At 61.1% G+C, this 50,060-nt stretch carries 46 protein-coding genes, 1 tRNA gene and 1 riboswitch (1 of these 48 cut by a window edge); of the genes, 19 read left to right on the forward strand and 28 right to left on the reverse strand.

Translation table 11 applies throughout. The features are described from left to right. From OGI63_RS10745 to OGI63_RS10770, 6 genes are all read right to left on the reverse strand, one after another. Positions 1-1,285, reverse strand: the 5' portion of a protein-coding gene (locus OGI63_RS10745) for a DivIVA domain-containing protein (protein ID WP_004218602.1). The gene continues 230 nt to the left of window position 1, outside the view; 1,285 of the gene's 1,515 nt are visible here — the first part of the coding sequence; its start codon is at positions 1,283-1,285; its stop codon lies beyond the left edge, outside the window. 128 nt (positions 1,286-1,413) lie between these two features. After that, entirely contained in the window at positions 1,414-1,704 is a 291-nt protein-coding gene (locus OGI63_RS10750) for a YggT family protein (protein WP_004218601.1), read from the reverse strand. 81 nt (positions 1,705-1,785) lie between these two features. Then, complete coding sequence (locus OGI63_RS10755) at positions 1,786-2,256, reverse strand: cell division protein SepF (RefSeq protein ID WP_004218599.1); 471 nt, start codon at positions 2,254-2,256, stop codon at positions 1,786-1,788. Positions 2,257-2,344: 88 nt separating this feature from the next. Beyond that, complete coding sequence (gene ftsZ / locus OGI63_RS10760; protein WP_004218598.1) at positions 2,345-3,601, reverse strand: cell division protein FtsZ; 1,257 nt, start codon at positions 3,599-3,601, stop codon at positions 2,345-2,347. A gap of 160 nt (positions 3,602-3,761) precedes the next feature. After that, positions 3,762-5,015 (reverse strand): tRNA dihydrouridine synthase DusB, encoded by a 1,254-nt coding sequence (dusB, locus tag OGI63_RS10765; protein ID WP_004218596.1) that lies wholly within the window; start codon positions 5,013-5,015, stop codon positions 3,762-3,764. A 130-nt stretch (positions 5,016-5,145) separates the two neighbouring features. Beyond that, complete coding sequence (locus OGI63_RS10770) at positions 5,146-6,621, reverse strand: glycine--tRNA ligase (protein ID WP_004218594.1); 1,476 nt, start codon at positions 6,619-6,621, stop codon at positions 5,146-5,148. Between the two features lie 152 nt (positions 6,622-6,773). Further along, positions 6,774-6,874, forward strand: a riboswitch (TPP riboswitch). Between OGI63_RS10770 and OGI63_RS10775 the strand changes: the two genes are divergently transcribed. The 9 genes from OGI63_RS10775 (at position 6,863) to OGI63_RS10815 (ending at position 17,883) form a co-directional block, all read left to right on the forward strand. Beyond that, entirely contained in the window at positions 6,863-7,774 is a 912-nt protein-coding gene (locus OGI63_RS10775) for a hydroxyethylthiazole kinase (protein ID WP_004218593.1), read from the forward strand. (Overlaps the previous riboswitch by 12 nt.) A gap of 52 nt (positions 7,775-7,826) precedes the next feature. Next, a complete protein-coding gene (gene thiD / locus OGI63_RS14280) occupies positions 7,827-9,377 on the forward strand; it encodes a bifunctional hydroxymethylpyrimidine kinase/phosphomethylpyrimidine kinase (protein WP_004218592.1) in 1,551 nt (516 codons plus the stop codon). 88 nt (positions 9,378-9,465) lie between these two features. After that, positions 9,466-9,834, forward strand: a complete 369-nt coding sequence (locus OGI63_RS10785) for an MTH1187 family thiamine-binding protein (protein WP_004218591.1) — start codon at positions 9,466-9,468, stop codon at positions 9,832-9,834. A 73-nt stretch (positions 9,835-9,907) separates the two neighbouring features. Beyond that, on the forward strand, positions 9,908-10,966 hold the full coding sequence (locus OGI63_RS10790; protein WP_004218590.1) for a LacI family DNA-binding transcriptional regulator: 1,059 nt from the start codon (positions 9,908-9,910) through the stop codon (positions 10,964-10,966). A 297-nt stretch (positions 10,967-11,263) separates the two neighbouring features. After that, the gene (locus OGI63_RS10795) at positions 11,264-12,589 is read left to right on the forward strand and encodes an MFS transporter (RefSeq protein WP_004218589.1); all 1,326 of its coding nucleotides are present in this window, start codon (positions 11,264-11,266) and stop codon (positions 12,587-12,589) included. A gap of 250 nt (positions 12,590-12,839) precedes the next feature. Further along, positions 12,840-14,438 (forward strand): glycoside hydrolase family 32 protein, encoded by a 1,599-nt coding sequence (locus OGI63_RS10800; RefSeq protein ID WP_004218587.1) that lies wholly within the window; start codon positions 12,840-12,842, stop codon positions 14,436-14,438. Between the two features lie 218 nt (positions 14,439-14,656). Beyond that, the gene (locus OGI63_RS10805) at positions 14,657-15,469 is read left to right on the forward strand and encodes an ABC transporter permease (RefSeq protein WP_004269208.1); all 813 of its coding nucleotides are present in this window, start codon (positions 14,657-14,659) and stop codon (positions 15,467-15,469) included. Positions 15,470-15,513: 44 nt separating this feature from the next. Next, the gene (locus OGI63_RS10810) at positions 15,514-16,596 is read left to right on the forward strand and encodes an ABC transporter substrate-binding protein (protein WP_004218585.1); all 1,083 of its coding nucleotides are present in this window, start codon (positions 15,514-15,516) and stop codon (positions 16,594-16,596) included. 51 nt (positions 16,597-16,647) lie between these two features. Further along, positions 16,648-17,883, forward strand: a complete 1,236-nt coding sequence (locus OGI63_RS10815; RefSeq protein WP_004218583.1) for a nucleoside hydrolase — start codon at positions 16,648-16,650, stop codon at positions 17,881-17,883. Between the two features lie 5 nt (positions 17,884-17,888). Here OGI63_RS10815 and OGI63_RS10820 read toward each other — a convergent pair whose 3' ends face one another. From OGI63_RS10820 to OGI63_RS10850, 7 genes are all read right to left on the reverse strand, one after another. Next, positions 17,889-18,062, reverse strand: a complete 174-nt coding sequence (locus tag OGI63_RS10820; protein WP_004218582.1) for a hypothetical protein — start codon at positions 18,060-18,062, stop codon at positions 17,889-17,891. A 206-nt stretch (positions 18,063-18,268) separates the two neighbouring features. Beyond that, positions 18,269-19,060: an isoprenyl transferase gene (locus OGI63_RS10825; protein ID WP_004269211.1), complete on the reverse strand. Its 792-nt coding sequence runs from the start codon at positions 19,058-19,060 to the stop codon at positions 18,269-18,271. Between the two features lie 4 nt (positions 19,061-19,064). After that, positions 19,065-19,784 (reverse strand): DNA repair protein RecO, encoded by a 720-nt coding sequence (recO, locus tag OGI63_RS10830; protein ID WP_004218580.1) that lies wholly within the window; start codon positions 19,782-19,784, stop codon positions 19,065-19,067. Between the two features lie 12 nt (positions 19,785-19,796). Then, positions 19,797-21,515, reverse strand: coding sequence for an alpha/beta hydrolase family protein (locus OGI63_RS10835; RefSeq protein WP_004218579.1), 1,719 nt, complete (start codon positions 21,513-21,515; stop codon positions 19,797-19,799). A gap of 15 nt (positions 21,516-21,530) precedes the next feature. Beyond that, complete coding sequence (gene ispG / locus OGI63_RS10840; protein WP_004218578.1) at positions 21,531-22,733, reverse strand: flavodoxin-dependent (E)-4-hydroxy-3-methylbut-2-enyl-diphosphate synthase; 1,203 nt, start codon at positions 22,731-22,733, stop codon at positions 21,531-21,533. 120 nt (positions 22,734-22,853) lie between these two features. Continuing rightward, positions 22,854-24,044, reverse strand: coding sequence for a 1-deoxy-D-xylulose-5-phosphate reductoisomerase (gene dxr / locus OGI63_RS10845; protein ID WP_004218577.1), 1,191 nt, complete (start codon positions 24,042-24,044; stop codon positions 22,854-22,856). A gap of 52 nt (positions 24,045-24,096) precedes the next feature. Next, positions 24,097-25,698 carry a DivIVA domain-containing protein gene (locus OGI63_RS10850; RefSeq protein ID WP_004218576.1) on the reverse strand — a complete coding sequence of 534 codons (1,602 nt, stop codon included), beginning with the start codon at positions 25,696-25,698 and terminating at the stop codon, positions 24,097-24,099. Between the two features lie 234 nt (positions 25,699-25,932). Here OGI63_RS10850 and OGI63_RS10855 point away from each other — a divergent pair. Next, positions 25,933-26,006 (forward strand) — tRNA-Val (locus OGI63_RS10855). 61 nt (positions 26,007-26,067) lie between these two features. Further along, positions 26,068-26,559, forward strand: a complete 492-nt coding sequence (locus OGI63_RS10860) for a hypothetical protein (protein WP_004218572.1) — start codon at positions 26,068-26,070, stop codon at positions 26,557-26,559. Between the two features lie 122 nt (positions 26,560-26,681). Here the strand turns inward: OGI63_RS10860 and OGI63_RS10865 are convergent, their stop codons facing one another. Continuing rightward, entirely contained in the window at positions 26,682-27,098 is a 417-nt protein-coding gene (locus OGI63_RS10865; RefSeq protein WP_004218571.1) for a DUF3052 domain-containing protein, read from the reverse strand. A 105-nt stretch (positions 27,099-27,203) separates the two neighbouring features. Continuing rightward, positions 27,204-28,160: a PDZ domain-containing protein gene (locus OGI63_RS10870; protein ID WP_004218570.1), complete on the reverse strand. Its 957-nt coding sequence runs from the start codon at positions 28,158-28,160 to the stop codon at positions 27,204-27,206. Positions 28,161-28,264: 104 nt separating this feature from the next. On the opposite strand from OGI63_RS10870, the gene OGI63_RS10875 reads away from it, so the two are divergent. Next, positions 28,265-29,923: a zinc-dependent metalloprotease gene (locus OGI63_RS10875; RefSeq protein WP_004218568.1), complete on the forward strand. Its 1,659-nt coding sequence runs from the start codon at positions 28,265-28,267 to the stop codon at positions 29,921-29,923. A gap of 85 nt (positions 29,924-30,008) precedes the next feature. Here the strand turns inward: OGI63_RS10875 and OGI63_RS10880 are convergent, their stop codons facing one another. Then, on the reverse strand, positions 30,009-31,598 hold the full coding sequence (locus OGI63_RS10880; protein ID WP_004218566.1) for an ATP-dependent helicase: 1,590 nt from the start codon (positions 31,596-31,598) through the stop codon (positions 30,009-30,011). A 191-nt stretch (positions 31,599-31,789) separates the two neighbouring features. Here OGI63_RS10880 and OGI63_RS10885 point away from each other — a divergent pair, with 191 nt between their 5' ends. Together OGI63_RS10885 and OGI63_RS10890 are read left to right on the forward strand one after the other, a co-directional pair. Next, a complete protein-coding gene (locus OGI63_RS10885; RefSeq protein WP_014482275.1) occupies positions 31,790-33,247 on the forward strand; it encodes a phosphotransferase in 1,458 nt (485 codons plus the stop codon). 117 nt (positions 33,248-33,364) lie between these two features. Next, positions 33,365-33,592, forward strand: a complete 228-nt coding sequence (locus OGI63_RS10890; RefSeq protein WP_004218563.1) for a DUF3107 domain-containing protein — start codon at positions 33,365-33,367, stop codon at positions 33,590-33,592. Positions 33,593-33,682: 90 nt separating this feature from the next. Here the strand turns inward: OGI63_RS10890 and OGI63_RS10895 are convergent, their stop codons facing one another. Then, complete coding sequence (locus tag OGI63_RS10895; RefSeq protein WP_004218561.1) at positions 33,683-34,567, reverse strand: PHP domain-containing protein; 885 nt, start codon at positions 34,565-34,567, stop codon at positions 33,683-33,685. A 175-nt stretch (positions 34,568-34,742) separates the two neighbouring features. Here OGI63_RS10895 and OGI63_RS10900 point away from each other — a divergent pair, with 175 nt between their 5' ends. Beyond that, positions 34,743-35,411 (forward strand): vitamin K epoxide reductase family protein, encoded by a 669-nt coding sequence (locus OGI63_RS10900; RefSeq protein ID WP_004218559.1) that lies wholly within the window; start codon positions 34,743-34,745, stop codon positions 35,409-35,411. A 23-nt stretch (positions 35,412-35,434) separates the two neighbouring features. Here the strand turns inward: OGI63_RS10900 and dapF are convergent, their stop codons facing one another. Further along, entirely contained in the window at positions 35,435-36,337 is a 903-nt protein-coding gene (gene dapF, locus OGI63_RS10905; protein WP_012619846.1) for a diaminopimelate epimerase, read from the reverse strand. A gap of 121 nt (positions 36,338-36,458) precedes the next feature. Here dapF and murI point away from each other — a divergent pair, with 121 nt between their 5' ends. Beyond that, a complete protein-coding gene (gene murI / locus OGI63_RS10910) occupies positions 36,459-37,235 on the forward strand; it encodes a glutamate racemase (protein WP_004218555.1) in 777 nt (258 codons plus the stop codon). Between the two features lie 49 nt (positions 37,236-37,284). Continuing rightward, on the forward strand, positions 37,285-38,142 hold the full coding sequence (locus OGI63_RS10915) for a patatin family protein (protein ID WP_004218554.1): 858 nt from the start codon (positions 37,285-37,287) through the stop codon (positions 38,140-38,142). Positions 38,143-38,217: 75 nt separating this feature from the next. On the opposite strand, the gene OGI63_RS10920 is transcribed toward OGI63_RS10915, so the two are convergent. From OGI63_RS10920 to OGI63_RS10965, 10 genes are all read right to left on the reverse strand, one after another. Beyond that, positions 38,218-39,126 carry an SPFH domain-containing protein gene (locus OGI63_RS10920; protein ID WP_004218552.1) on the reverse strand — a complete coding sequence of 303 codons (909 nt, stop codon included), beginning with the start codon at positions 39,124-39,126 and terminating at the stop codon, positions 38,218-38,220. A 231-nt stretch (positions 39,127-39,357) separates the two neighbouring features. Then, positions 39,358-40,266, reverse strand: coding sequence for a cysteine ABC transporter substrate-binding protein (locus tag OGI63_RS10925; RefSeq protein WP_004218550.1), 909 nt, complete (start codon positions 40,264-40,266; stop codon positions 39,358-39,360). A 48-nt stretch (positions 40,267-40,314) separates the two neighbouring features. Further along, the gene (locus OGI63_RS10930) at positions 40,315-41,208 is read right to left on the reverse strand and encodes an amino acid ABC transporter ATP-binding protein (protein WP_004218548.1); all 894 of its coding nucleotides are present in this window, start codon (positions 41,206-41,208) and stop codon (positions 40,315-40,317) included. Beyond that, positions 41,201-41,875 (reverse strand): amino acid ABC transporter permease, encoded by a 675-nt coding sequence (locus OGI63_RS10935; RefSeq protein WP_004218547.1) that lies wholly within the window; start codon positions 41,873-41,875, stop codon positions 41,201-41,203. The genes OGI63_RS10930 and OGI63_RS10935 overlap by 8 nt, the downstream gene beginning before the upstream one ends. Next, positions 41,862-42,518: an amino acid ABC transporter permease gene (locus tag OGI63_RS10940; protein WP_004218546.1), complete on the reverse strand. Its 657-nt coding sequence runs from the start codon at positions 42,516-42,518 to the stop codon at positions 41,862-41,864. Before OGI63_RS10940 ends, OGI63_RS10935 begins: the two co-directional genes overlap by 14 nt. A 171-nt stretch (positions 42,519-42,689) precedes the next feature. Then, positions 42,690-43,874 (reverse strand): pyridoxal phosphate-dependent aminotransferase, encoded by a 1,185-nt coding sequence (locus OGI63_RS10945; protein WP_264309047.1) that lies wholly within the window; start codon positions 43,872-43,874, stop codon positions 42,690-42,692. A gap of 232 nt (positions 43,875-44,106) precedes the next feature. Beyond that, positions 44,107-44,766, reverse strand: coding sequence for a methionine ABC transporter permease (locus tag OGI63_RS10950; protein WP_004218543.1), 660 nt, complete (start codon positions 44,764-44,766; stop codon positions 44,107-44,109). Beyond that, positions 44,763-45,947, reverse strand: coding sequence for a methionine ABC transporter ATP-binding protein (locus OGI63_RS10955; RefSeq protein ID WP_004218542.1), 1,185 nt, complete (start codon positions 45,945-45,947; stop codon positions 44,763-44,765). The genes OGI63_RS10950 and OGI63_RS10955 overlap by 4 nt, the downstream gene beginning before the upstream one ends. A gap of 51 nt (positions 45,948-45,998) precedes the next feature. Continuing rightward, entirely contained in the window at positions 45,999-46,895 is an 897-nt protein-coding gene (locus tag OGI63_RS10960) for a MetQ/NlpA family ABC transporter substrate-binding protein (protein ID WP_004218541.1), read from the reverse strand. A 114-nt stretch (positions 46,896-47,009) separates the two neighbouring features. After that, a complete protein-coding gene (locus OGI63_RS10965; RefSeq protein ID WP_004218540.1) occupies positions 47,010-48,020 on the reverse strand; it encodes a ketopantoate reductase family protein in 1,011 nt (336 codons plus the stop codon). A gap of 351 nt (positions 48,021-48,371) precedes the next feature. Here OGI63_RS10965 and OGI63_RS10970 point away from each other — a divergent pair, with 351 nt between their 5' ends. Beyond that, positions 48,372-49,031: a GNAT family N-acetyltransferase gene (locus OGI63_RS10970; protein ID WP_004218538.1), complete on the forward strand. Its 660-nt coding sequence runs from the start codon at positions 48,372-48,374 to the stop codon at positions 49,029-49,031. A gap of 253 nt (positions 49,032-49,284) precedes the next feature. Next, on the forward strand, positions 49,285-49,851 hold the full coding sequence (locus tag OGI63_RS10975; RefSeq protein WP_004218536.1) for a PolC-type DNA polymerase III: 567 nt from the start codon (positions 49,285-49,287) through the stop codon (positions 49,849-49,851). The last annotated feature ends 209 nt before the right edge of the window (positions 49,852-50,060 follow it).

Here is a 50,060-nt window from a genome sequence, read left to right on the forward strand (position 1 = left end):
CTTCGGCCTCGAATGCGTTGATCTCGTCGTGGCGTTCGACCACGTACTGGTCGGCCTCGCTCTTCTTCTGCTGGGCGTAGGTGTTGCCCTCGTCCTGCTTCTTCTGAGCGTATTCGTCTGCCTCATGGGCCTTCGAGTCGGCATAGGTGTCGGCCTCGTTGGTCTTGGCGGCGGCGTAGTTGTTCGCCTCTGCGATCTTCTGATCCGCGTAGGTGTTCGCCTCATTGGTCTTGTCGACCACGTACTGATCCGCCTCGGCGTGCTTGTTCTTCATGTATGTGTCGGCATCTTCATGCGTCTTGGCGCTGTACGAATCGGCATCGTCACGAGTCTTCGCACTGTAGGCATCGGCAGCCTCGCGGGTGCGGGCATTGTAATCGTCGGCCTCGGAACGAGTGCGGTTCGAATAGTCGTTGGCCTTGGAGATGAGCTCCTCATACTTGCGCTGGGCCTGCTCGGTGATCTCCTTGGCGGTCGCCTTGCCCTTGTCGACGTACTGGTCGTGCAGCTGCATCGCGAGGGTGAGCATCGCGGTGGCGCGCTCCGGCTCGCTGTTGGCGGCCGCAGCAGCGCTCTTGATCTTCTGCAGGCTGCCCGTCTCAGTGTTCGGTTCGACCTTGGCCACCTGATCGCGCAGCTGTTCCTCACGCTGCTTCGATTCCTCGAGTTGCTTGGTGAGGTCCTTGACCTGGGCTTCGGCCTGCTGGGCGCGCATCGTCTGCTCGTGGGCAGCGGAGAGCTCATGACGCAGATTCTCGCTGTCGGCGCGGAACTGATCGCGCTGGCGGGTAATCTCCTGCAGCTCCTTGGCGAGATCCGGCTGATCGGAGTTCTGCGCCGCCTGTGCGGTGAGCTGATCGACCTGCGCGGAAAGGCGTTCAATCTGGTTCTTCAGCTGTTCATTCTGAGTGGAAAGCGCCTGATTGTTCGACTCGGCTTCCTTGAGCTGCGCCTGTGCAGCCTGTGCGGCCTGATTCGCCTGGGCGATCTGCGCCGTCGCCTGTTCGCCTGCACCTTGCGCGGCGGCGGCCTTGAGCGACTGGTTCTCCTGCTGCAGGGACTGCACCTGTGCAGTCAAATCGGAAATCTTCGTGTTCAGCGCGGAGACATCAGGGCCGAGTGCCTGCGTGGACTGACCACCTGCAACAGCCTGCTTGCCCAAAGCCTCCACGGTTTCGGTTACCTGATCGAGGAAGTCATCGACCTCGTCGACATCGTACCCTTCCTTGAAGCGCACCGTTTGGAAGGTGTGCTCCCGAATATCCTTTGGCGTCAAAAGAGCCATTATCTTACCACCTCGCTTTGGGATAGACCCAGCTTAGTTGACCTTATTTTTTGATGCTATCACGACACCTGCGCAAGCACACCGCATGGGCGGCTTTTTTCACATGACCATCGGACTTTTTCCATCGGTCAGATCAGTATGCGCAAGATCACCAATACGAAATACAACACCAGAAAACTCACATCGAAGTAAACGCGCCCCAGGGGAATCGGCTTGATGTATCGTCTCAGGAAGCGCAGTGGTGGCTCGGTGAGCTGGTAGATGATGCGCAGCAGGGTCGCCACAAAACCGGTCGGCCGCCATCGCGGAGCCAGCACCAGCACCCAATCGAAGATCATGCGGGCGAACAGCACCGCGATGTAGGCCTCGATGAGCAGGTCGACAATATGGAAGAAGAAGCCGAATAACGTCGAAAGCATGCTCCCAGCCTATCGAATGACTAGGAACATGCTTCCTCGAACAGCAAATGACGTGAATGTGGGGGCCGCTGCCCCGCCTCATCAGTTCTCGAACAGGTTGTCTGACATACCCGATTCAGTGTCCTCCGCGACAATGTCCACACGAGCGGGACTCAGCAGGAACACACGCTCGGTCACGCGTTCGATGGAGCCGGAGATGCCGAACACCACGCCGGACGAGAAATCGATGATGCGGTAAGCCTGTGACTGCGAGACATCGGTGAGATTGAGCACCACCGGAATGCCGTCTCGCAGTGCGCGACCGACCAGTTGCGCATCTTCGTAGCTCTGCGGGTGAATGGTCGTGATCCGATTGATGTTCGCATGGAACGGGGCCACCGACTTACGCTGGCTCGTGGAAGGCTGCGTGGACGCGGCCGGGATGGGCGTGACGGAACGATCGGTGTCGAATGACGACTCCGGCTCCTCGTCAATGACCTCGTCATCTTCGTCTTCCGGCACGACGTCGGACATTCCCAGATAAGACATGGTCCTCTTCATGAATCCGGCCATTCGCGTTTCCTTCTTTGCTGTCCTGTTTCAGGTTGACTCTTTGGGTTCTACAGGTATTGTAATTCAGACCGTGCCGTAAGCGGATCGACTACTGCAGGAACTCCGGAATGTCGAGGTCACCCAGATCACCAAGCGCCGTATACGGATAGCTGCTGGTGTCGGACGAGGCATCGTATTCGGAGCGTTGCTTCGGCGTCGGCTGCTGGGCCACGATCTTCTCATCCGTCTTCTTCTCCTCTTCGAACACCGGACCGGTGGAGGGAATGGGAGACGTGAGGATGGTGGGCTGCCCGGAAGCCGTGGCGGTCTTGGTCACCGGTTTGACGGTGCGCTGAGGCGCCGAGGCGGCGGCCTGGGCGTCCTCATTGGCCTGAGCGAGCTTCTTCTTGTCGTTGAAGCCGGCGGCAATCACGGTGACGCGCATCTCATCGCCATAGGCATCGTCGAGTGCGAGACCAAAGATAATCTGCGCCTCCGGATGTGCGGCCTCGCGAACGAAACCGACGGCCTGATTCACCTCGGCGAGCTTCAGGTCGTTCGAAGCCGCGATGTTAATGAGCACGCCGCTGGCGCCGTCGATGCTCTCCTCGAGCAATGGCGAGCTGATGGCGATCTCTGCGGCCTGCGCTGCACGATCCTCGCCCCGTGCGGCGCCGATGCCGAAGAGTGCAGTGCCGGAGTTCTGCAGGATCGACGTGATATCGGAGAAATCGACGTGAATGTACGGATTGATCGTGAGCAGGTCCGTGATGCCCTGAACACCAGCGAGCAGAGCGGTGTCGGCCGTGCGGAACGCATCCACGATGCCGATGGAGCTGTCGTCGAGTTCAAGAAGTCGGTCGTTCGGAATGACGATGAGCGCGTCGACCTCTTCGCGCAGATTGTCGATGCCCAGCGCTGCCGAGGCGGCACGCTGCGGGCCTTCGAAGGAGAACGGACGAGTGACGACTGCAATGGTGAGCGCGCCCTGCTGGCGTGCTGCGCGGGCGACCAGTGGGCTTGCACCGGTGCCGGTGCCACCGCCCTCACCGCAGGTGACGAACACCATGTCGGCGCCCTTGACGGCCTCTTCGATCTCGGACTGGTGATCCTGGGCGGCCTTCGCGCCCTTCTCCGGATCCGCCCCCGCGCCGAGCCCTCGGCTCGAGGCGTCGCTCAGCGAGATCTTGACATCGGCGTCGGAACGCAGCAAATCTTTCGCATCCGTGTTGATTGCCACGAATTCCACATTCTGCAGACCCTCGGCAATCATTCGGTTGACTGCATTGCCACCTGCGCCACCGACACCAACGACCTTGATGATCGTGGTGTCGTTGAAATTGTCGGTCTGGGCGATCTCGCTCACGTTAGTCTCCTGTCACTCACGGTTGTACACAACTGTACCGCAGATGGGTGAGAAAACAGGCCTCCCTCCACTGGCCAAGGCCAATCCGCTCACCCTCCTCTTTACATTCCTCGTAGACACCGTAGACCCGATTTCCGAAAGTTTTCTTAAAACGTGTCGCTCAGTAGCTCGCATCCATCGGGTCGTCGCCGAACAGTCGCTCGCGCTCCTCGTGGGTCGTGGTCCGCGAATCGAGCCAACCATATGGCAAATGCACCTTCTTCGCAAAGCGAACACGACCCCTCGGCTGGTCCACCACCCGTTCAGGATACTCGATGTTCGGGTCAAGCGCGTCCACCTGCTCACGAACATCCTTCAAACTCTCGCATTCCATGAACGCGCGCCTGGTGGAGCCCCCCACCGGGAACCCTTTCAGGTACCATGCGACATGCTTACGCAGGTCGTGCACAGCCATCCGCTCGTCACCATCGTAGAACTCGGTGAGCAGCTCGGCATGGCGCATGATGATGCGCCCCACCTCGCCGAGGGTGGGGTTGATACGCACGTCGCTGCCGGCGAAGGCGTTGCCTATATTGCCGAAGAGCCATGGCCGCCCTTGGCACCCGCGACCGATCGCCACTCCGGCACACCCGGTTTCGTTCACCATCGCGATGGCGTCCTCGGCACCCCAGATGTCGCCGTTGCCGAACACCGGTATGTCGAGCGTGCTCACGAGCTCACCGATCCGGCACCAATCCGAATGACCGCCATAGTATTCGGCAGTGGTGCGGGCATGCAGGGTCACTGCGCTGCACCCCTCCTCCTGAGCTATGCGCCCGGCTTCGAGGAAGGTCTCATGCTCATGGTCCAGCCCCACGCGGATCTTCGCGGTCACCGGAATGTTCGCCGGCTCGCACACCGCAACTACGCGCTGGACAATCTCGGTGAACAGATCCGTTTTCCATGGCAAGGCCGATCCTCCACCACGCCGGGTGACTTTGGGAACCGGGCACCCGAAATTGAGATCGAGATGATCCATCATGCCGTTGTCCACCAGGAACCGCGCCGCTTGTTCCATAATCGACGGGTTCACGCCATACAGCTGCAGCGATCTGATGCGCTCGCTCGGTGCGAACCTGCACAACCTGAGCGCCTTCGGATTGCGCTCGACCAGCGCGCGTGCAGTGACCATCTCGGCCACGTAAAGGCCGTCGGGCCCATATTCCTCGCACAGCACACGGAACGGCCAGTTCGTCACACCTGCCATCGGGGAGAGCATGACCGGAGTGTTCACCATGACATCGCCGAGCCTGATCGGTGCCAACGGACCGGCCAAAACCGGTTCAAGCCGTGCACCGGCATCTGCGCAATCCTTGGCATCTGGGCTTGCCTCGCGTTGCCGGGATGTGTTCAGTATCGTCTCCTGCTCGCTCATATCCCCTCGTTCATGTGTCCGAATTGTACAGAGTATCGTATGAATTATTCGCACGCTCGCCTCGTACGCAAAATCGCCTGCGTCCCGCAATCTCAGGCATACGGGGCGCAGGCGATTGATGCATGGCAGATCAGTACAAACCGCCGGCCTCGGCGATATGCACGGTCTCGGGCCATTCGGCGCCACCCATCGACACCGGTTTGAGCGGCACACGTGTACGTTTGTCGTTGATGCGCTTGGCCACGTAGTCGGCAACCTGGGTGAGCGCCACGCGCTCCTGCTGCATCGTGTCACGCTCGCGAATCGTCACGGCCTGGTCATCAAGAGTGTCGAAGTCGACGGTGATGCACAGCGGGGTGCCGATCTCGTCCTGTCGACGATAGCGGCGGCCGATCGCACCGGATTCGTCGTAGTCGATCATCCAGTCATTGAGACGCAGATCCTGCGCGAGGTCCTGGGCCACCGACTGCAGTTCCGGCTTCTTGCTCAACGGTAGCACCGCGGCCTTGACGGGAGCGAGACGCGGGTCGAGACGCAGCACCGTGCGCTTGTCTACGCCGCCCTTGGTGTTCGGGGCCTCGTCAACGTCGTAGGCATCCACAAGGAAGGCCATGAGCGAACGCGACAGACCGGCTGCAGGCTCGATGACGTACGGAATGTACTTCTCGCCGGTGGCCTGGTTGAAGTAGCTCAGGTCCTCGCCGGAATGCTTGGCATGGGCGCCGAGATCGAAATCGGTACGGTTGGCCACGCCCTCGAGCTCACCCCAATCGGAGCCCTGGAAGCCGAAGCGGTATTCGATGTCGACGGTGCGCTTCGAATAGTGTGCGAGCTTTTCCTTCGGATGCTCGTAATGGCGCAGATTCTCGGGGTTCACACCGAGGTCGATGTACCACTGTGTGCGGGCGTTGATCCAGTACTGATGCCAGTCCTCATCGGTGCCCGGCTCAACGAAGAACTCCATCTCCATCTGCTCGAACTCGCGGGTACGGAAGATGAAGTTGCCTGGCGTGATCTCGTTGCGGAAGCTCTTGCCGGTGTTGGCGATGCCGAACGGCGGCTTGGAGCGCGACGAGGTCATCACGTTCTTGAAGTCCACGAAGATGCCCTGTGCCGTCTCCGGTCGCAGATAATGGAGGCTGTTCTCATCTTCCACAGGACCGAGGTGCGTACGCAGCATCATGTTGAAGTCACGGGGTTCGGTCCAATTGCCGCGGGTGCCGCAGTCCGGGCACACGATGTCCTTGAGGCCATTCGGGGGCAGCTGGTCGTTGTGCTTCTCGGCATACGACTCCTCGAGCTTGTCGGCGCGATGACGCTTGTGGCAGGTGAGGCATTCGATAAGTGGATCGTTGAACACCGACACGTGGCCGGAGGCGACCCACACCTCGGACGGCAGGATGATCGACGTGTCGACGCCCACGACATCTGGTCGGGTGACGACCATCGAGCGCCACCATTCGCGCTTGATGTTGTCTTTGAGCGCCACGCCGAGCGGCCCGTAGTCCCACGCAGAGCGGGTGCCACCGTAGATCTCGCCGGCCGGGAACACGAAGCCGCGACGCTTGGCGAGGGAGACAACTTCATCGATTTTGGAATTAGCCACAATGCACCTTCTGGTTTGAACGGTTTGGGGTCTTATACAAGGCTTCACCCTACCGTTGGCGGCTGACACGCAGGGAGCCCGTTCCGGTGCCCATGTGGGGTGATGACACGCATGAGCACAGCAGGCGTCGAGAGTGTTCAATACGTTTGGAATACACATGTCAGGGGAGCTGATAGAGCTGAGAGTGGCTTCGCGCCTAACCCTTCGAACCTGTTGGCTAGCACCAGAGTAGGGAGTACAGATGACCACAGCGTCGACCACGCCGAATTCCGACACATCCAATCTACACGAGGTCGCACCAGACGACCCCATTCGTGAGCGTATACGCCAGGCGGCGCAGAATGTTCGCGAGCAGACCCCGCTTGCGCAGTCATTCACCAATTTCGTCACCATTAATCTGGTGGCCAATGCGCAGCTCGCCGCGGGGGGCACCGCCGCCATGAGCTTCCTTCCCAACGATGTGACCTCGTTGGCCTCTTCGTGCGGTGCCACATACATCAACGTGGGCACGCTGCTGCCGTTCTACCGCGATGCACTGCAGGAGATCTCGGAGCATCTGAGCCGCCATGGCTGCAAGTGGGTGCTCGACCCGGTGGCAGCCGGCGTTGGCGTCGCGCGCACCGAGATCCTCAAGGGGTTCAAGGATTACCCTCCCACCGTCATCCGCGCCAACGCATCGGAGGCACTGGTGTTGCACGACATGTGGCAACTGGGCGATGCAGCCGGAACGGATGAGCACAATGGGCCCGCAGGCGTGGAGGCCGCCGACAGTGTGGATGCCGCCATCACCGCGGCCACCGATCTGGCGGCGTATCTGGCGCTCCACTCCCCCACCCACACGGGGGCCGTCGCGGTCTCCGGCGAGGTCGATCTCGTCACCGACGGACGACTCGTCTACCGACTTCCCGGTGGAAGCGCGATGATGACGAAGATCACCGGTGCCGGGTGCTCGCTTGGGGGTGTCACGGCCACCTATCTTGCAGTGGCCGATCCACTGGTGGCATCACTGGCCGCCTCGATGCTCTACAACGTATCTTCCGGAGCCGCCGAACGAGCATCGCATGGGCCGGGATCGTTCCAAACCGCGTTCCTCGACGCTCTGTGGAACGTTACGCCGGAGGAAATCGCCTCCGCACCGCTCTATTTGGCCTAGAATCTGCCATGGCACGGCATGCCGGCACACAACAAACGAATCAGGTGACACAATGAACTCGTTCCCATACCCATCCATGCGCGACCGTTTCGACCTGCGCTTCTATTTCGTGGTCGGCCCCGACGATTGCGGCAACCGGCCGATTCTCGACGTCGTGGCCAAGGCCCTCGACGGAGGCGCCAGTTTCATCCAGCTGCGCGCCAAAACCCAGGATGTCGCCGAGATCGTCTCCCTGGCGAACGACATCGCCGAAGAGATCGCAGGCCATCACGTGGAGCACTCGGTGGCCTTTGTGGTCGACGACCGGGTCGATGCCGCGCTCGAGGCCCGTGCCAAGGGCATCAAGGTCGACGGGGTGCACATAGGTCAGGACGACCTCGATCCAGTGGTGGCACGAAAGCTGCTTGGACCTGACGCGATCATTGGACTGTCGGCGAAAACCGTCGACGAAGTGCGCGAAGCCAACCATCTGCCCGAAGGCACCATCGACTACATAGGAGCCGGCCCACTGCACATGACGGCCACGAAGCCCGAGAGCATGATCGTCGACGAAAATGGCGATATCACCACGCTGAACGTCTCCTCCATCGACGAAATGCGCACGATGAGCAAGTATCCGCTCATCGTGGGCGGTGGCGTGAAAGCCGACGACATTCCCATGCTCGCCAAGACGAAGGCCGACGGCTGGTTCGTCGTATCCGCCATTGCCGGCGCCACCGACCCGGAGCAGGCCACTCGCCGTCTGGTCGATGACTGGACCGCCATTCGCGGCGACGAGAAGCCCCGGTACACCGGACGCAAGCCTGCTGCAACCAAGCTGCCGGCCGTGCTCACGATCGCCACAACCGACTCCTCCGGCGGTGCCGGCATTCCCGCCGACCTCAAGACGATGCTCGCCAATGATGTATTCGGCGAATGCGTGGTGGCGGGCATCACGGCGCAGAACACGACCGGCGTGCAGGCCATCGCCGCCGTGGACCCCAGCATCGTGGGCGCCCAGATCGATTCGGTTTTCGACGATATTCGACCCACCGCCGTGAAGATCGGCGTCATCGTGGGCGTTGAATCTGTGAAAACCGTCGCCCGCAAACTCAGGGACCACCAGGCCACGAACATCGTGGTCGACCCGGTCATGGTGGCCACAAGTGGGTCGAGTCTTGCCGCGGACGACACAATCGCCGAGGAAATCAGCAGTCTCTTCCCGATTGCCACGGTGATCACCCCGAATATTCCTGAGGCACAGGTGCTGGCCCAGATGCCGATCGGCAACCAGGCCGACATGGAGACCGCGGCCGTCCAACTCGCCAAGGACTATGGCACCTGCGTGCTGGTCAAAGGCGGCCATGGCGTGAAGGACGCCGACGACGTGCTCGCATTCCCGACCGGTGCCGTCACGTGGTTCGAGGGGGAACGCATCGCCAACGACAACACGCACGGCACCGGCTGCACGCTGTCGTCCGCAATTGCCTCGTATCTCGCCCAAGGCGAGGACCTCGAAGACGCCGTACGCGACGCCAAGGCATACCTGAGCGGAGCTCTGCGCGCGAATCTTAACCTCGGCAAAGGTCACGGTCCGATGGACCATGCCTGGGCGATGCACTGAGCAGAAGGCAATCTGAAATTCCATAGCTGTGTGGCTGAGCGATGAACAGACATGCCCGGTCGCACGCCTGCGACAAAGGAGAAGACACATGAACAGCCCTGATCGCAATGCGGTGCGGCAGGAAGTGCCCGTGGACGAGCACGGCAAACCGATCATCAACACGGTGGCGGCAGTGGCGATCGCCCCCAGCGGTGTCGGCGCCGAGCTGAGCGAATACGTGGCGGAAGCGGTGGAGGTGATCCGCGAATCCGGATTGCCGAACGAGACGAACGCCATGTTCACGAACATCGAGGGAAACCTTGACGATGTGCTCAAAGCGGTGCGCGACGCCACGGTGAAACTCGCCGAACAGGGATACCGCACCGGCGTGACGCTCAAGCTCGACATTCGCCCGGGCTTCTCAGGGCAGATCAGCGAAAAGCAGCAGCTCGTGGACGAGATACTCACCAAGCGGTAAGCGGCACGGAATATGTGGGTGTGCCGTCGGTATGTCATGTGCATATTCGGCATAGGACGTATAAGGTGGAATCATGACGACGATGAAGGAAATCGCACAAGCGGCCGGAGTCTCCGTCTCCTCGGTCTCGCTCGTGCTCAATGGGCGTGATTCGGGGCGCATCAATCCGCAGCTTGCGAACCGCATACGCGAAACCGCAGAGCGAATGGGGTACCAGCCCAATGTGCTGGCCCGCTCCCTACGCACCAACCGGACGTATATGATCGGGTTCATCAGCGTCGAAGTGGCCACCACGCCATATGCGGGCGGTATGATCCAAGGTGCACAGGACGCCTTGAGCTCGCTTGGCTACATGCTCCTCACCGTGAACGGAGACACCGAACAGGCCCTGGAAAGCGAGATCCGCGCTCTGAAACGCTACGGTGTGGATGGCTTCCTGTATTCCGCGATGTCGAACCGCGTGATGACGGTGCCCAAATCACTCGCCAAGTTCCCTCTGGTGCTCGTCGACGCCGCAGAGGAGACCAATCGCTTCCCGTCCATCGAACCGGACGAGTTCCGCATCGGCTATGACGCCACCACCAGACTCATCGAAGCCGGATGCTCCCGCATAGCGTATGTGGGATGCGCCGAACCCATGGTGGCACAGACCGGCAGGCTCGCCGGTTACCGACAGGCCCTGATGGACCACGGCAGGGGCTTCGACGAACGACTGCAATGCGACGTGCTCAACAACGGGCCGGCACTACGTGCCGTGGAAGCGTTATTCGACACCGAGCAGCCCAACGGATTCTTCTGCTTCAACGACGCACGCGCCTGGTATGTATACGAGACGGCGGCACGACATGGACTGGCCGTCGGACGCGACATCTCGGTGGTCGGCGTGGACAACCATCGCGTATTTGCCGAGACACTCGAGCCGCAACTCACCACCATCGAACTGCCCCACTACGAGATGGGCTACTGGGCCGCGAACAAGCTCGTGTCGATGATCGAGAACCGCCCGCTCAATGAAGGCGATTGGCCCCATACGACCGCGGTGATGCCTCTGCTTGACACGCCATCGCCGGTGAAGGTGCACTGCACGCTGATCGAGAAGGGATCGGTGCGCGACACGCCGACGACCGCGTGACGCATGGTCACTGCGGCAGCAAAGAATTCGTCAAACGATTGACATTAAGGCTTCAGGAAATATGGTGGTTTTATGGAGAAGAAGTCAATCGTTTGATGTCAATCGATTTACACTCTATTCTGAGAACATATGGAACACCACAACTGACACAGACGACGCGAATGGTGCTCCCCTAGCAGACCCATCGAGGCCTGCCCCCTCCTGCGCACAACACGGACACACGGTGCACAGACCGGAGCAATGCGCGGGAGCCGTCATATACAACGCAGCTTAGGCTCAGACAACGAGGTTCACATCATGGCAACAACCACGAAGGTGTGGAGGAACCCCTCCTACCTGCAAAGCTCAACCGGCATCTTCCTGTTCTTCTGCTCCTGGGGCATCTGGTGGTCGTTCTTCCAGCGCTGGCTCAACTCGATGGGACTCAACGGCGCGGAAGTGGGCACGATCTATTCGATCAACTCGCTGGCCACGCTCATCCTCATGTTCGGGTACGGCCTCATCCAGGACAATCTCGGACTCAAGCGCCGTCTTGTGCTCGTCATCTCGGCGATCGCCGCACTCGTCGGACCCTTCGTGCAGTTCGTGTACGCGCCGCTGATGAGGACGAACATGATGGCCGCCGCACTCGTGGGCTCCGTCGTTCTCTCCGCGGGCTTCATGGCAGGCTGCTCGCTCATCGAGGCCGTGACCGAACGGTACAGCCGCCGTTTCAACTTCGAGTACGGCCAATCCCGCGCATGGGGTTCCTTCGGCTATGCCATTGTGGCGCTTGTCGCCGGCTTCGTGTTCAACATCAACCCGATGATCAACTTCTGGCTCGGCTCCGCATTCGGCGTGGGCATGCTCATCGTGTACCTCACCTGGTATCCGGCCGAGCAGCGCGAAGCGCTCAAGGAAGCCGCCGATCCGAATGCCGCGCCAACTAACCCGACCATCAAAGACATGCTCGGCGTGCTCAAGATGCCCACGCTGTGGGTGCTCATCGTGTTCATGCTGCTCACCAACACGTTCTACACCGTATTCGACCAGCAGATGTTCCCCACCTACTACGCCTCGCTCTTCCCGAATGAGGCCACCGGCAACGCCGTCTACGGCACGCTCAACTCGGTGCAGGTGTTCTGCGAATCCGCGATGATGGGCGTCGTGCCGATCATCATGCGCAAGGTAGGTGTGCGCAACGCGTTGCTGCTCGGATCCACGGTGATGTTCCTTCGCATCGGGCTGTGCGGCATCTTCCACGATCCGGTGTCCATCTCGATCGTCAAAATGTTCCACGCCATTGAAGTTCCGCTGTTCTGCCTGCCGGCGTTCCGCTACTTCACGCTCCACTTCAATCCGAAGCTCTCCGCGACGCTCTACATGGTCGGCTTCCAGATTGCCTCACAGATCGGCCAGGTCGTCTTCTCCACCCCGCTCGGCATGCTGCATGACCGCATGGGCGACCGCACGACGTTCCTGACGATCTCCGCCATCGTGCTTGCTGCCACCGTCTACGGATTCTTCGTGATCAAGCGCGACGACGAGCAGGTGGATGGCGATCCGTTCATCCGCGATTCGAAGAAGCTGCCGTCGCTCGCCACCGACGAGGCGATCCTCTCCGCGGATTCCGAGGATATGTAAAGCCCCATCCGCACCTCTCCCCCCCGTCAATCTCTCTCATATCCCTGCGTCTCCTCTCCCTCCCCTCATTTGCGTAAATAGGGACAAATGGCAGCCTCCAACTGTCCCTATTTACGCAATACAACCTCAATCCCGGATTCCGAACCCGTATACATCCTGCAATCCTGAGTACAAGGAGACAGATGTCGACTGAAAACGTCTCCGATTACGCAAACGAAATCAGACAGCCGAATCCGAAAGGACAACGACGATGGCAACCCTTCCCACCAATATTCCCGCCAACGGCATTCTGACCCCCGACCCGGCGCTCGACCCTGTGCTCACGCCGATCTCGGACCATGCCGAGCAGCTGTCACTCGCCGAAGCAGGCGTGTCGGCACTGGAAACCACCCGCAACGACCGCTGGTACCCGAAGTTCCACATTGCCTCCAATGGCGGGTGGATCAACGACCCGAACGGCCTGTGCCGCTACAACGGACGCTGGCACGTGTTCTACCAGCTGCATCCCCACGGCACACAGTGGGGCCCGATGCATTGGGGCCACGTCTCCTCCGACAACATGGTCGACTGGCACCGCGAACCCATCGCCTTCGCGCCAAGCCTCGAACAGGAACGCCACGGTGTGTTCTCCGGTTCCGCCGTGATTGGCGACGACGGCAAGCCGTGGATTTTCTACACCGGCCACCGCTGGGCCAACGGCAAGGACAACACCGGAGGCGACTGGCAGGTGCAGATGCTCGCCAAGCCGAACGACGACGAACTGAAGACCTTCACGAAGGAGGGCATGATCATCGACTGCCCCACCGACGAGGTGGACCACCACTTCCGCGACCCGAAGGTGTGGAAGACCGGTGACACCTGGTATATGACCTTCGGTGTCTCGTCGAAGGAGCATCGTGGCCAGATGTGGCTGTACACGTCGAGCGACATGGTGCACTGGAGCTTCGATCGGGTGCTGTTCGAGCATCCGGATCCGAACGTGTTCATGCTTGAATGCCCCGATTTCTTCCCGATCCGCGATGCGCGGGGCAACGAGAAATGGGTCATCGGCTTCTCCGCGATGGGTGCCAAGCCAAATGGCTTCATGAACCGCAACGTGAACAATGCCGGCTACATGGTGGGCACATGGAAGCCAGGCGAGAGCTTCAAGCCGGAGACCGAGTTCCGCCTGTGGGACGAAGGCCATAACTTCTATGCACCACAGTCGTTCAACACCGAAGGGCGCCAGATCATGTACGGCTGGATGAGCCCGTTCGTCGCCCCCATCCCGATGGAGGAGGACGGCTGGTGCGGCAACCTCACCCTCCCCCGCGAGATCACGCTGGGCGATGACGGTGACCTGGTCACCGCCCCCACCATCGAAATGGAGGGGCTGCGCGAGAATACCATAGGCTTCGACTCGCTCGACCTTGGTACGAACCAGACCTCCACGATCCTCGACGATGACGGCGGCGCCCTGGAAATCGAGATGAGACTCGATCTGAACAAAACCACCGCCGAACGCGCCGGACTGCATGTGCATGCCACAAGCGACGGCCACTACACGGCAATCGTATTCGACGCGCAGATCGGCGGCGTCGTCATCGACCGGCAGAACGTGGCGAACGGAGACAAAGGCTACCGGGTGGCCAAGCTCAGCGACACCGAGCTCGCAGCCGATACGCTTGACTTGCGCGTGTTCATCGACCGCGGATGCGTCGAGGTCTACGTCGACGGCGGCAAGCATGCGATGAGCTCGTACTCGTTCCCTGGCGATGGCGCACGCGCCGTCGAACTCGTGAGCGAATCCGGCACCACGCACATCGACACCCTCACCATGCACTCGCTCAAGTCCATCGGACTCGAGTGAACAAACGCAGCACCGTACCAGCGGCGGGGCACAGGCATCGGCTTGTGCCCCGCCGCTGTTCTTCGTGAGCGCATGCCCACAGGGTGGCCTATACTGTTGCAGTCGCCATGCACACGCATGGCAGAGTTAACTTTTCTGGTCGTTCGGCGGTAGACTCCTCACCTTGCTGCCTGAAGCCGGCGGCCTCACAGCGCGACATGCGCAGAAAGTAAGGTGCCATGGCTTTTCACAGCTCATTGCGCAATCACACGGACCGCCCGCGCCGGCAAGCGTGGAGGCATTGGCCCACCGTCGTCACCGTCGTGGCACTGCTGCTCATCTGGCAGGTCTGGGTTGATGCGGCCCATCCGCCCGTCACGATGGTCTCCTCCCCCACGCAGATCGTCCGCTCGGCTATCATCTCGTGGCCCACCCTCTGGCCAGCCACCTGCATGACGTTCATCGAGGGCGTGTGCGGATTCGCCATAGCCTGCGTGCTCGGCGTGCTCCTCGGCATAGGCATACACTGCTCCCGTACCGCATATGCGGCACTGTTCCCGCTGCTCACCGCGGCCCAGACGCTGCCGCTCATCTCAATAGCCCCGCTGTTTCTCATCTGGTTCGGATTCGAACCGGTGGGCAAGATCGTCATTGTCGCCGTGTTCGCCATCTTCCCCATTGTCGTGCAGACCATGCGAGGACTGGCTGCCGTCCCCGCCTTCTATGACGACGTGGCGATGACCTGTGGCGCCTCGCGCGCATGGACACTGTTCCATGTGGATCTGCGGGTGGCCGCGCGCCAGATCTTCGGCGGCGTACGCGTGAGCGCCGCCTATGTGTTCGCCACTGCCGCCACCGCCGAGTACCTCGGCGCACGCAGCGGTCTGGGAATCTGGCTGCAGGCCGCCTACAATTCCTTCCAGACCCCGCGCATCTTCGCCGCGACCTTCGTGATCATCATCATGACCGGCTTGCTGCTGCTCGCCGTGCACGCCGTCGAGCGACTCACCATCGGCGCGCCGGCCGACGACGACGACCCGGACGCCCAGTGAATCCACAAATCTGCAAATCCGAGCACCAATTCGAAAGTGACCATATGAAATCCCCCCGCCATATTCACCGACATCTCACTCGCATCATCGCCATGCTCGCCGCCCTGCCCACCATATTCGCAGTCACGGCGTGCGGTTCCACAAGCAGCGCGAACGGCGGCGATGACGGCCTCACGAAGGTCACATTCATGCTGTCGTGGGCGCCCGACACCAACCACATCGGCGTCTATGTGGCGAAGAACAAAGGGTACTACCGGCAGGCAGGGCTCGACGTGAACATCGTCGCCGTCGCACAATCCGGCGCCGAGCAGGCGGTGAACAACGGCGTCGCGGATTTCGCGCTCTCCAATCTCACCAACGTGAGCACCTACTCCACCAAAGGAACAGAACTCCGGCAGGTGATGCAGATTCAGCAGAAGACGAGCGCGATCTGGTGCGCGCTGGCCTCGAATGCATCCATCACACGACCACGCGACCTCGACGGCAAGACGTTCGCCACCTTCGGATCAAGCGAGTCCGACGCCGTGGTGCGCCGCATGATCCAGCACGACGGGGGCAAAGGCAACTTCGACAAGGTGACGGTGGGCACCTCCACGTTCCAGACACTCGAATCCGGCCGCGCCGACTTCGGCGGCTTCTACTCCACCTGGGAAGGCGTGCAGGCCAAGCTCAACGGACCGAAACTCAACTGCTTCACCGAACCGGAATACGGCGTGCCCGGCAACGCGGATTCAATCGGCATCATCACCAGCGACAGACTCATCGCGCAGAATCCCGACCTCGTGAAACGCTTCGTGCAGGCGACGCAACGCGGCTACGAGTATGCGTATGACCATGGCGACGAAGCTGCCGACATTCTCGTCAAGGAGGCACCCGAGGCGAATCTCGACCCTGAATTCGTGCGCGAGTCAATGAAGACAATCATCGACGGGCAGTACTGGGGCGATCGCGAACAGATCATCTCCGGCAAGCAGACGTTCGGATTGGCGGATTACCAAGGCACACAGGCGTACTTCGACTTCCTCGCGCAATCCGACGCGTACACGGACGCGGACGGACGTGTGGTGCACGCAGCGCCGCAGTCGAAGGACCTCGCCACCGACGAATTCCTGAAACAGGCGAACTAGCGGCACGACGGCAACGCGCAGCAACCGCACACAGCAACAAGGCACACAGACATGGGCATGACGAATCCACAGACCGACATACACCACATCGTGGCGAGCATGGACACCGGCATCGACGACGCGCTCGCATTGGCGTTGCTTCTCGCACAGCCGAACGTCCGACTGCATGGCGTGAGCGCCAGCTACGGCAACGTGCTCGAGCAACCGGCGGCGCGCAACACCCGCGCTGTGCTGAGTCTGCTCGGGCGCTCGGATATACCGGTGTTCGACGGCGCAAGGCATCCCTCATGGGCACCGTATTTCATCGCCGACGCCGGTTGCGCGCAATTCCACGGCAGCGATGGTCTGGGAGATGTCAGCACCGGCGACGGCGACAATGCCGACTTCACGCCGACTACGCCCGGCGAGACGCTCGCCAGTGACGCGAATGGACTCGTCACACTCACCGCACCACAGATTCGCAACCTCACCGAGTGCGGCACTGCGATCTCGGTAGGAGGTTACCAAGTGGGCGAGAAGCACGCCGATCTGCCCACGATGCCAGAACTCACGATTCCCAGCGGGTCTGCGCACACCCCCACTCCCGAGAAACTCGAATTCCCGCAGGAGAGCTGCTCGCAGGCCACCGCCGGTGCGCGCATGATCGTTGACGCCGCCCGCGCATTCGGCCCCGACCTCACGATCCTCGTCACCGGGCCGCTCACCGACATCGACACCGCGCTCACACTCGACCCGGAGGCGGTGCGGCAGGCGCGCATCGTGTTCATGGGCGGCACCCTCACGCAGGAAGGGAATTGCTACGACCTCGTCTGCGAAACGAACATGATCCAGGATCCGGAAGCCGCAGATCGCGTGCTGCGCAGTGGCGCGGACGTGACGATGGTCGGGCTCGACGTCACCCACCGCTGCCTGCTGGGTTCCTCCGACATCACCCCTTGGAACGCGGCGCATACCGAGGCCTCACGGTTCCTCACTGCGATTGCGGAGTTCTCCATTCGCGCGAACGCGGCCAGCGAGCCGATCTTCGCCGCCGGCATGCCGTTGCACGATCCGTTGGCCGCTGCGGTGGCGCTCGATGCGACGCTCGTCGGCACGCTCGACCTGCCCATGTGTGTGGAGACGAGAAGCGGCGACGGCACCGGCGTGCGCGGCCGCACCATCGGCAATCCGCAGGGATTCATCGATGCTTCCTTATGCCCCACGCATGTGGCCGTGGGCGTCGACCGCGAACGTTTCCTCGCGCGGTTCACGGGCGACATTGCGAATCTGCTCACCTCGCTACGGTGACATTCCTAAAGCTTGCGCAATGGCACTCCGGCTTCGAGCAGCTTGCGAATGAACCGTGCGCAATCATAGGTCTCGCGAACACGGAAGCGGACGATCCGGTCGACCCCGCTGCGCAACAGCAGCCGTTCGCGCTCGCGTTCGGCGTCGACAATCTGCTCCACCGAGTCCCCGCCGGTCATCTGAACATTCACATATTTCTCGTTGCCCACCGTGTGAGCGAATAAACCAAATAACAGCCGCTTGCTTTGTCCCGGGCATGCACTCCCAGCGAGACAAATCAAGTAACGGCCACTTGCTTTATCTCACTGGCAGATCCAAATTGAAACAGAGCAAGTGGCCGAATAGCAGTCCCGATTCGCTTGCAAGGGCATGCGAAAGCCGCGTTCTATTTCTTGACGCCGCCGAAACGACGGTCGCGGTGAATATAGCGGTCGATGGAACCCCACAGCACTACGCGGCCACAATCCGGGAACAGCTCGGGCACGAAGTCGAGTTCGGCATAGGCGGCCTCCCACGGCAGGAAGTTGCTTGTGCGCTGCTCGCCGGAGGTGCGGATCACCAGGTCGCAGTCCGGAATATCGGGATTGTACAGATGTTCGGAGATCATCTTCTCGGTGACGCGGTCGCCTTTGATCCTGCCATCGCGCACCTCGCGTGCGATTGCTGCGGCGGCGTCGGCGATTTCGGCACGGCCGCCGTAGTTGATGCAGAACACGACATCGATCACCTTGTTGCGCTTGGTGCGCTCCATGGCCACCTCGAGCTCGTCGATGACGGATTTCCACAGCTTCGGCCTGCGCCCCGACCAGCGTACACGAACGCCCCATTCGTCCATCTGCGCCACGCGGCGGTGGATGATGTCACGCGAGAACCCCATGAGGAAGCGCACCTCCTGCGGCGAGCGCTTCCAATTCTCGGTGGAGAACGTGTACAGGCTCAAGTAGCGCACGCCGGCCTCGATTGCGCCGGCGATTGTGTCGAACACCACCGGTTCGGCGGCCTGATGGCCGTCCGTGCGAATGAGACCGCGTTGCTGCGCCCAGCGTCCGTTGCCATCCATGATCACGCCGACATGACGGGGAACCTTGTTCTTCGGGAAATCCGGGATAATCGTGGGGTCGGAGAACGGCGCGGCCGGCACGCTCAAGGATTTGTAGTCCACTGCATCAAAAGCCATGGTTCTAATCTAGCAAGCGCAGAGAACGAATCGGCCGCTCAAGGTAGTATTGCGCCCATTCGCGAACGATGTTCTCGCACCGCGGGTCGGGCGTCTGCAGCATGTCGAGCTGCGGCCAATCCCCCTGTTCGAGCGCCCGCAACTGGTCGAACACATGCACCGGCACGCGCACGGCATCTGGCGTGTGGTCATTCGGGCACATTGCGCCGCCTGCCGAAGCCGAGAAGAACTCCACGTCCTGACTGCCGCACACCACGCACGAGTCGAGGCGAATGGTCCAGCCGGCCAATGACATTGCGCGCAGAATATACGACAGTGCAATGGCCTGAGGGTCATGCAGATGCCTGCTCAATGCGCCCAATGCGGCGATGAGCAGGCGGTATTGCGCTGCCGCGGGCTCGTGCTCGGCGGGGAGCAGATCGGCCGCGGTCTCGCACATCGCACTGGCCGCAGTGTAGGTGGCATAATCTCCCGTGATGCCGCCGGCATACGCACTTATGGATTCCGCCTGCCGCACGCTGTCGAAGGTGCGCCCCTCACCCAGCAGCAGATCGACGCGCATGAACGGCTCCAAGCGCGCCCCGAATCTCGATTTCGTGCGACGCACGCCTTTCGCCACCGCACGCACCTTGCCGTGGTCGCGGGTAAGCAATGTGATGATGCGATCGGCCTCGCCGAGCTTGGCGGTGCGCAGCACCACGGCCTCGTCCCTGTACAATGCCATGCAGCCGGCTCCCTAGAACCTGAACAATCCCCAGAAGGAGAAGCACAGCAGCATCGAGATCAGCGTGATGGTGAGGATCCAGAAGAACACGCGGCCGAATCTGCTGGTCGCGATGATCGGATCGTCGTTGTGCACGAGCGCACGCCACGCGTCGCGATTCATAGGCCATTGCAACAGTCCCCGCTGCGACCAGATCTCAATGATTCGCTCTATCATCGACGCCCATGCCCACAGCACGAGAACGCAGGCGAACTGGGTGACGGGCCAGCTCCAGTACATCATGCCGGCACTAGAATCGGGAGCCTTGCCCCACGCCAATTGCACGACGGCGATCACCACTTCCGCGAAACCGCCCAGGAAGAGCAGACCGGCAGCCGCCGTCATTATCGCGGTGAATCTCAGCGCGCGTGCAAACGGTTTGCGCATGCCCATGCCATGTGACTGGTGGCGCACTCGACGCATGATCGCGCGTATGAGGGTGACCACGAGCAGAACGGCCGATACGAGCATCATGATGAGGTTCAGCCCCATCACCACAATGCCATACCACGTCATCGCAGGACGTGAATGCAGTTCCAGCGGCACTGCGATCGACTGGTAGAGCGGTGTTCCTGCAACGGGCTCGCTTGTCTGTGTGAGGCCCCGCGAGGTGCCGGCCACCCACGACACCGTGTCGCGCATGTAATCGTCGGCGAACGGCGTGTTCTCCATCGCCTCGTCTCCCAAACGCAGCACATGGTTCGCAATCGGGTAGCTGCGCAGCGTCACATTGTAATTGCCGGCTTTGTGTGCCTGTTCGAGAATGTCTTTGAAGCCCTGTACCTGTGCGGTCATCACGTCCTTCGCCCCATAGGCCACGAGGGTGGGAATGCGGTAGGCGGCCGGCACCGATGTGTTGAGGTCGGCGTTCGTCAATCCCAGGGCCGGCAGGTCGAGCGAGAACACGCGGCGCACTATCGACTGGTACCCCTCGTTCGCGCCGACAAGGGCGAAGTCCTGCACGGCGAGGAATGCGAGTGCGTGCCGGGCGGAGAACACCATGGGCGAAAGCAGCACCTGGAAGGCGACCTGCTCGTCCCGTTGCACTACGTATGACGCAATCCACGCGCCTTCGGACGTCGCATAGAGTCCCACGCCCTTCGGATTCACGTTCCTGAATCCGCGCATCATGTTGATGACCTGCTCGTAGATCACCGCGGAGCCCTCATAGTCACGGGTCGTGTCGTTCGTGTTCCACACCGGCTTGTCTATGACCGCTGTGACGAAGCCGGCGGATGACATTGCCGTGGCGATGTCGCCGAACGAATTGTCACATGTGCCGTAGCCCGCGCCGTGGAAGAACATCACCGCCGGCAGATTGTCTCCGGCACCTTCGGGCTCCCGGAAGTTGATGTTGATGCGCTGCACGTCGCCGGTGCTCGGCTGTTTCGCATCGATTGCCTGATGCCATTCATGCACCTTGTAAGCACCTTGTTTGGGCAGTTGCTCACGTGTATCGAAGGTGACCTCGGTGTTCGGCGACAGCGTGGCGAACGTCTGTCCGGTGGGCGTGTTGTCTGCCGGCAGTCGCGTGTAGTTCGACGCCATGACGAGCACGCCGAGCAGAATGATAAAGATCGGCAGTGTGATCATGAGCCGACGTGTGCGGCTGAAGCCCTGCCGCTCCGGTATTTCGTGAGCTTTGGACACGCTGAATCCTATCGATTTGTCGGTTTCCTGTTCCCCGCGCATCGGCGGGCACAGCTTCTACGCGGTTGGCTTCCGGTGCAGATTCTCGCCGGTCAGCGGCATGACGACGGGGCCGGTGCCCATGCCATCCTCATTCTCGCCCATGGTGGCTGCAATCTCATGGGCGTATTTGAGCAGCGTCTCCACGATTCTGTCTTCCGGCACGGTCTCGACCACCTCTCCCTTGATGAAGATGCGTCCCTTGCCATTGCCGGACGCCACGCCGAGATCAGCCTCCCGCGCTTCGCCCGGACCGTTGACTATGCAGCCCATCACGGCTACGCGAATCGGCGCGGTGATGCCTTTGAGCCCCTCCGTGACGGCGTTCGCGAGCTGGATCACATCCACCTGCGCACGCCCGCAGCTCGGGCAGCTGATGATGTCGAACTTGCGCGGTCGCAGACCGAGGTATTCCAGGATCTTGCAGCCCACTTTCACCTCCTCGACAGGAGGCGCGGAGAGCGAGACGCGAATCGTGTCGCCGATGCCTTCGGCGAGCAGCGCACCGAATGCCACGCAAGACTTGATGGTGCCCTGCCAGGCCGGCCCTGCCTCGGTGACTCCCAGGTGCAGCGGCCAGTCTCCTTTGGAGGCGAGCAGTCGGTAGGTCTCCACCATGGTGACCGGGTCGTGGTGCTTGACCGAGATCTTGAAGTCGTGGAAACCCACATCTTCGAACATGCGCGCTTCCTTGAGGGCGGACGCCACGAGCGCCTCAGGCGTGGGGCCGCCGTACTTGGCGTAGAGCTCCTTGTCGAGCGAACCGGCGTTGACCCCGATGCGCAGCGAGATGCCGGCGTCTGTGGCCGCCTTGCAGATCTGCGGACCCACCTCGTCGAATTTGCGAATGTTGCCCGGGTTCACGCGCACTGCCGCGCAACCTGCGTCGATCGCCTCGAACACGTACTTGCTCTGGAAGTGGATGTCGGCGATCACCGGAATCGGCGATTTCGCCACGATCTTCGGCAACGCATCGGCATCCTCCTGATTCGGCACCGCCACGCGCACAATATCGCAGCCCGCCGCTGTGAGTTCGGCGATCTGCTGGAGTGTGGCACCGACATCGGAGGTCTTCGTGTTGGTCATGGACTGCACGGAGATCGGCGCTCCCCCGCCGACCGGCACCGGCCCCACCATGATGCGGCGTGACTTGCGGCGCGCATGCAGCGGGCTCTCGCTCACCGCCGCCTCACCTGTCTTACGGAACGTTGGCTCACTCATACCTGTTTGGAACTCTTTCTGCGGTACTGCACGGCATGCCCGCGCCAGATCCCGCGTGTTCTGTGTCTGGTGTGTTGTGTCTTGTGTATGCAGACTATCGCCTGCTCGGATGTCGAAAGACTATCCTTTGGCGGCGATGATCTCGTTGGCGCGCACGCGTGCCTCCCTCTCGAGCTCCTCGACTTCGGCCACCGATTCGAACAGCGGATTCGCGCTCAGCTGCGCATCCATCTGTTCGATCGTCTCAGCCACGCTCGGCACAATGTCGAGATAGGCCAGCCTGCCGTCAAGGAAGGCGTGCACCGCCTGCTCGTTGGCCGCATTCAACACCGTAGTGTGTTTCTCGGAGGCTTTCAAGCATTGCCGGGCAAGATTCACCGCCGGGAACGCATCGTTGTCGAGAGGCTCGAACGTCCATTCCGAGGCTTTCGTCCAGTCGCATCCGCGTGCCACGTCATCGAGACGCACCGGGGCGGAGAGTCCCAAGGCGATAGGCAGCCGCATGTCGGGCGGCGATGCCTGGCTGATCGTGGCGCCATCGCAGAATTCGACCATCGAGTGGACGATGGATTGCGGGTGCACGGTGACTTCGATGTTGTCGGCGGCCACGTCGAACAGTCTGCTCGCCTCGATCACTTCGAGGCCTTTGTTCATGAGCGTCGAGGAGTTGATGGTGACCACCGGCCCCATGTTCCACGTCGGGTGGTTCAGCGCCTGCTGCGGGGTGACGGATTCCATCTGCTCTCGTGTCCAACCACGGAACGGGCCGCCCGAGGCAGTGACGATGAGTTTGGAGACCTCGGCGTGCGTACCTGCGCGCAGGCTCTGCCAAATGGCCGAATGCTCCGAATCCACCGGATTGATCTGGTGTTCACGTGTCTGCGCATCGAACAGGAGGTGGCCGCCGGCCACCACCGATTCCTTGTTGGCCAGGGCGAGCTGGGAATCGGCCTGCAACGCGGCAATCGACGGTTCGAGCCCTATGGATCCGGTGATGCCATTGAGCACCACGGAAGCCCCGGCACCGGCCAGTGCCACCACCTCGTCCTGCCCACTGCGAATCTGGGTGGCGTGGGCGCCCTTGGCGTCCAATGCCTGCCGAAGCGGCTCCTCGGCCTGCGGGTTCGACACCACCACAAGCGGTACATGGAACGAGGCGGCCTGTTCGGCCAGCAGCTCCACATGTGAGCCTCCGGCAGCCAGACCGGCCACCTCGAACCGATCTCTATGGCGGTTGATCACGTCAAGTGCCTGGGTGCCTATTGAACCGGTGGATCCCAGAATGATGACTCGTTGATGCTCTGCTTCCATTGAGCGTTCTACCCTCAGATTTCAATCCTTGTGTGAATATGTGCCCGCTGATTCACTGCCTCGGGGCCGAGTCACGTCCCGACGGCGCATCGGGGAACGCAAGATCGGGGATGTCGATGTTCATCTGGCTCTCACGAATATAGCGTCGCACGGCGTCGTCGTTCGTTTCCACCGAATTCTGCGACTGATCAGTGGATTCCGTTGAGGTGTGGGCCGATGACGGCATTGGCAGGTCGGGAATCGATACGCTGGTGAGCTTCGGCACCGACAGCGTGTCGAAGATTGACTTGGCCTCGTCCAAGGAGCTTGAGCTCTGCGGAATGCTCGAGGTCTCATGCACCATCGATGCCAACGACGACAACGTTTCGGAGGTCTGTGGCTGCTCGGCGACGAACGGTTTCATCTGTGTCGGTGCAACCGTCTCGGCATTGTCGGCTTTGTCATCCGATGCATTCGAATCGCTCGGGGTCTGGGTGGCGGGAGTGGATGGCGTCTGTGCGGCCACCGCCCTTTCATACGACGGAATGGTCCGCGGTGCCGGTGTGATCGGCTGTATGGACGAAAGGGAGGCATGCGAGGCACTATGCGTTCCCGGACCCAATGTGCTTGCGGATGGCGTGTCGTGATCCTCCACCACCGGGGCAATCGTCTCGGTTGGCGCGGAGTCCTCGGAGAACGGCAAGGCAGCTGCCGCGACCGGCGCGGCAGGCATCTGGCTGATGGTGGCCGGCGGAATCACCGGCGATGGGGCAGCGGTGCCTGCGTTGAAAATCGCCTCCTCCTGAGCATGGAGTTCGTCGAAACTGCCTTGCGTGGAATCCGCCTGCCCCATGGTTGCCTGAACCGGCGCATTGGAGCCGTCGGCTGCGATGCTTGGGGATGTCGCCGGATTCTCCGGCTCATCTCCCTGCGTCTGCGGCACATTGGCGAACAATGGCTTGACTCCGTTCACCGGTGCCGCCGATGCCGGGCGTTCCACCGTGCCGGATGCCGGGATGCTGCCGTTCTCATTGAGGCGCTGGTAGGATTCCAGCCGGCCGAGCAGATCCGCACAGGTTGCCAGATAATAGTCCACCTGTCGCTGGTCATAGCCGCGCGGCCCTTTCACCACGGTGAATGCCGCATTCTCTATGGCCTTTGCATTGAGATTCGGGTAGGGGTCGTTGCCCACCGCCGGATGTGTTCCGTCGGTTGTCACCTCGGACAGCTCATAGGCCGCCTTGTCCATGATGTCATCGATGAGTTGGTCGACCTGTTTGCGCTTGTATGAGAGCATCTTGTGCTGACCGGAGGCGAATCGGGCACCGTGGTCACGGTCTGCATGGCGCTGCAATTCGCGCAGCGACTCCTCCATCTGCGCTTTCCAGGCCACCCGCCCGAGCTCGCTGATCTCGGCAAGCGTCTGCTTGTCACACAACGCGCTTTTCAGACGGTCGAGCATGGCATCCACATTCGCCGGCACATACCCGCCCTTCACCATGGCGAACGAGGCATTCTGAATGCCGGCCAAGGTGAGCGAGGGATCGCCTTCGTCATAGAGTCGATGGGCCTGGGCCACGAAGGCATCCACCTGACGTGGATCATACCCCCTGGAATGCTTTCCAACGCGGGGAATGCTGGTGGATGTGCTGCTCGATTCCTGTTCCTGCGCCATCGACGTTCCTTCCATACTGTGTGCCGTGGGCTGTCTGGGCATGCCATGCAGCCCGACGAACTACAAACCTAGCTCAAGAATACGTTCGCTCACAGACCCATTACGCTCGCGGTTGCGTATGCCGCCATCGCGACCGCCTGTCTTTGACGATTCTAGTCGGTTGGCGTACATGCCGCATCCGAGTCGTCGCATCTGCCACGACTCTTCCACCCCTCCTGTATAGTGGTCTGTTGCGGGCGATTAGCTCAGTTGGTTAGAGCGCCACCTTTACACGGTGGATGTCAGGGGTTCGAGTCCCTTATCGCCCACGTTTCTTCTCCGTAAGCCATATCGCCTCCGGCGCTTCTCTAGATTCCTATACTCGGCAGTATGACCAGTATTTTCGAAAGCGTTTCCAACCAACTCTCCTCACTGCCGCATCTGATCCCCTCCTTTGTGCGCAAACCGAACGAGAACGATGAGCGGATTGACGACCTGGAGAATCAGATCGCGCGTCTCGACCGCGAATCCAAATGGTGCGATGTCGAACTCGACCGCCGAATCAAAGAGCTCACTGCCGAGGTCGACTCATTGAAGCGCACGCAGCATCATGACCGTTCGCTGCGCACGGCGGACCGTGTGCTCGCAATCGTGTTCATGTCGCTTGCCGCGCTGATTCTCGTGCCGATGTTCCTCACCCTGTTCCATGTGATCGACCCATCCGGCGAGACGATCCGCTGGGTGGTCTTCGCGCTCTTCGCCGTCGCAGGTGGCATGGGTGTGGCGATCACCATTGCACATGGCAAGCTGCCGCGCACACGCGACTCGCTCATTGTATTCGTCTGTGCGGCATTGCTGTTGCTGGTTGCCTGCCTGCTCTAGCGTCGTCCACCTTGTGACTGAATCCCGTCGTCGCATACGCAAAGGCCCGGCACATGCCGGGCCTTTGATGACTGTGCATGGATACTCCATGGAATTCGGATTCATTCCAAGGAGTCAGCCGTTCATCTGCCTTTGCCGAACGCACGCAGCAGAATACCGTTCCAATCATCGCTCACGGTGAGCGGAGTCGCCGCATTCATACCTGCGGTTTTCGCCGCGTTCTGCACCGTACTCGGTGATGGAGCCCCTTCACGGCCCGGTTTGGGGGTGAGCACCCACAGTGGGCCGTCGTCGCCCAGCACTGCGTAAGCATCTACGATTGTGTCCGACAGTTCATCTTCGTCGTCGCCATCGCGCCACCAAATAATCGCCCCGTCGACCGCGGAATCATATTCCTCGTCGACCAGATCCTCATTGGTGAGTTTTTCGATTTTTTCTCGGATCGAGTCATCCACGTCATCGTCCCAGAGCCATTCCTGGACCAGGTCCCCTTGGCGGAAGCCGAACTCCTCAGCGTTGTCTGATGCTGTTTGATTCACGCTCGTAAATATACCAAAGCCATGGAACAGGCCTGTTTACAAGCCATGCGCGAATGAATCGTGACTGTTCGGACACTTGCCGGGCATCCCTCTCCACTCAGCCGATCATTCTCCGGCCATATTATGGTCCGCGGCCCGTCTCACCGTGCAATGCGGCAGCGAATCCGCGTCGCCCTTGCCTATTTTGACGAGTGCGGTATAGGCCTCTTCAAGCGTCGACACCTTCACATCGCGCAAGCCGTTCGGCACATGCCCCACCACCTCATCACAATTCTCCTCGGGGGCAAGGAACCATGTCGCGCCATCCTGCAGGGCACCGATCATTTTCAGATCGATGCCGCCAATAGCCCCCACCTTGCCGGTCTTGTCGATGGTGCCGGTGCCGGCCACGGTGACGCCATTCGTCTCATTCTCCGGCGTGAGTTTGTCCACCAGACCGAGCGCGTACATCATGCCGGCGGAGGGACCTCCAATGTCTTCGATGTGCATTGAGACGTCGGCATCGGACACCTTGGCTCCCAGCCTCTTCGCATAGGCCAGACCGGCAGCTGTGGCCGCCTCCATTGACGAGTCCATATCCGCCTTGGCTTCCTGATCATACTCCTCGCTGCTCTGCCCCACCGGGAACACCGCCTCACTCGGCAGCACGTTCATATGAGGGTCAAGCCAACCGATCAGAGCCCAGATGTTCGAGATCGGGTAGCCGGGCACGCCGCTTGCATTCACCGTGGTGAGCAACAGTTCGCCCCTATCGGGGTAAGTGGTCGCATTGCTCACGGAGATCACCTCCTTGCCATCGGCCTTGCCGAGCACGTTCTCGGTGGGGCCGGGGCTCTCCACCACGTACGGGCTCGGCGCAAGCATGAGGCACAACGCGAGCAGGAAGGTGAACAGGCCTATGAAATAGCGTTTGGGCCGATTGTGCCAGCGCGCGCGAAGACGACGGAACACGCCATGACCACGGCCGGGCGTTCCGGGGACATCGGAATCGACTTGCGAGATTGACTCGGGTGGGTTCAACGAAGACATGCCTCCATAGTATGGGCAGGTCTTGGCCGCCATGCTCCACTACGATCCACAGCCATGATGCATTCGGAATATTTAGCCCGTATTGTGAGTAGAAATGCTAGATACGGACTTTATGGACATACAGGGGAGGATCTGCCATGAGTGAAGACGCGATCCGTCAATGGCTTATCGAATGCTTTGGACCGGTACAGGGCGAACAGGCATTCCAGCAGCTGTCGATGCTGCCCGATGCGCTGCGCGAGCAGCTGATGAGCCAGGATTCCTCATCTCTTCCGAGTCCGGAACAGATGAAGCAGATGATGCAGATGTTCATGGGTGGCAACACTCCGATGGGCTCCATGTTCGGTATGGGTGAACCGGGCAATGCGGCGGGAACCAATCCGGCCGGCTTCCATAGCGCCAATGCGGGCGCCCCCACTGACGCCGCCCAGAGCACAGCACAATCTCCGACGGCCGACGAGAACGCGGCCATCGACGTGAACATTGCGAAAACGATTGCCGGGCAATATGTCAACGGCGAAGACAGCGAGCAGGTGGTCACGGCAGGCGAAGGCGAGACGATGCGCCGCGCGATGAGCGAGGCGAATCTATGGCTCGACACCGCCACCGAATTCAACCCGGTGGACGGCGAGGCGAGTGTGCTCACCCGTTCCAGCTGGCTCAACGGCACCATCGAGCAGTGGGCCAAGTTCGCCTCTCCGGTCGCCTCGTCAATGGCCGACGCCATGAACGCCGTGATCAACGAGCGTCTTGGCGACCAGTTCGGAGGCGAGATCACCGGCATGTTCGCCGGGCCCATCCCGATTCCGATTCCGGAGAGCATGCGCGACCCAAAGAAGCTGATGAAGCAGTTGGCGAAGGCGACGTTCAGCATGCAGCTGGGCAATGCAGCCGGTGCGCTCTCCCATGAGGTGCGTGGTTCCTTCGACCAGGGTCTTGCCTTGCTGAAGAACAAGGCTGGTGGCCTCATCATGCAGAACGTGGAGGAATACGCGAAGTCGTTGGAGATCGGTGTCGATGAGGTGACCACGTTCCTGGCACTCCACGAGGAGGCCTATGCACGTCTCTTCGCCACCGTGCCGTGGCTCATGCCAAGGTTCGAGGCGCTGTTGGGCAAGTATGCCCGCGGCATCGCCATCGATCTGGATGCGATGGAGGACGAGTTGCGCGACGTCGAGGGGCTCGACCCCGATTCGCTGTCGAGTGCGCTCAATCTCACGAATGTGGGCATGGGTGAAGACACTCCCGAGCAGAAAGACGCGATGCGCTCGCTTGAGACGCTGCTCGCGCTCGTGGAGGGATGGGTCGACTGTGTGCTGTGGCGCGCCGGCATGGCGCATCTGCCCCACATCGAGCAGTTGCGCGAGATGATGCGCCGCGAGCGTGCCGTCGGCGGCCCTGCGGAACGGACGTTCGAGAATCTCATCGGCCTGCAGCTACGCCCCAAGCGCATGCGCGAGGCGGCCCAGCTGTGGGAGCGCATCACCGCCGAGCAGGGCATCGAGGCGCGTGACGCAATGTGGTCGCATCCCGACCTGCTGCCGGCACTCGAGCCGGAAGGCAATGCAGACGGTATGGATGCGGATTCCGAGGCAGATGCGACGGAAGCCAAACACGGCGACGACATCGATTGGGACGCCGAGCTGAGCAAACTGCTCGACGAATCCGAGAACGGCACCGGTGAGGGCGAATCCACAGAAGATGCCGATGACGGCGACTCTGGGGACCAGCACGGATCCGGAGATTCCGGTGACAGTGCCAGTGAAGACCCTGATAGCGGTACACTTGAGCAATAACCCAAAATCCAACCTCATACATGAACGGGGCCTTCCATTTGAAGTGGATGGCCCCGTTCGCATTGGTGTTGCCGAATTCACGCACTTACTGCAGGAATCGGCTCAGCCGTCGCACATAGGTGGTCTGCGAATCCGATCGTTTGGCGAACGACAGGTGGAGGGTGTCCTCCGCACGGGTCAGCGCCACGTACAGCACACGCCGTTCCTCCTCCACATCGCCGTCATCGCTTTGCGGCTTGTAGGGCAATAGCCCCTCCGACAGGCCTATCACGAACACATGCTTGTATTCGAGGCCCTTGGCCGCATGGATCGTCGAGATTGTCACGCGCCCCTTCTCCACGCCAAGCTGCTCCACCCCGGCATTCGATGTCTCCGCGGTCTCCTGCCGTGCCGTGCCGGCGAGCGCGGACGACTGCCAGTTCATGTTCCTGCGCAGCCGGTAGGGTATGTTCGCCTGTTTCAACGCCTGCGCGACAAGGGTCTGCTGGCCGCCCACGCGCGTGAGCACCGCGCAGTCGCTCGCGTTGCCTCCCTGCGCGAGAATGCGCGAGATCTGCCGTGCGACCGCCTGGGCCTCGGCTGCGTCGGTCTCGTAGATGCGGCTCATCACGCGCGAGCCGGTTCCGCGCCCAGATTCGAGCCTGATGTAGTCCTGTCGTTGCGCGGAGCCGCCAAGCACCCGGTTCGCGTAGCCGACAATGGGTGAAACGGATCGGTAGTCGCGGTTCAACGCGATATCAGCGGTGAGCGGAGCGAACTCCTTGCCGAAATGCTCGAGATAGTAGCTGGTGGCGCCCGCGAATGAATAGATGGTCTGCGCAGGATCGCCGACTACGCAGATGTTGCGGTTGCTTCCCAGCCAGCGCGTCATGAGCAGGTGTTGCAACGGCGAGACGTCTTGGTATTCGTCGACGGTGAGCCAACCGATCTGCCTGCGGATTCGCTTGGCGACGTCGGGGAAGGCGTCGAGCACGTGGCATGCCAACAGCAGGATGTCGTTGAAATCGATCTCGAACCGACTGTTCTTCTCCGCCTCGTACTGCTCGTAGACGGTGGCGAACTGGCCCGGTTCGAGACCGGCCGGCGGTGTGCGGTGCGTCGCAGCGCACACGCGCGCATAGTTCTTCGCGGTGATCAGCGAGACCTTGCACCAATCGATTTCGGCACCCACCTCGTACACGCTCTGTTTCGGCTGCTCCTTCGGCCTGATTCCGTTGAAGCGATACAGTGCCTGGGCCACAAGCGCGCTTTTGTCTTCGGTGACGTCGGGGAAAGGCCCTTCGCAGATGTCGGGCCACACCTCGCGCATCTGACGCAATGCGGCCGAATGGAACGTGGATGCGCGCACTCCACGCGGCACCTGCAATGCGTCCAGACGCTCGCGCATCTCATTGGCCGCCTTCACCGAGAACGTCACTGCGAGCACCCGGGTGGGATCCCATACCCCGCTCGCGCATGCGTACGCGATACGCCGCGTGATTGTTCGCGTCTTGCCGGCGCCGGCGACCGCGATGATGCGCACCGGGCCGTCCACTGCCAGCGCGGCCGAGCGTTGGGCGTCATCGAGCGTGGCGAGTATGCGCTCAGGTGAGGTCGTGCCCATTTCGACTTCGCTGTGTGCGATGGTCGGGGCCCCGTTGTCTGTGCCCGCATTCGGCTGTGCTGTTTCGCTCATGCCGCCATTGTGCCACGGGAGCGGCGAAAGTTGTAGCAGGTGCGTGGAGGAACGACGATGCCCACGGTTCACGGCCCGTTCACAACGAACGTAAAGCGTTGCAATCATTGGATTTTGTACCGTGTGCATGCCATGATTGCACTGTGAGTGAGCGAAGCAATCTGAAGTTGGCGGCATTGGCTTCTGCCACGATGCCGAACGTGTCCGTGGCGGGGGTTCGCGATAGCGAGCAGGATAACGACACCGACCGTGCGGTCGGCATTGAGCAGGCCGTGGTGCAGGATATGCGCGGGCGTCTGTTCAATGTGTACGCGGCATACGACCCGCGTGGCAAGAAGCGGCTCCATGCCCGTGGGCGCGCCGCTGCCGTGGTCGACCGTTCTCGTGAATTCGCCGGGCTCGGCTTCGGTACCGAGCATGTACTCGCATTCCATGCAGGCAAGGAGGGCCCGGAGGACGCATCTGTGCTCATCACGACGCATCCGGACGGCGTCGCGCGCTCCCTTGAGTTGCTGACCATAGACGACTGCTCGAGTTTCGGCACCGCGCTTGGTGCGATTCATCGCCTGCGCCAGAATTTCATCACAGACGCACACTACCCGGTGTTCACCACCGGCCAGATTCATGCGCAGCTCACCGCGTGGATCAAACGGTTGCGCCAGGCAGGCCATGTTCCCCAGGAAATCACGAGCCGCTGGGGTGGCATCATGGAGACCGAGGGACTGTGGTCGTTCTCCACACGCCCGGTGCACGGCGGTTTCTCCGACGGCGATCTGATCTATTCAGGCTCCTCGATTACCGCGATCACGAACTGGCAGGATATGCAGATCAACGATCCGGCCCGCGATCTGGCATGGGTGTTCGCCAAACTCGACGAGACGCACCGCAACGCCGTGATCACCGCGTATGGCCGGGTGTTGGGCAATCGACTCGACGACCTGATCATGCTGCGTGCGAATCTGTGGGTGCAGATGGAGCAGGTGGGCGATTTCATCAAGGCTCTCAATGCCGGCGACAACGACCGCATCATGGAGTTCAAGGCACAGGTGGACAGGCTCGCCCACAAACTCGGCGTCTCCGCCCGCGCCGCGCATACCGCCCGCCCGGCCTCCGATGCCGCCGCGACCTCAGGCAACGCACCGAGCACCGTCACCGTGAACACGCTGTTGCGTGAGGATTCCCGCACGGCCGCTCCGGCGAGTTCTGCCGGCTTCCCGGATGACTCCACGAACGAGACCGATGTCACCGGTTCGCGCTCCTATTCGCAGGTCATGGATGACCGCACGAACTCGCATCCGGTGGCTGCCGTGGACGATTCGACGAACGATTCGCCTGTGCTTTCCAGCGAAACCGTGATCATAGGCATCAACGACAGCTCCTCGCGCGGCACGCAGATCGTACGCGAAGAGGACTTCCACTATGCCGATGACGATACAATCGGCGACCGCACCGATTCCACCGCCTCCGCCGTGGCCGCAAGCCGCTCCGATGCCGAGACGACGGTGATTCCGTTGCTCGAGCGTGAGGAACGCGCGATGCGCGACGCACGCGCCGGTCTGGAGGGCACGCAGGGGCCGGATTCGGGGGCGGGTACGCAGGCCGTCTCGACCGACGGGTCGTCCGACGACCTCGACCGTACGAACGGCTGAGGGCAACCCATTCGCGTTCGGCCGCTGGGAATCTGAAATAACTGGCGAGCAATGCGATTGTATATAACGTAGCTGTTTGCAGCGGAAGGCAACCGCAGCATATCGAAAGGACTCGAAATGGACATTGAAATCGGCATTCAGAACGTCGCCCGCACCGTCACCTTCACCACCGACGAGGCCGCGGAGACCGTCACCGCCACCATCGACCGTGCATTGGAGGAACACAAGCCGATCGTGCTCACCGACAACAAGGATCGCCGCATCATCGTGCCGGCGGACTCACTCGGATACGTGATCGTCGGCTCCGAACAGCGTCACGCCGTCGGTTTCGGCAACCTCGGCTGATTCGCGGGCTTCGGCATGAACAATGTGTGGGCCGGACGGTTCCTCCCGAACCGTCCGGCCCACACATTTCAAGCCAAGAGGAGGCGGTGCTCAACGACACAGCGGAATCGCACCGCGCCGTACGATCTCTGCCACGGTGGCGTCATCGGTGAGATTCTCGCCAAGCGCGTTCGGCTTGCCCGCCCCATGCCAGTCCGAGCCTCCGGTGACGAGCAGGTGATACCGCTGTGCCAATGCAAGCAGGCGCGCACGCTGGTCCTCGGGATTACCGCGATGCCATACCTCAAGACCGTCAAGCCCCTCATCGGCGAGGCGCGCAATCTGTTCGTTGGAAAGCAGCACGCGATTGCGGCTCGGATCAGCCGCATGTGCGATCACCGAGACACCGCCGGCACCCTCCACCGCACGCACCACCTCGCTTGTGGATGGCGACGGCGTGGGTATGTAGTATTTGCTGTGCGTGCTCACCGCATCGGCGAACGCCTCGTTGCGGTTCGCGTACACGCCGGCGGCCACGAGCGCGTCGGCGATGTGCGGGCGTCCGATTGTCGTGCGCGAGCCCTCCTTGGTCTGTTCGAGCACGCTCTGCCAGGAAATCGGATAATCCTTGGCAAGCAGTGCGACCATCTTCTTCGTGCGCTCCACACGCGAGCGCCGTGTCTTCTCGAACAGGTCGCATATATGCCTGTTGCGTGGATCGTACAGGTACGCGAGCATGTGCACGGAGACATTGCCATCCTGCGCGGTGATTTCCGTACCGCGCATCAGCGGCAGATGGAGGTCGTGTGACGCCTGCCCGGCCTCCTCCCATCCGGCGGTCGTATCGTGGTCGGCGATTGCCACACCATGCAAGCCGAGTGACTTCGCCTCCTGAACCATTTCACGCGGCGTGCGCGTGCCATCCGAGAACACGGTATGGCAATGCAGATCCCAGCCCTCCTGCGGCGGTCTCGTTGGCATGACATATTCACTCATGGTTCCATCGTAAACGAATGTAACCGCCACATGTGCAGATTTTGAGATTCTGCCCGGTATTTTCTCCCAGAATGCGCACTTGTGCCCCGCCGTTCAGGTTGCATACGGTATCGTGAACGCCAGAACGTATTCGCCCGGCGGCATGAACGAACGCCCGCGCAGACCGGAGGATCATATGGAACGCCACCCGGAACAGCCATCACCACCACAGTCATCGACGACTTTCACCGACCTTAAACCGCATGGTTGGCGCAACGGGGCCACATGGACCTATCTGGTCATGCTGCTCGCCTCGGGCGTGGCTTTGCTGGTCTCCTTCGTGCTGTCGGCGGAGACGCTGCAGATGGCCAGGCACCCGGGTCAGTCGCTTGGATGTGACGTGAACGCCGTGCTCTCCTGTTCCACCGTGGCACAGGCTTGGCAATCGGAGATCGTCAAATTCGGCGAGCTGAGCTTCCCGAACGCGTTCTTCGGCATCGCCGCGGAGTCGGTGTTCGTCACCATCGCCGTGATCGGCATGGCCCGCATGACCATGCCGAAATGGTTCGCAACCTGCACCTGGCTCGGCTCGTTGGCCGCACTGGCATACTCGTACTGGCTCACCTCGCAGTCGTTGTTCGTCATCAACGCACTGTGCCCATGGTGCCTGGTGCTCATGTTCGCCACGACCATCCAGTTCATGGCGGTCTCGCACGCCACCGTGACCGTGCAGCATCTGCCGCCGCATGCGTCCTCACTGCGCACCTACTACCGCCTCAACATCGATCTCATGGTCGATGCGGTGTGGATCGTGGCGCTCATCACGCTGATCCTCGTCAAAGACGGCGCGATGCTGTTCCGCTGAGATGGTGGGTGTCGTGCGCCGGCCTACTGCAGGAGCCTGAACTCGGCGGTGAGCGCGGCGGCGCCGGTGAGCATCACCGAGTCATCGGTCACATCGACGCGCACGATGCCGCCGGGAATGCGAATGCGCCAGTGGTCAATCTGCGTCTTCGCACGCAACACGATTGCCGTTGCACACAAGCCGGTACCGCATGCCATCGTCTCGCCGCAGCCGCGTTCGTATACGCGCATTGAGGCGTCGCCCAGGTCACGCTCGGTGTCGAGGTTGTCGATGCGCGCGAACTCCACATTCTGCCCGTTCGGCAGTTCCGGACTCACCTGGGGGGCACGGGTCAGATCGAGTTCGCCCAATACCGGCAGCGTCGAATAGGCGTCCTCCACCACGGTCACCACATGCGGGTTGCCCATGTCGACGAACGTTCCCTTGCCCGAACCGGTGTCACCCGGAATCGTGACGGTGTATTCGTCCTCCGCCCCCATCGACCACGAGCCCATGTCCACGCGCCATAATTGCCGCCCCAATTCGGGGTTGTCCGGCATGCGCGTGATGCGCTTGACTCCGGCGCGCGTGCCGAGCTTGAACGCGTCGCCCTCCTCGAGCTCCAGCATTCCCTGCTGCACGAGGAACTGCGCGGTGGCACGCGTGCCGTTGCCGCACATCTCGGCAAGCGTGCCGTCGGCGTTGCGGTAGTCCATGAACCACTCCACGCCCTCCTTGCGCATCTTCTGGGCGTCGTGTCCGTCCAGATCGGCCACATGCCCCGGGCGGGTGATGCGGATCAGGCCGTCGGCGCCGATGCCGAAATGACGGTCGCACAATTGGATGATGTCCTGCTTCTGTGGCGCGTGTTCCCCACTGCGGTCGGCATACATCACGAAATCGTTGCCGGTGCCCTGCGCCTTGATCATATGTTCTGGCAAACTCATACCGCCCACTCTACCGCAACCGAAGCTGAGATGTGCATATACGTGTAGCGAAGCGGGGAATACGCGCAGGTCTGTAGACTGGAGACTTGCAATATCACCCGCATGCAGGAAAGAGACTCCCATGACCTCCAGCGCACCGGTAGGCGTGTTCGATTCCGGACTCGGCGGCATCTCCGTGGTCAGGCAGATTCGAACGGATCTGCCTCATGAGCGAATCCTCTATTTCGGCGACTCGGCGAACGCCCCATACGGCACGAAGACTCCCGAGCAGGTGCGCGACCTCTCGTTCCGCATTGTCGAGGATTTCGTCGAACAGGGTGCCAAGGCGGTCGTCATCGCCTGCAACACAGCCACGTCGAGCGCCGTGCAGGAACTGCGGGAGCACTATGACATTCCGATCATCGGCATGGAACCGGCGCTCAAGGTGGCCTGCGACCGCGGGCATGGCGAACGCCAGAGCGTCATCGTCGCCGCCACCCCGCTCACATTGCGCGAGCGGAAGTTCGCGGCGCTCATGCATCGTTTCGAGGATGCACACACCATTCATAAGCAGCCGTGCCCGCGTCTCGTCGAAATCGTGGAGCGTGGAGAGCTCGACGACCACGACCTCGTCATGCGCACGCTGCACGACTATTTCGACCAGTACGACCTCGCCCACACCGACTCGGTGGTGCTCGGTTGCACGCATTTCGTGTTCTACCGGGACTATTTCCGCGAGTTGCTGCCGAACAACGTCGCGATCGTCGATGGCAACGAGGGCACTGCACGCCATCTGGAGGTCGTGCTCGAATCCCTCGGCAAACTCGCCCCCGAGGAACAGGACGGCGGCGTTATCTTGCGCAATTCCGACCCGGGCGAGCGTATAGCCGAACTCGCGCAGCAACTGCTGGAGAGGTAGTCTGCAGCCATTCCCGTAAGACCCAAGCAGATCAGATGAGGAGACCCGTATGACCCACACCGCACACACCACCGGAATCATTGACGTCGGCGGCGGTTTCCGCGCCATCTTCGGGGCCGGCGTCGAAGACCGCTGCCTCGAGGAGGACGTCGGTTTCGACCACTGCTACGGCATCTCGGCGGGGTCTGCGAATCTGGCATCATATCTGGCGCGGCAGCAGGGCCGCGCGCACACGTTCTACACGCAGTACGCGTTCCGCAAGGAATATGCGAGCATGGAGAACTACATCACGAAACGCAACTTCTGCGATCTCGACTACGTGTATGGCACGCTGAGTAACAGCGACGGCGAGAACCCGTTGGATTACGCCGCGTTCAGCGACAATCCGGCGACCTTCACCGTCGTGGCGGCAAACGGCGAGGACGGCTCGTCGCGCTACTTCGACAAATCGGACATGCGTCAGGACGACTACACGATACTCAAGGCGAGTTCCGCGGTACCGGTGGCATGCCAGCCGGTGGTGATCGACGACGTCCCGTACTTCGACGGTGGCATCGCGGACCCGATTCCGGTGCAGCGGGCCATTGACGACGGTTGCGACCGCATCGTCGTCGTGCTCACACGCCCGGTGGACGTGGCCCGCGAACAGCAGAGGGACGTCGCGCCGGCACGCATTCTCAAACGGCATCATCCCGCCGCAGCCGAACGTCTGCTCAACCGCTACCGCACGTACAACGACGAGGTCGCGCTCGCCAGGCGGTACGAGCAGGAGGGCAAGGTGCTCATCCTCTCCCCGGAAAGCCTCTACGGGCTCTCGACCATGTCGAAGACCTTCGAAGGCCTTGAGCGCATGTACCGCGCAGGCTACGCCCAGGCAGCGCGGATTCGCGAGTTTCTCGACTCCTGATATCGTCCGGACCACACATGCGCAAATGCCGGGGCCGTGGAAGTTTCCACGGCCCCGGCATTTGCGCGTATGAGATCAGTTCTGTGGACTGGATTCCTGCGTGGTGAGCATCGCCTGCGTCATCTGGTCGAACAGCTCCGAATAGCCGCCTGGCGTGGCCGCCGGCATCACCAGCGTCTTCGCGTTCTTCGATTCCGAGAGCGAGCGCAGCACATCGAGATACTGGTTGAACAGCACCACGTTGTTCACCGCGCCAATGTCCATGCCGACTTCCTGCAGGCTCTTGATCTGGTCCACAATGCCATCGGCGATCTCGCGGCGGTAATTCGCCTGGCCCTCGCCCTGCAGGCGCACCTTCTCTGCTTCAGCGGCCGCCTGGGTCTCGATCTGGATGCGCATGGCCTCGGCATGCTGGCGAGTCGCCTCCTTTTCGCGCTGGGCCGCGTTGATCGAGTCCATGGCCGATTTCACCGCGGGGCTCGGGTCGATGGCCGTGATCAGCGTCTTCACCACGGTGAAGCCGAAGCGCGCCATTTCGGAACCCACCGTCTGCTGCACGTCGGCCGCCACGGAATCCTTCCTGGCGAAGGCGTCGTCGAGCGTGAGCATCGGAATGGCCGAACGCAGTGCGTCTTCCATATAGGAACGCAGCTGACCTTGCGGATCACGGAGCTCATAGTAGGCCTTCGCCACGTTGTCCGGATTCACGCGGTACTGCGTGCTCGCCACGATCGTGACGAACACGTTGTCGAGCGTCTTCGTCTCCAGTTTCACATTGAGCTGCGAGACGCGCATATTCGTCTTCATCGCGATGCGGTCGACGAACGGAATCAGCAGATGGATGCCTGCGAATCTCACGGAGCGGAATTTGCCGAATCGTTCGATAATGTACGCCTGCTGTTGCGGCACCACATAGATCGCCATGCACAGCAGCACGATCACCACCAATGCAATGACGCCGATTCCGATAAGCGATGGGCTCATGTTCTCCCTCTTTCTGTGTCCCGTACCCGGTATTCATTCGGGCACCTCCTCTCACCGTATCGAACCGCGGATTCCCCTCCCATTGCGTTTTCGGGAGATGGAATTTTTACGACATGTTTGGTCCACGAGCTGAGATGAACGGTCCGCATACAAAACGGGCGCCTCCTGTACGGAAGGCGCCCGCCCTGTTCACCCGCGATCACACGATGTGATCGCGAGTCGAATACCGACTCATTTCTCGATCACGCCGGATTCCACCACGATGTCGTCCGGATTGACCTCATCGCCGTACACCGGCTTGAGCGTCTTCTCGAAGTCCTTGTGGAAGAAGTTCTCCTTGCCGAGCTTCACGATCTCGTCGTTGATGTAGTCGAGCAGCTCCTTGTTGCCCTTCTGCACCGCGGCGGCGATCACGTCGACGTCGCCGATCTCGGTCACGTCGACACGGTAGCCCTTATTGGCCTTGGCCCATGCGAGCACCTCGGTGTTGTCGGTGCTCATCGCGTCGCCGCGGCCGTCGAGCAGCGCGTTGTAGGCGTCGGCGTACTGGTCGTACTTCTGCAGCTTGATTTCGGGGTGATTCTTCTCGAAGTAGGTTTCGGCGGTCGTGCCCTTGGCCACGATCAGCGTCTTGCCGTTGAGGTCCTTCACGTCCTTGATCGGCGCCGCATCCGGTGCCACAATGCCGAGCGCGACCTTCATGTACGGCTTCGAGAAGTCGACCTTCTCGGCGCGTTCCGGGGTCTCGGTGAAGTTCGCGAGCGTGACGTCCACCTTGTTCGACGCGAGCACGTCCACACGCGCCGCCGGATCGACCGACGTGTACACGGGCTTCACTCCGAGGCCGTCGGCGAGCGCCTGGGCGAACTCGATGTCGTAGCCGGCGTACTTGCCATCTTTGTCCACATAGCCGAACGGTGCCTTGTCGGAGAACACCGCCACACGCAGCTCGCCCGACTTCTTGATCTCGTCGAGCGTGCGCGCCTTGGCGTTCGTGCTGTTCTGCGTATTGCCGGAGGCGGATCCCGCCTCGCTCGGCGTCGAAGCGGACGGACCGCAGGCCGCCACAGCGGTGATCATCATCACTGCGGCTCCCGCCGCCGCGACTGCCTTACCCAACTGTTTGAAAAGTGAGCTCATATTTCCCTTTCGTGCCCGGTTTTTCCTTGTCTCTTTCCTTATGGAAATCTAATTGTGTGCAGACTGGCCGTCTCCCGTGCCATCCTCGTCGAACGCTTCAAGGCGCTCATGGGCCTGTGCGCTGCGATGGCGTTCGAAGTCGAAGGAATGCAGGAATTCCTTGGCGCGCTCGGTCTGCGGATCGGTGAAGAACTGCTCGGCATTCGTGGAGCGGTCTGCGATCTGCCCGTCGGCGAGCAGAATCACCCGGTCGGCGATGGCACGCGCGAACTGCATCTCATGCGTGACGATGAGCATCGTCTGCCCGGCATCGGCCAGTTCGACGACCACCTCGAGCACTTCATGCACCATCTCGGGGTCGAGTGCGGCGGTGATCTCGTCGAGCAGCAGAATCTCGGGGTGCAGAATCAACGCGCGGCAGATCGCCACACGCTGGCGCTGGCCACCGGAAAGCTCATGCGGCTTGGCCTGCGCGCGGTCGGCGAGATGCACGCGATCGAGCAGTTCCATCGCCTCCCGCTCTACTTCAGCCTTCTTTCGCTTCTGCACGAGCATCGGCGCCATGGTGATGTTGCCGAGCACGTCCTTGTTCGGGAACAGCTCGTAGCTTTGGAACACCATGCCGAACTTCGTGCGCAGCGACTCGGGCCGCTTCGCACGGCCGGATTTCTCGTTCCCGGGCTTGCCCGTTTCGATCACCTGGCCGTCCAGTGCGATTGTGCCGCCCTGAATCGGCTCCAGACCGGCGATGGCACGCAGCAGCGTGGATTTGCCGGAGCCCGACGGTCCCACAATCACCAGCACCTTGCCCTTCGGCACCGAGAACGAGATGCCGTCGAACACGTTCCGATCGGCGTCCGCGTAGTGCTTGAGCAGGTCGGTCACCTGCAGTGCCGGCACGTCGGCCGGTGCCGTGGCAACGGAATCTGTACGCTCAGTCATTTGCCCACCTCTTTTCGAGTGCGTGCGCCACCAACGACAACGGCCAGCACACTATGAAGTACATCAGGAAGATCACGCCGTACACCCACAGTGTTCCGGTCGGGTACTGGAATCGGTTCGCGTCAATGATCTGCTGGCCCACCTTGATCACCTCGACCACGCCGAGCAGCACGGCAAGCGACGTCGTCTTCACAATGCGGGTCGAAAGATTCACCGCACCAGGCAGGAGGCGACGAACCGCCTGCGGCAGAATCACATGGACGAATGCCTGCCAGTTACTCAATCCCAGCATGTAGGAGGTCTCGTATTGAATCTGCGGAATCGATTGCAGCGCCCCACGTACGAGATCGCCGAGCTCGGCACCGCCCCACAGCACGAACACGAACACGCATGATGCCGTGGCATCCATATTCCAGTTCGACATTCTCGCAATGCCGTAGAACGCGATGAACAGCAACGCCAACTGAGGCATGATGCGAATGAAGTCGAGATACACACGCATGACGAAGCGGATGACCGGGTTGCGCAGCGTCATCAGCCAGCCGCACAACAATCCCAACGGAATGCTCAACCCGACGGAGACCGCGGCAATCCAGATCGTCACCCACAGGCCCTGCAGCAGGCGGGGGAACACGCCCGGTTCGAGCAGGATGTTAGCGCCTTGCATAGTCGAACCTCCTCTCAAGCCAAGTGCCGAGAATGGAGATCGGCAGCAGAATGATCAGATAGGTCACGATGAGCATGAACAGCGCCTCGTAAGTGTTGTAATACATGCCCATGAGGTCCTTCGCCATGTACATGACGTCGGCGAGTGCGATGGCCGAGACCACCGACGATTCCTTGATGAGGAAGATCACATTCGCCACAATGCCCGGTGTGGATATGCTCACCGCCTGCGGCACGATCACCCGCGTGAGCGTCTGCCAGGTGTTGAAGCCGAGCATGTACGCATTCTCGCGCTGGATCTGCGGCACGGATTGCAGTCCGGCGCGCATCGATTCCGCCATGTAGGAGCCACCGAGGAACCCCAGTCCCACGATCGCGCAGAGCTCCGCGGACCAGACGAAGCCCATCTTCGGCAAACCGAAGTAGAGGAAGTACAGCTGCACCAGCAATGGCGTGTTGCGGCTGACCTCGATGTAGACGGTGGTGATCTGCCTGAGCACCGGGATTCGCGCGGTCTCTATGGCCGCGCAGATGATGCCGGTGAGTATCGCGAGCGCAATGCCAAACACGGAGATGAACAGGGTCATCCACGCGCCGTTCACGAAGAACGGGGCATATTTGGCCACGAATGCCCAATCGAACATGTATGGGCCTCCCTTTGCTGCTGTCTGTGCTGTATTCGTTGGCTGTGGCTGCGCCGTGCGCCACGCCAAGCGTGTATGAGTCACGTTACGCGTGCGCCACGCCACTCACATACTGAGATTGCATGATGAGATTGACGAATGCCATACGGCATTCGAATTGGAATGCGACAATCAACAACAACAGGTGCCGATGCGCTTGACCGCCTCGGCCAGGCGCTCATCGGGCTGCAGCAGGCTCAGGCGCACATACTGTGCGCCCACGTTGCCGAAGCAGGTGCCGGGTAGCACCGCCACGCCCGCCTTGTCGAGCAGGTCGTCGGCGACCTCCTCGCCGCTCCTGCCGGCAGGGGCATGCATCCACACATACAGTCCGCCCTGCGAATCGAACAGATCGTACCCGAGTTCGCGCAGGCCATCGGCCACGATGGCGCGGCGACCCGCATAATGCGCGGCCTGCCTTCCGACGCAGGTCTGGTCGCTGTTCAACGCGGCCACACCGGCATCCTGCACGAACGAAGTAATCATAGAACCCATTTGATAGTGGAAATTCTTCGCCACGTCAAGAATGCGTTCGCTACCGGCGATGAATCCGGCATGCCATCCCGCCATCGCATACATCTTCGAGAGCGAGCAGATCTCCACCGTGCACTCCCGCTCCGGCGACCCGGCCGGCGTATGGGCCACGACCTCGAGCAGACTGTGCTGCTGCTCCTCCACCCCCAAGCCGGCGTAGGCGAAATCGTGCACGACCACGAAGTCATGTTCCACGGCGAGTTTCACGGCCTGTTCGAAGAACGCCAACGGCGCCTGCGCGCCGGTGGGATTGTTCGGGTAATTGAGCACGAGCAGCCTCACGCCATCCCACACCGAAGCAGGCACCGCATCGAGGTCCGGCAGCCAACCCAACTCGGCCTTCGCGGGAAGCAGCACCTCATGCGCGCCCCGCATATTGGCCATGCAATGGTAGGAGGGGTAGTACGGGTCGGCGAACGCCACCGCGTCGCCCTCGTCGAGCAGTATGCTGAACAGGTCGGCCAGGCCATCCACGGCACCTTCCACCGCGAACAGCCCGCGGTTCGCATCAAGCTCGACGCCATGCACATTGCGATACCAGTTCGCGGCCGCCTCGAGGAACGCCGGCTTGCCGTCGAACGGCGTGTAGCGTGCATTGAGCGGATCGTCCACGGCGGCACGGGTCACCTCGCGAATGAACTCCTCGGGGAAACCGTCGGGATTGCCTTTCGACAGATCGATCACATCGACGCCCCGACCCCGTGCGGCGAGCACCTTCCGGTCCATGCGCTCGAACACGTTCGGCGGAATCTGCGATGCCACCTTGGCGAAATGAATGGCCATGCCTTCTCTCCTCGTTCTCGTTCCTTGTTCCGCGCGTTTTCCCTTGCGTCCAGAGCCATCAGGCACATCTGCCCATACCGCGCATGGCATGGACGGAAGGTGACGGACAGTGCGAGCGTAACCCAGCAGTGTTGCGTGCGGATTGTGAATGCGTTGCACAGCAAGCGACTTCTCCATAAGCACATTAAGCGCGCACTCGACTTTCGCGGATGCGCGCCATGGACGTACGGACTCAGTGGGTGACCCTGACGGCGATGCGGTCGCCCACCCACTGGATCACCTGTACGAGCACGATGAGCAGCAGCACAATGGCGACGAGCACGCCGGTCTCATAACGGTTGTAGCCGTATTGAATGGCCAGATCGCCAATGCCGCCGGCACCGATGGTGCCCACCATGGCCGAATAGCCGAGCAGCGAGATGATCGTGAGCACAATGCCGCGAATATAGCTGGGCAACGCCTGCGGGAAAATCGCGCCGAAGATGATCTGCCGCAACGGGGCGCCGGTGGAGATCGCCGCCTCGAGCAATCCTTCATCCACCTCCTGGAATGCGCTTTCTGCCACGCGAGCGAAGAACGGCACAGCGGCAATCGACAATGCGATCGCGCCACCGGTGGGCGTGTACGGATCACCGATGAGCAGTTGGATGAGCGGAATCAACACGACGAGCAGAATGAGGAACGGCATCGAGCGGATCGCGTTCACCACGAACCCGACCATCTCATTGACCGCATGGTTCGGCGTGAACAGTCTGTGCTGCGTGAGGTAGAGCAACACGGCGAGGGCGGTGCCGAGCACCACGCCGACCAATGTGGCCACACCCACCATGAAGAACGTGTCCCACAGCGCTTTGCCGAGATTGTCTTGCAGAATCTCCAACGTCTCGCTCATGCGAGCACCTCCTCGTTGTCTGTCCGAACATCGTTTACGTCGCCGTATGTGCCGATCAACCGATCGGCCGCCGCTTCGCCAGCGAATGCCTCATCCACCGAATGCCCCAGATCGTCGTTCAGGTCTTCGCTCAGCTCACGCCATGAATGGACGTGCTCGGCGAGCTCGTCGATGGCATCCTGCACGATCTGCGCCCCCTGCTGGCCGCCCTGTCGCGCACTGACCAGCACGATGAGCGTGCCCACGGCCTGCGTGCCGAAGTAGCCTACATTGCCGTGCAGCACGTTGATCGACACGTCGTGGTGTTGAGCGACCTCGCTGATGAGCGGCCGGAACGCACCACCGTCCCTGTAACGCAGCTCGATCAGTCGCCCAGGCGGCAGTTGCGGCACCAGCTGCTCAGGAATCGCAATGCCCAGATAACGCTCCACCAGCGCCTGCGTGGTCGGGTGATGCGGTGACGAGAACACGTCGAAGGTGGTGCCCTGCTCCACAATCACACCTTGTTCCATTACCGCCACGTCATCGAAGATGGCCTTCGCCACATCGAACTGGTGGGTGATGAACACGATCGTGATGCCCAGTTCGGTGTTAATGCGCTTGAGCAGTGTGAGAATCTCCTCAGTGGTCTCCAGATCCAGTGCGCTCGTGGCCTCGTCGCACAACAGTATGCGCGGCGAGTTGGCAAGGGCGCGCGCTATGGAGACACGCTGTTTCTGGCCACCCGACAGACTGGATGGATAGCTGTCCGCCTTTTCGGCCAATCCCACGATGTCCAGCAGCTCCTCCACACGGGCGCGACGCCCCTTCTTCGGCCAGCCGCCCGCTTTGAGCGCGAATTCGACGTTCCTGCCCACCGTCACATTGTCGATGAGATTGAATCCCTGGAATATGAACCCGATCTTCTTACGAAGCTCACGCAGTGCTCCGCCCTTGAGATCGGTCACGTCATGTCCGTCTATGATCACCTGGCCCTCGGTAGGCCGCTCGAGCAGGTTGATCGTGCGCACCAGCGTCGACTTGCCCGCGCCGGAGAAGCCCACGATGCCGAAGATCTCGCCTTCGCGCACATGCATGGTGACGTCCTTGACGGCTTCGACCGTGCGGCCGCCCTCACGGAAGGTGACGGAGATGTGGTTCAGTTCGATGATCGTGCTGGAATCCGTGTTCTGTACACCCATGTTCCCTCGCTGTTCATGCCTGCGGTGCATTGTCTCGGTCACTTAAGCCGCTCACTCGGCCCACGATGCCGGCTTGCCGAAGTCCTTGAACTTGCTGGCGGCGATGGCCTGCCTGAATTCGTCACTACCGAGCAAATCGCGCACCGTCTTGGCGAAATGCGTGTCTTTGTTCTGGCCGGCAATGGCGAACACCTCGATCACCCCGTCGTCCTGCTGCTCCAGGGCAAGCGCGTTCTTCGGGTCGAGACCGGCGGCCCAGGAGTAGTTGCCGGGGACGAGCGAGACGTCCACGGTGTCGAGCGAACGAGCCAGCTGGGCAGCGTCGATCGGCTTGATGTTCAGGTGCTTCGGATTGCTGGTGATGTCGTTCACCGAGGCCTTCGTGGCATCCACACCGTCTTTGATCGTCACGAGCTTGTTCTGCTGGAGCACGCCGAGGCTGCGGGCGAGATTCGAACCGTCGTTCGCAATGGCCACGGTGGCACCGTCCGCAATCTCATCGATCGAGTGGTACTTGTTCGAATAGATGCCTAGACCAAGCGTCGGCGTCTGGCCCAGCGAAATGAGATCCAGATCGTTGTCGGCGCTGAACTTCTTCAGGTAGTTGCCGTGCTGCATCAGGTTCGCATCGATCTTGCCGGAGGCCAATGCCTTGTCGGGCTGCACGTAGTCATTGAACACCTTCGTGCTCACCTCGTACCCCTTCTCCTTGAGCAGCGGCGCGAACACCTCCTCGACCATGTCGCCATACGGTCCCGCGCATACGCCGATCGTCACCTTCGTCGTCTTGCCATCCACAGGTTCGGCAATGCCTTCGGCGCTGGCGTTCTGCGCGGTGCCGCAGGCGGCAGTGCCAAGCAGTGTCGCCGCGGCAAGCACAGCGGCGAAGGCGCGCGTGAGTGTCCTACGCTTCGATTTCAGGGTGGTGAATGCGGTTGCGATGGTCATGGGTCTTCTCTTTCTCTCGTGACTGCGGATTCCGGGCAGCGTCGGCAATGCAGCGTCAGGCAATCCGTGAATATGAAATCTGTGAGTATTGAATATGGCGGTGGGGAGGCCGTGTCAGTCTGCGAGTTCCACGGACTGTGAGGCAGCCTTGGCGGCGATGTCGGGATGATGGATGGCGAACGCGTGCTCGGCGAGATGCACCTCCTGCGTCACGAACTCATGCAGCGGGCAGGCATAGCCGTGTTCGCGCCCCAGGCGTGCGATGTAGCCGTTGATGTAGTCCACTTCGGTCGGCCGGCATCTCGTCAGATCCTGGTACATCGACGGATAATGCAACGGATGCGCAATCGAAGCCGTGTGCATTATCGTCTCCACCTCGCTTTCCCGCGTGCCGAGCAATTGCACGCCGGCGGCCTCGGCGGCCCCATATGCCTCGTCGACCAGTCGTTCGGTGAGAATCGGAGCCGCGGGGTGCGAGGCGAACTCGCCGAAGCGAATCTGATACATTGTGCACAACGTGTTGAGCACCGAGTTGAACACGATCTTCGCCAGGCACATGCCGAGGAAATGCCGCACGATGGTCGGATTCAGCGTGGCCGCCTGGAAATCGGCGAACAGCTGCCGCTCGATTGGATCCTCCTCCACATCATGCTCGTCGTACGCGCACAGGTTCATCGCCTTCGCATGTGCGCCTCCGGTGAAGTTGAAATCACCGGGACCGTACACATACGCGCCGATCAGCGCCGTTCCGCCATAAATGCGATGCTTCGGGAAGTACTCGGCGAGCTTTTCGAAATGCCCGTAGCCGTTCATCGCCGAGAACACCACCTGATGCTCGCGGAAATGCGGCGCGGTGCGCTCAAGAAATTCGGGAAGCTGATGCTGTTTGACGAACACGATCCATACGTCCGGGTCTCCGGCATACTCCTCCGGGTAGTACACGTTGATCGGCACCAGGTGGCGTCCCTCACCGTCCTGCGACACATAGGCACCACCCTGTTCGCGAATCTTCTCGACGTTCTCGGTCCAGGTGTCCACGAAATCCACCTGCTGATGTGCGAATTCCTGCAACAGCACGCCATACTGAATGCCCATGCCGCCTGCTCCGAGAATCGCGTATTTCACTGAGATCCCTTCCTTTCGTTGCTCTCTGCCCGTTCGGCAATGCATCCCGTTCTCAAGGAGCTTTACTCGAACCGACAGTTGACACTGTACGAAGCGGCGGCGGGCGATTCACCGGCGTGGCTATAGCCAAAACTGATATGCGGCTCAATACTGGTGAAATCACAGGCATCTGCCTAGGTATAAGCAAATTCGAATACGTGTTATATCCATACCGCCCGGTTGGGAGGTCCATGGCAACCTCACGGCATCGCTGCCGCACCATTCATGCCTCGGACGCCGCCATTTCAGCTCGCGGGCGCGAAAACACCGCTTCGCCCGCAATTGGGTATGCCCTGAGAGAGTATGTTCCTTATGCTTGTTCGACATGCGACGCTTGACGACCTCGACGCGCTGGCAGCAGTGGAGGCCGCGTGCTTCCCTCCGCAGGAGGCGGCCGACATCGACCAACTGGCCAACAGAGTGGAGAGCTATCCAAACCACTTCTGGCTTCTGGTGAATCCCGCCGAGCCGGACAACGACTGCTTCCCAGCCCAGGTCGACGACGGCATGCTCGTCAGCTTCATCGACGGGCCATGCGTGGGCTCACCCGACCTCACCGACGATATGTACGCCTCCACGGCCCTGCATGCGGACGATGCCCCTTGGCAGATGATACTCGGCGTCAACACCGCACCCATGTACCAGCATCGTGGCTGTGCCTCGTTCCTTATGCGCCACGTGATTCTCGACAGCGCGCTTTCGCACAGGCACGGCATCGTGCTCGCCTGCAAGGAGAAAATGTTGCCATTCTACAGCTCGTTCGGGTTCATTGACGAGGGCCGCAGCCAATCCGTGCACGGCAATGCGGTGTGGCACCAGATGCGTCTGCCATTCACCACCTCTGCAGACGCCCGCGACGACGCTCCCGGTGCAGACATTCGCCAGGCGACAATCACCATGGCCATGCATGAGACAACCGCATACATGGATCACGAGCGCACAATCACATCACAGTTCCCGCAGCTGGTTTAAGCGCCATCTTTATAATCTATACACATATTTTTTACTGCACGCGCACAGTGACCCCACGTTTATAGTGGAATCGTGAATGATTGCGTATGAATTGCGACGATAATACTTTGCCGCGTATGTTCATGGTGTGTTCCGATAGACTGGTAAACAAGAAAAACGAATATTTTATTGCGTACTACAATGGAAGTAGTAATTTATTCGGCAAGAAGAAGGGTGCAGGGAACTGCAGGCAGACGGTAGAAACGAGGTGGCCATGAAGCCAGCATCGCGAATCCCCATGAATTACATCTCACTCGATCTGGAGACGACCGGCTTCAGCGCACAGAATGACCGTATCACCGAGATTGGCGCCGTCAAAGTGCGCGACGGCAAGATAGTGGATCGGTTCACGCAGCTCGTCAATCCCGGCAGGCGCGTCTCCGCACGCATAACGGAGCTCACGGGCATTTCCAACGAGATGCTCGAAGACCAGCCCGTCATAGAAGACATACTCGGGGATTTCATACACTGGACCGAGAATGACCGTTTGGTGGGACATAACACCAAATTCGATCTCTCATTCCTCATTGCCAATGCGGAACGTGTGTTCAGCGACTCCACACGCTTTTCCGTGCGTCCCATTGACACCATGCATATAGACCGACTGCTGTTCCCCTCTGAACGGCATCGTCTTGTCGATCTGATCCAGCGTTACGGCATTGGCGATGTTGAGGAGCACCGCGCGCTTTCTGACGCCACGCAGACGTACCAATGCTTGGAATGGCAGCGGCGTTATATTGACACCCGCTCGGCAGACATCTCCATGCGTACGTGCGTGTGATCTTTTGCACAAGATTTCATATGCAATTCGCCCATCGCTCATGCGGTGGGCTTTTGCTTTGCTGAATAGGCATGCTATTGCCGATATGCTGGCAAGGTATGAAATGACCCCAGGAGAGGCATGTAGGTGGGGAGAAAATAGTCGGGAGTTGTTGTTCTTCCGGTTTGGAGGGGTGTTCATGGGATGAAGATCGCGCGGTGTGATATGCT

This window comes from Bifidobacterium sp. KRGSERBCFTRI (genome assembly GCF_025908335.1).

Excerpts from the sequence above, each read along its gene's own strand:
- OGI63_RS10755 (WP_004218599.1), bottom strand. The coding sequence starts at position 2,256 with ATGGCCGGATTCATGAAGAGGACCATGTCTTATCTGGGAATGTCCGAC.
- OGI63_RS10775 (WP_004218593.1), top strand. The coding sequence starts at position 6,863 with ATGACCACAGCGTCGACCACGCCGAATTCCGACACATCCAATCTACAC.
- OGI63_RS10820 (WP_004218582.1), bottom strand. The coding sequence starts at position 18,062 with ATGACCGGCGGGGACTCGGTGGAGCAGATTGTCGACGCCGAACGCGAG.
- OGI63_RS10895 (WP_004218561.1), bottom strand. The coding sequence starts at position 34,567 with ATGAGTGAATATGTCATGCCAACGAGACCGCCGCAGGAGGGCTGGGAT.
- OGI63_RS10850 (WP_004218576.1), bottom strand. The coding sequence starts at position 25,698 with ATGGCGCAGGAACAGGAATCGAGCAGCACATCCACCAGCATTCCCCGC.
- OGI63_RS10750 (WP_004218601.1), bottom strand. The coding sequence starts at position 1,704 with ATGCTTTCGACGTTATTCGGCTTCTTCTTCCATATTGTCGACCTGCTC.
- OGI63_RS10945 (WP_264309047.1), bottom strand. The coding sequence starts at position 43,874 with ATGGCCATTCATTTCGCCAAGGTGGCATCGCAGATTCCGCCGAACGTG.
- OGI63_RS10825 (WP_004269211.1), bottom strand. The coding sequence starts at position 19,060 with ATGGCTTTTGATGCAGTGGACTACAAATCCTTGAGCGTGCCGGCCGCG.
- dxr (WP_004218577.1), bottom strand. The coding sequence starts at position 24,044 with ATGGAAGCAGAGCATCAACGAGTCATCATTCTGGGATCCACCGGTTCA.
- OGI63_RS10960 (WP_004218541.1), bottom strand. The coding sequence starts at position 46,895 with ATGACCATCGCAACCGCATTCACCACCCTGAAATCGAAGCGTAGGACA.
- OGI63_RS10810 (WP_004218585.1), top strand. The coding sequence starts at position 15,514 with ATGAAATCCCCCCGCCATATTCACCGACATCTCACTCGCATCATCGCC.
- OGI63_RS10970 (WP_004218538.1), top strand. The coding sequence starts at position 48,372 with ATGCTTGTTCGACATGCGACGCTTGACGACCTCGACGCGCTGGCAGCA.
- OGI63_RS10885 (WP_014482275.1), top strand. The coding sequence starts at position 31,790 with ATGCCGAACGTGTCCGTGGCGGGGGTTCGCGATAGCGAGCAGGATAAC.
- OGI63_RS10930 (WP_004218548.1), bottom strand. The coding sequence starts at position 41,208 with ATGACTGAGCGTACAGATTCCGTTGCCACGGCACCGGCCGACGTGCCG.
- murI (WP_004218555.1), top strand. The coding sequence starts at position 36,459 with ATGACCTCCAGCGCACCGGTAGGCGTGTTCGATTCCGGACTCGGCGGC.
- OGI63_RS10915 (WP_004218554.1), top strand. The coding sequence starts at position 37,285 with ATGACCCACACCGCACACACCACCGGAATCATTGACGTCGGCGGCGGT.
- OGI63_RS10880 (WP_004218566.1), bottom strand. The coding sequence starts at position 31,598 with ATGAGCGAAACAGCACAGCCGAATGCGGGCACAGACAACGGGGCCCCG.
- OGI63_RS10890 (WP_004218563.1), top strand. The coding sequence starts at position 33,365 with ATGGACATTGAAATCGGCATTCAGAACGTCGCCCGCACCGTCACCTTC.
- OGI63_RS10940 (WP_004218546.1), bottom strand. The coding sequence starts at position 42,518 with ATGTTCGATTGGGCATTCGTGGCCAAATATGCCCCGTTCTTCGTGAAC.
- dapF (WP_012619846.1), bottom strand. The coding sequence starts at position 36,337 with ATGAGTTTGCCAGAACATATGATCAAGGCGCAGGGCACCGGCAACGAT.
- OGI63_RS10955 (WP_004218542.1), bottom strand. The coding sequence starts at position 45,947 with ATGGGTGTACAGAACACGGATTCCAGCACGATCATCGAACTGAACCAC.
- OGI63_RS10860 (WP_004218572.1), top strand. The coding sequence starts at position 26,068 with ATGACCAGTATTTTCGAAAGCGTTTCCAACCAACTCTCCTCACTGCCG.
- ispG (WP_004218578.1), bottom strand. The coding sequence starts at position 22,733 with ATGAGTGAGCCAACGTTCCGTAAGACAGGTGAGGCGGCGGTGAGCGAG.
- OGI63_RS10800 (WP_004218587.1), top strand. The coding sequence starts at position 12,840 with ATGGCAACCCTTCCCACCAATATTCCCGCCAACGGCATTCTGACCCCC.
- recO (WP_004218580.1), bottom strand. The coding sequence starts at position 19,784 with ATGGCATTGTACAGGGACGAGGCCGTGGTGCTGCGCACCGCCAAGCTC.
- OGI63_RS10920 (WP_004218552.1), bottom strand. The coding sequence starts at position 39,126 with ATGAGCCCATCGCTTATCGGAATCGGCGTCATTGCATTGGTGGTGATC.
- OGI63_RS10935 (WP_004218547.1), bottom strand. The coding sequence starts at position 41,875 with ATGCAAGGCGCTAACATCCTGCTCGAACCGGGCGTGTTCCCCCGCCTG.
- OGI63_RS10835 (WP_004218579.1), bottom strand. The coding sequence starts at position 21,515 with ATGCGCGGGGAACAGGAAACCGACAAATCGATAGGATTCAGCGTGTCC.
- OGI63_RS10950 (WP_004218543.1), bottom strand. The coding sequence starts at position 44,766 with ATGAGCGAGACGTTGGAGATTCTGCAAGACAATCTCGGCAAAGCGCTG.
- OGI63_RS10900 (WP_004218559.1), top strand. The coding sequence starts at position 34,743 with ATGGAACGCCACCCGGAACAGCCATCACCACCACAGTCATCGACGACT.
- OGI63_RS10975 (WP_004218536.1), top strand. The coding sequence starts at position 49,285 with ATGAAGCCAGCATCGCGAATCCCCATGAATTACATCTCACTCGATCTG.
- OGI63_RS10805 (WP_004269208.1), top strand. The coding sequence starts at position 14,657 with ATGGCTTTTCACAGCTCATTGCGCAATCACACGGACCGCCCGCGCCGG.
- dusB (WP_004218596.1), bottom strand. The coding sequence starts at position 5,015 with ATGAGCGAGCAGGAGACGATACTGAACACATCCCGGCAACGCGAGGCA.
- OGI63_RS10790 (WP_004218590.1), top strand. The coding sequence starts at position 9,908 with ATGACGACGATGAAGGAAATCGCACAAGCGGCCGGAGTCTCCGTCTCC.
- OGI63_RS10875 (WP_004218568.1), top strand. The coding sequence starts at position 28,265 with ATGAGTGAAGACGCGATCCGTCAATGGCTTATCGAATGCTTTGGACCG.
- OGI63_RS10785 (WP_004218591.1), top strand. The coding sequence starts at position 9,466 with ATGAACAGCCCTGATCGCAATGCGGTGCGGCAGGAAGTGCCCGTGGAC.
- OGI63_RS10795 (WP_004218589.1), top strand. The coding sequence starts at position 11,264 with ATGGCAACAACCACGAAGGTGTGGAGGAACCCCTCCTACCTGCAAAGC.
- thiD (WP_004218592.1), top strand. The coding sequence starts at position 7,827 with ATGAACTCGTTCCCATACCCATCCATGCGCGACCGTTTCGACCTGCGC.
- OGI63_RS10870 (WP_004218570.1), bottom strand. The coding sequence starts at position 28,160 with ATGGCGGCCAAGACCTGCCCATACTATGGAGGCATGTCTTCGTTGAAC.
- OGI63_RS10925 (WP_004218550.1), bottom strand. The coding sequence starts at position 40,266 with ATGAGCTCACTTTTCAAACAGTTGGGTAAGGCAGTCGCGGCGGCGGGA.
- OGI63_RS10815 (WP_004218583.1), top strand. The coding sequence starts at position 16,648 with ATGGGCATGACGAATCCACAGACCGACATACACCACATCGTGGCGAGC.